General features: G+C 54.1%; 56 protein-coding genes (2 of these 56 only partly in view). 19 read left to right on the forward strand and 37 right to left on the reverse strand.

Annotated elements, in window-relative coordinates; translation table 11 throughout:
• From K355_RS0112480 to K355_RS0112510, 7 genes are all read right to left on the reverse strand, one after another.
• Nucleotides 1–295, reverse strand: the 5' portion of a protein-coding gene (locus K355_RS0112480; protein WP_022732481.1) for a type 1 glutamine amidotransferase. It extends 533 nt beyond the left edge of the window; 295 of the gene's 828 nt are visible here — the first part of the coding sequence; the start codon lies at nt 293–295; its stop codon lies beyond the left edge, outside the window.
• Nucleotides 296–349: 54 nt separating this feature from the next.
• Entirely contained in the window at nt 350–1,519 is a 1,170-nt protein-coding gene (locus K355_RS0112485; protein WP_022732482.1) for an iron-containing alcohol dehydrogenase, read from the reverse strand.
• Between the two features lie 29 nt (nt 1,520–1,548).
• A complete protein-coding gene (locus K355_RS0112490) occupies nt 1,549–2,940 on the reverse strand; it encodes an aldehyde dehydrogenase family protein (RefSeq protein ID WP_022732483.1) in 1,392 nt (463 codons plus the stop codon).
• A gap of 76 nt (nt 2,941–3,016) precedes the next feature.
• Nucleotides 3,017–4,384 carry a glutamine synthetase family protein gene (locus tag K355_RS0112495; protein WP_022732484.1) on the reverse strand — a complete coding sequence of 456 codons (1,368 nt, stop codon included), beginning with the start codon at nt 4,382–4,384 and terminating at the stop codon, nt 3,017–3,019.
• A gap of 237 nt (nt 4,385–4,621) precedes the next feature.
• Nucleotides 4,622–5,674 carry a TRAP transporter substrate-binding protein gene (locus K355_RS0112500; RefSeq protein WP_028791570.1) on the reverse strand — a complete coding sequence of 351 codons (1,053 nt, stop codon included), beginning with the start codon at nt 5,672–5,674 and terminating at the stop codon, nt 4,622–4,624.
• A gap of 174 nt (nt 5,675–5,848) precedes the next feature.
• Entirely contained in the window at nt 5,849–7,174 is a 1,326-nt protein-coding gene (locus K355_RS0112505; RefSeq protein WP_022732486.1) for a TRAP transporter large permease, read from the reverse strand.
• Nucleotides 7,171–7,680, reverse strand: a complete 510-nt coding sequence (locus K355_RS0112510; protein WP_022732487.1) for a TRAP transporter small permease subunit — start codon at nt 7,678–7,680, stop codon at nt 7,171–7,173. Before K355_RS0112510 ends, K355_RS0112505 begins: the two co-directional genes overlap by 4 nt.
• 460 nt (nt 7,681–8,140) lie before the next feature.
• On the opposite strand from K355_RS0112510, the gene K355_RS0112515 reads away from it, so the two are divergent.
• Nucleotides 8,141–9,016: a MurR/RpiR family transcriptional regulator gene (locus K355_RS0112515; RefSeq protein WP_033368856.1), complete on the forward strand. Its 876-nt coding sequence runs from the start codon at nt 8,141–8,143 to the stop codon at nt 9,014–9,016.
• Nucleotides 9,017–9,074: 58 nt separating this feature from the next.
• Here the strand turns inward: K355_RS0112515 and K355_RS0112520 are convergent, their stop codons facing one another.
• The 8 genes from K355_RS0112520 to pcaD all read right to left on the reverse strand — a co-directional run bounded on the left by K355_RS0112520 (nt 9,075) and on the right by pcaD (nt 16,059).
• Nucleotides 9,075–10,412, reverse strand: coding sequence for a 3-carboxy-cis,cis-muconate cycloisomerase (locus tag K355_RS0112520; protein ID WP_022732489.1), 1,338 nt, complete (start codon nt 10,410–10,412; stop codon nt 9,075–9,077).
• Nucleotides 10,413–10,562: 150 nt separating this feature from the next.
• A complete protein-coding gene (pcaF, locus tag K355_RS0112525; RefSeq protein WP_022732490.1) occupies nt 10,563–11,768 on the reverse strand; it encodes a 3-oxoadipyl-CoA thiolase in 1,206 nt (401 codons plus the stop codon).
• A 23-nt stretch (nt 11,769–11,791) separates the two neighbouring features.
• Nucleotides 11,792–12,565 carry a CoA-transferase subunit beta gene (locus K355_RS0112530; RefSeq protein WP_022732491.1) on the reverse strand — a complete coding sequence of 258 codons (774 nt, stop codon included), beginning with the start codon at nt 12,563–12,565 and terminating at the stop codon, nt 11,792–11,794.
• Between the two features lie 14 nt (nt 12,566–12,579).
• Nucleotides 12,580–13,434 carry a CoA transferase subunit A gene (locus tag K355_RS0112535; protein ID WP_022732492.1) on the reverse strand — a complete coding sequence of 285 codons (855 nt, stop codon included), beginning with the start codon at nt 13,432–13,434 and terminating at the stop codon, nt 12,580–12,582.
• A 142-nt stretch (nt 13,435–13,576) separates the two neighbouring features.
• Nucleotides 13,577–14,164, reverse strand: coding sequence for a protocatechuate 3,4-dioxygenase subunit alpha (gene pcaG, locus K355_RS0112540; RefSeq protein WP_022732493.1), 588 nt, complete (start codon nt 14,162–14,164; stop codon nt 13,577–13,579).
• Between the two features lie 3 nt (nt 14,165–14,167).
• Nucleotides 14,168–14,869 carry a protocatechuate 3,4-dioxygenase subunit beta gene (gene pcaH / locus K355_RS0112545; protein WP_022732494.1) on the reverse strand — a complete coding sequence of 234 codons (702 nt, stop codon included), beginning with the start codon at nt 14,867–14,869 and terminating at the stop codon, nt 14,168–14,170.
• Between the two features lie 4 nt (nt 14,870–14,873).
• On the reverse strand, nt 14,874–15,266 hold the full coding sequence (gene pcaC, locus K355_RS0112550; protein ID WP_022732495.1) for a 4-carboxymuconolactone decarboxylase: 393 nt from the start codon (nt 15,264–15,266) through the stop codon (nt 14,874–14,876).
• Complete coding sequence (pcaD, locus tag K355_RS0112555; protein WP_022732496.1) at nt 15,259–16,059, reverse strand: 3-oxoadipate enol-lactonase; 801 nt, start codon at nt 16,057–16,059, stop codon at nt 15,259–15,261. The genes pcaC and pcaD overlap by 8 nt, the downstream gene beginning before the upstream one ends.
• 151 nt (nt 16,060–16,210) lie before the next feature.
• On the opposite strand from pcaD, the gene pcaQ reads away from it, so the two are divergent.
• The 5 genes from pcaQ (at nt 16,211) to K355_RS0112580 (ending at nt 21,442) form a co-directional block, all read left to right on the forward strand.
• The gene (gene pcaQ, locus K355_RS0112560) at nt 16,211–17,152 is read left to right on the forward strand and encodes a pca operon transcription factor PcaQ (RefSeq protein WP_022732497.1); all 942 of its coding nucleotides are present in this window, start codon (nt 16,211–16,213) and stop codon (nt 17,150–17,152) included.
• Between the two features lie 230 nt (nt 17,153–17,382).
• Nucleotides 17,383–18,414 (forward strand): TRAP transporter substrate-binding protein, encoded by a 1,032-nt coding sequence (locus K355_RS0112565; protein WP_022732498.1) that lies wholly within the window; start codon nt 17,383–17,385, stop codon nt 18,412–18,414.
• An 83-nt stretch (nt 18,415–18,497) separates the two neighbouring features.
• Complete coding sequence (locus tag K355_RS0112570; RefSeq protein WP_022732499.1) at nt 18,498–18,995, forward strand: TRAP transporter small permease; 498 nt, start codon at nt 18,498–18,500, stop codon at nt 18,993–18,995.
• Nucleotides 18,988–20,379 (forward strand): TRAP transporter large permease, encoded by a 1,392-nt coding sequence (locus K355_RS0112575; RefSeq protein ID WP_022732500.1) that lies wholly within the window; start codon nt 18,988–18,990, stop codon nt 20,377–20,379. Before K355_RS0112570 ends, K355_RS0112575 begins: the two co-directional genes overlap by 8 nt.
• 118 nt (nt 20,380–20,497) lie before the next feature.
• A complete protein-coding gene (locus K355_RS0112580; RefSeq protein WP_022732501.1) occupies nt 20,498–21,442 on the forward strand; it encodes a helix-turn-helix domain-containing protein in 945 nt (314 codons plus the stop codon).
• 63 nt (nt 21,443–21,505) lie between these two features.
• Here K355_RS0112580 and K355_RS25125 read toward each other — a convergent pair whose 3' ends face one another.
• The 4 genes from K355_RS25125 to K355_RS0112600 form a co-directional block, all read right to left on the reverse strand.
• Nucleotides 21,506–21,964 (reverse strand): host attachment protein, encoded by a 459-nt coding sequence (locus K355_RS25125; RefSeq protein ID WP_162142298.1) that lies wholly within the window; start codon nt 21,962–21,964, stop codon nt 21,506–21,508.
• A gap of 136 nt (nt 21,965–22,100) precedes the next feature.
• The gene (locus K355_RS0112590) at nt 22,101–22,910 is read right to left on the reverse strand and encodes an ABC transporter permease (protein ID WP_022732503.1); all 810 of its coding nucleotides are present in this window, start codon (nt 22,908–22,910) and stop codon (nt 22,101–22,103) included.
• Nucleotides 22,900–23,673 (reverse strand): ABC transporter ATP-binding protein, encoded by a 774-nt coding sequence (locus tag K355_RS0112595; protein WP_022732504.1) that lies wholly within the window; start codon nt 23,671–23,673, stop codon nt 22,900–22,902. Before K355_RS0112595 ends, K355_RS0112590 begins: the two co-directional genes overlap by 11 nt.
• Before the next feature lie 81 nt (nt 23,674–23,754).
• Nucleotides 23,755–24,816: an ABC transporter substrate-binding protein gene (locus tag K355_RS0112600; protein WP_022732505.1), complete on the reverse strand. Its 1,062-nt coding sequence runs from the start codon at nt 24,814–24,816 to the stop codon at nt 23,755–23,757.
• 667 nt (nt 24,817–25,483) lie between these two features.
• Here K355_RS0112600 and K355_RS0112615 point away from each other — a divergent pair.
• The 6 genes from K355_RS0112615 to K355_RS0112640 all read left to right on the forward strand — a co-directional run bounded on the left by K355_RS0112615 (nt 25,484) and on the right by K355_RS0112640 (nt 32,140).
• On the forward strand, nt 25,484–26,710 hold the full coding sequence (locus K355_RS0112615) for a TIGR03862 family flavoprotein (RefSeq protein ID WP_022732508.1): 1,227 nt from the start codon (nt 25,484–25,486) through the stop codon (nt 26,708–26,710).
• A 98-nt stretch (nt 26,711–26,808) separates the two neighbouring features.
• Entirely contained in the window at nt 26,809–28,461 is a 1,653-nt protein-coding gene (locus K355_RS0112620; RefSeq protein WP_022732509.1) for an SIR2 family protein, read from the forward strand.
• A complete protein-coding gene (locus tag K355_RS0112625) occupies nt 28,439–29,155 on the forward strand; it encodes a class I SAM-dependent DNA methyltransferase (protein ID WP_022732510.1) in 717 nt (238 codons plus the stop codon). Before K355_RS0112620 ends, K355_RS0112625 begins: the two co-directional genes overlap by 23 nt.
• A 259-nt stretch (nt 29,156–29,414) precedes the next feature.
• Entirely contained in the window at nt 29,415–30,824 is a 1,410-nt protein-coding gene (locus tag K355_RS23905) for an MFS transporter (protein ID WP_022732511.1), read from the forward strand.
• Nucleotides 30,825–30,839: 15 nt separating this feature from the next.
• Complete coding sequence (locus tag K355_RS0112635; RefSeq protein WP_022732512.1) at nt 30,840–31,331, forward strand: MarR family winged helix-turn-helix transcriptional regulator; 492 nt, start codon at nt 30,840–30,842, stop codon at nt 31,329–31,331.
• A gap of 26 nt (nt 31,332–31,357) precedes the next feature.
• On the forward strand, nt 31,358–32,140 hold the full coding sequence (locus K355_RS0112640) for a siderophore-interacting protein (RefSeq protein WP_022732513.1): 783 nt from the start codon (nt 31,358–31,360) through the stop codon (nt 32,138–32,140).
• A gap of 107 nt (nt 32,141–32,247) precedes the next feature.
• Here K355_RS0112640 and K355_RS0112645 read toward each other — a convergent pair whose 3' ends face one another.
• From K355_RS0112645 to K355_RS0112655, 3 genes are all read right to left on the reverse strand, one after another.
• A complete protein-coding gene (locus K355_RS0112645; protein ID WP_022732514.1) occupies nt 32,248–32,907 on the reverse strand; it encodes a hypothetical protein in 660 nt (219 codons plus the stop codon).
• 197 nt (nt 32,908–33,104) lie between these two features.
• Nucleotides 33,105–34,301, reverse strand: a complete 1,197-nt coding sequence (fdhA, locus tag K355_RS0112650) for a formaldehyde dehydrogenase, glutathione-independent (RefSeq protein ID WP_022732515.1) — start codon at nt 34,299–34,301, stop codon at nt 33,105–33,107.
• Between the two features lie 306 nt (nt 34,302–34,607).
• The gene (locus K355_RS0112655) at nt 34,608–34,826 is read right to left on the reverse strand and encodes a DUF3126 family protein (protein ID WP_022732516.1); all 219 of its coding nucleotides are present in this window, start codon (nt 34,824–34,826) and stop codon (nt 34,608–34,610) included.
• 346 nt (nt 34,827–35,172) lie between these two features.
• Here K355_RS0112655 and K355_RS0112665 point away from each other — a divergent pair, with 346 nt between their 5' ends.
• Nucleotides 35,173–35,907, forward strand: coding sequence for a glutathione S-transferase (locus tag K355_RS0112665; protein ID WP_022732518.1), 735 nt, complete (start codon nt 35,173–35,175; stop codon nt 35,905–35,907).
• A 39-nt stretch (nt 35,908–35,946) separates the two neighbouring features.
• Here K355_RS0112665 and K355_RS0112670 read toward each other — a convergent pair whose 3' ends face one another.
• The 4 genes from K355_RS0112670 to K355_RS0112685 are packed head-to-tail and all read right to left on the reverse strand — an operon-like array spanning nt 35,947 to nt 40,467.
• Nucleotides 35,947–36,264 (reverse strand): AtuA-related protein, encoded by a 318-nt coding sequence (locus tag K355_RS0112670; protein WP_022732519.1) that lies wholly within the window; start codon nt 36,262–36,264, stop codon nt 35,947–35,949.
• Nucleotides 36,264–37,601: an acyclic terpene utilization AtuA family protein gene (locus K355_RS0112675; protein WP_022732520.1), complete on the reverse strand. Its 1,338-nt coding sequence runs from the start codon at nt 37,599–37,601 to the stop codon at nt 36,264–36,266. The genes K355_RS0112670 and K355_RS0112675 overlap by 1 nt, the downstream gene beginning before the upstream one ends.
• Nucleotides 37,598–39,466, reverse strand: coding sequence for a TRAP transporter permease (locus tag K355_RS0112680; RefSeq protein WP_022732521.1), 1,869 nt, complete (start codon nt 39,464–39,466; stop codon nt 37,598–37,600). The genes K355_RS0112675 and K355_RS0112680 overlap by 4 nt, the downstream gene beginning before the upstream one ends.
• Before the next feature lie 32 nt (nt 39,467–39,498).
• Nucleotides 39,499–40,467 carry a TAXI family TRAP transporter solute-binding subunit gene (locus tag K355_RS0112685; protein ID WP_022732522.1) on the reverse strand — a complete coding sequence of 323 codons (969 nt, stop codon included), beginning with the start codon at nt 40,465–40,467 and terminating at the stop codon, nt 39,499–39,501.
• A gap of 137 nt (nt 40,468–40,604) precedes the next feature.
• Here K355_RS0112685 and K355_RS23910 point away from each other — a divergent pair, with 137 nt between their 5' ends.
• On the forward strand, nt 40,605–41,558 hold the full coding sequence (locus K355_RS23910; RefSeq protein WP_022732523.1) for a LysR family transcriptional regulator: 954 nt from the start codon (nt 40,605–40,607) through the stop codon (nt 41,556–41,558).
• Nucleotides 41,559–41,762: 204 nt separating this feature from the next.
• Nucleotides 41,763–42,299 (forward strand): hypoxanthine phosphoribosyltransferase, encoded by a 537-nt coding sequence (gene hpt, locus K355_RS0112695; protein WP_022732524.1) that lies wholly within the window; start codon nt 41,763–41,765, stop codon nt 42,297–42,299.
• Between the two features lie 46 nt (nt 42,300–42,345).
• Here hpt and K355_RS0112700 read toward each other — a convergent pair whose 3' ends face one another.
• From K355_RS0112700 to K355_RS25130, 4 genes are all read right to left on the reverse strand, one after another.
• Nucleotides 42,346–42,855 carry a hypothetical protein gene (locus tag K355_RS0112700; protein WP_022732525.1) on the reverse strand — a complete coding sequence of 170 codons (510 nt, stop codon included), beginning with the start codon at nt 42,853–42,855 and terminating at the stop codon, nt 42,346–42,348.
• Complete coding sequence (locus tag K355_RS0112705) at nt 42,852–43,145, reverse strand: ElaB/YgaM/YqjD family protein (RefSeq protein WP_022732526.1); 294 nt, start codon at nt 43,143–43,145, stop codon at nt 42,852–42,854. The genes K355_RS0112700 and K355_RS0112705 overlap by 4 nt, the downstream gene beginning before the upstream one ends.
• A gap of 257 nt (nt 43,146–43,402) precedes the next feature.
• A complete protein-coding gene (gene pobA / locus K355_RS0112710; protein WP_022732527.1) occupies nt 43,403–44,569 on the reverse strand; it encodes a 4-hydroxybenzoate 3-monooxygenase in 1,167 nt (388 codons plus the stop codon).
• 223 nt (nt 44,570–44,792) lie between these two features.
• Nucleotides 44,793–45,614, reverse strand: coding sequence for a substrate-binding periplasmic protein (locus K355_RS25130; RefSeq protein ID WP_114091540.1), 822 nt, complete (start codon nt 45,612–45,614; stop codon nt 44,793–44,795).
• A 313-nt stretch (nt 45,615–45,927) separates the two neighbouring features.
• Between K355_RS25130 and K355_RS0112720 the strand changes: the two genes are divergently transcribed.
• The gene (locus K355_RS0112720) at nt 45,928–46,779 is read left to right on the forward strand and encodes an HAD-IIB family hydrolase (RefSeq protein ID WP_022732529.1); all 852 of its coding nucleotides are present in this window, start codon (nt 45,928–45,930) and stop codon (nt 46,777–46,779) included.
• Nucleotides 46,772–48,004 carry a glycosyltransferase family protein gene (locus K355_RS0112725; RefSeq protein ID WP_022732530.1) on the forward strand — a complete coding sequence of 411 codons (1,233 nt, stop codon included), beginning with the start codon at nt 46,772–46,774 and terminating at the stop codon, nt 48,002–48,004. The genes K355_RS0112720 and K355_RS0112725 overlap by 8 nt, the downstream gene beginning before the upstream one ends.
• Before the next feature lie 126 nt (nt 48,005–48,130).
• On the opposite strand, the gene K355_RS0112730 is transcribed toward K355_RS0112725, so the two are convergent.
• The 7 genes from K355_RS0112730 to K355_RS0112760 form a co-directional block, all read right to left on the reverse strand.
• Nucleotides 48,131–48,628: a hypothetical protein gene (locus K355_RS0112730; protein WP_022732531.1), complete on the reverse strand. Its 498-nt coding sequence runs from the start codon at nt 48,626–48,628 to the stop codon at nt 48,131–48,133.
• 105 nt (nt 48,629–48,733) lie between these two features.
• On the reverse strand, nt 48,734–49,207 hold the full coding sequence (locus tag K355_RS0112735; protein ID WP_022732532.1) for a hypothetical protein: 474 nt from the start codon (nt 49,205–49,207) through the stop codon (nt 48,734–48,736).
• A gap of 161 nt (nt 49,208–49,368) precedes the next feature.
• Complete coding sequence (locus K355_RS0112740) at nt 49,369–50,451, reverse strand: hypothetical protein (protein WP_022732533.1); 1,083 nt, start codon at nt 50,449–50,451, stop codon at nt 49,369–49,371.
• 179 nt (nt 50,452–50,630) lie between these two features.
• Nucleotides 50,631–51,854 (reverse strand): hypothetical protein, encoded by a 1,224-nt coding sequence (locus K355_RS0112745; RefSeq protein WP_147250389.1) that lies wholly within the window; start codon nt 51,852–51,854, stop codon nt 50,631–50,633.
• Nucleotides 51,855–51,961: 107 nt separating this feature from the next.
• A complete protein-coding gene (locus K355_RS0112750; RefSeq protein WP_022732535.1) occupies nt 51,962–53,776 on the reverse strand; it encodes an alpha-amylase family glycosyl hydrolase in 1,815 nt (604 codons plus the stop codon).
• A gap of 144 nt (nt 53,777–53,920) precedes the next feature.
• The gene (locus K355_RS23920) at nt 53,921–54,358 is read right to left on the reverse strand and encodes a cupin domain-containing protein (RefSeq protein WP_162142299.1); all 438 of its coding nucleotides are present in this window, start codon (nt 54,356–54,358) and stop codon (nt 53,921–53,923) included.
• A gap of 135 nt (nt 54,359–54,493) precedes the next feature.
• Complete coding sequence (locus tag K355_RS0112760; RefSeq protein ID WP_022732537.1) at nt 54,494–56,218, reverse strand: thiamine pyrophosphate-requiring protein; 1,725 nt, start codon at nt 56,216–56,218, stop codon at nt 54,494–54,496.
• A 118-nt stretch (nt 56,219–56,336) separates the two neighbouring features.
• On the opposite strand from K355_RS0112760, the gene K355_RS0112765 reads away from it, so the two are divergent.
• A complete protein-coding gene (locus K355_RS0112765) occupies nt 56,337–57,098 on the forward strand; it encodes an IclR family transcriptional regulator (protein WP_022732538.1) in 762 nt (253 codons plus the stop codon).
• 135 nt (nt 57,099–57,233) lie between these two features.
• Nucleotides 57,234–57,671, forward strand: partial view of a LysE family translocator gene (locus tag K355_RS0112770; protein WP_022732539.1) — the 5' portion only. 186 nt of this gene lie beyond the right edge of the window; 438 of the gene's 624 nt are visible here — the first part of the coding sequence; its start codon is at nt 57,234–57,236; the stop codon falls past the right edge of the window.

Consider the following 57,671-nt stretch of genomic DNA (forward strand, 5'->3'; position numbering starts at 1 on the left):
GAACGCCACTAGTGACTGTCGATTTTGCAAGCGGCAACTGGTTAAGCACCGCTTCTTCGTCGATATAGGCGTTCAGCGCCGATCCGGTCCAGGCAATGCCATCAAAATCCGAAAACGTCGCCCCGCTTGGCAAACAGTCCGGACCGTCATCAGCGGGACGAATGATCGTGATATCAAGATCGGGATCAAGGTGCTTCAGGGCCGCTTCATATCCCTCGCCAGATGGTGTTCCGCCCAGAGAACGGTTAAGTTCGTTCACCGCACGCACATTGCCATCGACAATTAAAATTTTCATGCTTCCCTCATTCCAACACCTTGATCCCGCAAAAGACGCGTTTACGCGATGCCCCTAGCCAAGGTCACCGACACAGGCCCGGCGGAATATCGCCGTATAGTCGGCAACCGAAAGTTCAATCGGGTTGCCACCATCAGACGGATCTCCCTTGGCCTTGACGGCAACTTCGTCGGCGCGATCAACATCAACACCGATTTCAGCCAGGGTATTAACCACCCCCAACCGTGAACGAAACGCCATCACCCATTCAAACAAGGTGTCAAAACCGGGTGACGCGAGGTCGAGAAGACGACACACGACTTCACATTTTTCTTCAATCGCGCGGCGGTTGGCCTGCATGACATAGGGCAGCAAAATCGCATTGGTCAGGCCGTGATGGGTATCGAAAATCGCCCCGACCGGATGGGCCAGTGCATGAACGCCACCAAGCCCCTTTTGGAACGCGGTTGCCCCCATGGAGGCCGCAGCCAGCATATCGGCACGGGCCTCGATGTCGCTGCCGTTATCATAGGCACGCGGCAAGGCCTCGGCAATCAGGCGCATGCCCTCAAGTGCAACACCTTCGGCCATCGGGTGATAGCCCGGCGCGCAATAGGCTTCAAAGCAATGCACAAAGGCATCAATCCCCGTCGCCGCCGTCACATGCGCAGGCAGACCAACCGTCAGTTCGGGATCAGAAATAACGATGGCAGGCAGCATCTTGGGATGGAAGATGATTTTCTTTTCGTGGGTATCTTCCTTGGTGATCACACTGGCACGGCCAACTTCGGACCCCGTCCCCGATGTTGTCGGCACGGCGATAATCGGCGCAATACCGTCGGGGTCCGCACGCGTCCACCAGTCACCGATATCCTCGAAATCCCACATCGGACGGGTTTGTCCGGCCATCAGGGCAACGGCCTTGGCCGCATCCAGACCCGACCCACCACCAAATGCGATGACGCCGTCATGATCCCCGGCCCGGTAAACAGCCAAGCCATCATCAACGTTCTTGCCCGTAGGATTACCCTTGACCCCGGCAAACAGGCCGGTCGGAATTCCAGCAGCCTCATTCGCGGCAATCGCGTCACGCACCATCGGCAGGTCTTTAAGACCCTCATCCGTGATCAGAAGCGGCTTTTTCATGCCTGTCGCCTTGCAGGCATCGGGCAGTTCGGAAATACGGCCCGGACCAAAGCGAACAGAGGTCGGGAAGCTCCAGTTTCCAACAATCTTTTTCGTCATGTCTGTATCCTTTGCGCCAATCGGCGTCGTTAAATCTTTGTCCGCAGATGGAAGCTTTTAGGACGGGTAAGAGACTCATAGCCGACTTTCGACAACGTACACCCCCGTCCTGAATTCTTAACCCCGGTCCACGCAAGAGCAGGATCAAGATAATCCGCCCGGTTCATAAACACCGTCCCGGTCTGAAGCTGATCGCCAATGCTCAGGGCCGCATCCTCATCCGTTGTCCAGATTGACGCCGTCAGACCAAATTCGCTGTCATTCATCAATGAAATGGCTTCTGCATCCGATTTGACTTTCATGATGCCGACAACCGGACCGAAACTTTCTTCGCTCATCACCCGCATCGAATGGTCAACATTGATCAGAACCTGCGGCGCAAGATACGGCGTCCCTTCTGCGTTGGCGGCAAATTTTGACGGATCAATCAGGGCCTTTGCCCCGTCACGGACGGCATCGGCAATCTGACCGCGCACAAATGCCGCCGAGGACGCACGCACCATCGGACCAAGGTTGGTCTCCGCATCAATCGGGCTGCCAAGCCGGTACTGCCCAACAAGATCAGCAGCCTTTTCGACAAACGCGTCAAAGACGCTTTCGTGGGCGTAAATACGTTCGATCCCGCAACAAGACTGACCGGTGTTAAAGAATGCACCGTCAATAACGTTTTCCACAGCATGGTCGAGATTGACATCAGAACGGATATACGCAGGATCCTTACCGCCCAGCTCCATGCCGGTTGCGATGAATTTACCGCCAACAGCTTTTTGCACGGCATGTCCACCGGGTACCGACCCCGTGAAATTGACAAAATCAACACGGGCATCGCCCATCAGTTTTTCAGCATTGGCATGACTAAGATGCAGATACTGGAACAATCCCTTGGGCAGGCCTGCGGCCTCAAACGCCTGCGCAAAACGTTCTGCACACAGCGGGGTTTGATGCGAATGTTTCAAAACCACGGCATTGCCAGCCATCAAGGCCGGTACAACACCATTCACCGCCGTCAGGTATGGGAAGTTCCAGGGCGCGATGATTGCAACAACACCAAGTGCCTCACGCCGGATAAACCGGTTGAACCCGTCCTTCTCGCCCGGATGATAATCGGCAAGGGCTTCGGGTGCGATGTCGATCATGTAATCGGCACGTTCTTTAAAACCGGCAACCTCGCCTGCCCCCTGGGAAATCGGGCGGCCCATTTGCCAACTGATTTCTGCGGCAATTTCGTCCTTCTTTGCGACAAAGGCGGCAACGGCCTTGCGCAGGATTTCCTGACGGGTTGCAACAGGTACGCTGCGCCATTCGGCTTGCGCCACACGGGCAAGATCAAGTGCGGTATTGATCTCGGTCGCACCAGCAAGCGGGCGCTCGACATAAACCGAACCGTCAACGGGCGAGATAGTGCGTAAACTCTCAGACATAGTGCCTCACAGTTAAAGATGTGATGAGTGATTTGAACGAGGTATCAACAGGGTTGGTTCCACTCGACATCCCCGATCAAATAATTTCGAAATAACGCTGCAATTCCCAATCGGTAATCGCCTTGCGAAACTCGCGTTCTTCCCATTCGCGTGACTGGGCGTAATGGGTGACGAATTCTTCGCCAAACAACGATTTTGCCGCGTTGGAATTGCGCAGGCGTCCGGCGGCCTCAAAAAGCGTTGCTGGCAATGTCACGTCTTCTGGGAATTCTTGTTCATAGGCGTTGCCGACAACCATTTCGCCCGGCTCCACCTTGTTCTCGATCCCCCAAAGCCCTGAACCGATCGCGGCAGAAAGCGCGATATAGGGGTTTATGTCCGCCGCAGCAATCCGATATTCCACCCGCTGCGATTTTTCACTCCCCGAAATGACCCGAAGAGCCGTTGTACGGTTTTCAACGCCCCAGGTCGCCGTCGTTGGCGCCCAGAAACCGGGAACCAGACGGGAATAACTGTTTACCGTGCACGCCACCATCGACAGAAGCTCTGGCATCAGTTTCTGCTGCCCGCCAAGGAACCAGCGCATTTCATCTGACATGTTATCGGGCTTATCGGCATCATAGAATGCGGCACGGCCATCCTTGCCCTTAATCGAAACATGCATATGCCCGGACTGTCCCGGCCAGTCGGGCGACCATTTTGCCATAAAGGTTGCCATCCAGCCGGCCCGTTGCGCCAAAACCTTGGTAAAGGTCTTGAAAAGTGCCGCCTTGTCAGCAGCCATAAGGGCCTCGTCATGCATGATCGCAGCTTCGAGAACCCCCGGACCGGTTTCGGTATGCAATCCCTCAATCGGAAAATCCATGCTTTCGCCAAGTTCAAGCAGGTCACGATAAAATTCCGAGTGCACTGAATTGCGCAACATCGAATACCCATAGAAACCCGGCGTAATGTTGGTCAGATTGCGATAGTTTTTCTCCCGCACGGAATGCGGCGTTTCCTCAAACAAAAAGAATTCGAACTCGCACGCGGCTGAAACCTCGTAACCCATGTTCGATGCCTTATCGAGCACACGGCGCAGCGTTCCACGCGGACAAACGGTTTCCGCCCGTCCTTCGAACTCACCCAGAAACAGGATTGTGTCGTCTTCCATCGGCAATTCACGGCAGCTTTCCGGGATCACCCGTACCGGTGCATCCGGATAGGCCGTATGCCAGCCGGTGAATTCGGATTTATCATAAAGCTGATCATTTGAATCCCAGCCCAGAACCACGTCACAAAAAGCAAAACCGGAATCAAGAGCCGACAAAAATTTATCGCGATGCATATATTTGCCGCGCATAATTCCATCGACGTCGAACACCCCGATTTTGACGAATTTGATATCACGTTCCTGAATAAGTTTTCGTGCGTCATCGGCGGTTTTGACATCTTGCGCCTGCATCGGTGGCCTCCTGTTATTTGGGCTTTGTTATTACGTCAAATTGGTCGTTTTTCCCGGCTTTCTCGACGCATTTTTTTGATTTTCTAAACGAAAAATATATTACATTTTCGAACAAATATACATAAATTTTGATTTTTTGTATTATTTATTACACCTTAAAAATACTTCAAATTCAAGTAGATGCAGGGCACCAAATATCCGAAAGTATCTGGTGCCCTGCCCGCTCAATTGATCGGCTTAGCTGTACCGATACGGCTTACCAGCCTTCTCCATCACAGCAGCATACTGCTTGAAGATATCAACAACCTTCGCGCAACGCGGACTGGTCTGCGCGATCTCGTCCCAGAACTTGTGTGCTTCGGCTTCAACCGTTGCCCATTCGCTGTCCGGGATTGAGGTCAGCTTCATCTTTGTGCCCTGTGTACGGAGTTTGGCTTCGCCACCCCAGTACCAGTGCTGACGATAATAGTGGGAACTGTCCATGCACAATTTAAACAGCACTTTCAGATGGTCAGGAAGCTCGTTCCAGCGTTCTTCATTGGCAAAGAACGACCCACACCACGCACCGGAGATATTATTGGTCAGGAAGTAATTGGTCACATCTGCCCAACCGACCGTGTAATCCTCGGTAATGCCTGACCATGCGATGCCATCCAGCTCGCCGGTCTGCACTGCAACCTCAATGTCTTCCCATGGCAACGTCACCGGAACGACCCCGAAACGTGACAGGAACTTGCCCGCCGTCGGGAAGGTAAAGACGCGCTTGCCTTTAAGGTCGGCAAGGCTGTTGATCGGCTCAACAGTTGCAAAGTGGCAAGGATCCCACGAACCAGCCGAAAGCCACTTAACGCCTTCAACTTCGCCGTATGCTTCTTCCCAGATTTCGTTCAGGCCGTATTCTTCAAACAGGACCGGAACATCAAGGCTGTAGCGGGTGGCAAATGGGAAATAACCGCCAAAGACCGAAACATCAACCGGGGCTGCGATCGAGTCATCGTCTGACTGAACCGCATCAATGGTACCACGCTGCATGGCACGGAAAAGTTCACCGGTCGGGACCAGCTGATCGGCATAGTAAAGCTCGATTTCCATTTCACCATTGGCGACCTTGTTAAAGGCATCAATCGCCGGTTTGATCACATGCTCGCCCAGTGCCGGGCCTGCATATGTCTGCAAACGCCAAGTGATCTTTGCGTTCTGCGCCTTGACGTAAGGCGAAGCGAACGCTGTGGTACCGGCTGCAGCAGTTACAATACCGGCTTTTTTCATAAAGTCGCGTCTCGTCGTCATTGTATCATCTCCCTGATCGATGAAGTTTGTTAACGCACTTGTTGTACTGCCCTGCCCGTCCATCGGGCTCGACAGCGCCTCCTCTTCTTGAAAATCAACACCTCCCCTGAATTTCTTTTTTTTCGTGGCTGGCGGGGCCAATCCGACCCCGCCAGTAGTGGGTCTTCAGGCTGTTCACCGGGCGTAGTGCCATTCCGGCAGCCACAGCGCGATTTGCGGGAACACCATCACAACGCCAAGCGCAATCGCCATAATGATCACAAACGGCGTAATCGACTTATAGATGTCCTTTAACGTCACCTCTGGTGGTGCCATGGCACGCATCAGGAACAAATTGTACCCAAACGGAGGTGTCATATAGGCGATCTGACAGGTGATCGTATAAAGCACGCCGTACCAGACCAGATCGAAACCAAGTGCGCCGACCAGCGGCACATAAAGCGGCGCGACAATCACCAGCATTGCGGTGTCATCAAGGAACATCCCCATCAGGATGAAGGAAATCTGCATCATGATCAGGATCTGCCACGGACCAAGTCCCAGCTTATCAACAAAGAAACCCTCAATCGCCTTGACTGCGCCCAAGCCATCAAACACCGCCCCGAATGCGAGGGCCGCCAAAATGATCCACATGAACATGCAACTGATCGACAACGTCTTGCGAAGGGTTTCTTCCATGACCGAACGATTAAGGCGACGCTTGGCCAAGGCCGCAAGGGTTGCGGCAAGTGCGCCAACAGCCGAACTTTCAACAAGCGATGTAATCCCCATCAGGAACAAACCGGTCATCGAGAAGAAGATGAAAAGCGGAACAACCCCGGCCTTGAGCAAGCCGATCTTTTCCGACAACGTGATTTCCGCACGTTCTTCCTTGCTAAGTGCTGGCCCCATATCAGGCTGTATCCAGCACCGAACGGCAATATAAAGGATAAACATCCCCGCCATCATCAAACCGGGGAATACGCCCGCAAGCCAGAGTTGCCCGACAGGCTGACGCGCAATCATGCCATAGAGCACCAGAACAACGCTTGGCGGTACCAGAATACCCAGCGAACTGCCCGCCTGGATCACCCCGGTCACCATGACTTTGTCATAGCCGCGCCGCAAAAGTTCCGGCAATGCGATACTGGCCCCGATGGCCATGCCCGCAACGCTAAGGCCATTCATGGCAGAAACCGCAACCATCAAGACAATTGTCCCGATGGCAAGCCCCCCGCGCACCGGCCCCATCCAGACATGGAACATCCGGTACAAATCATCCGCCAGCCCGGATTCCGACAGCATATAGCCCATGTAGACAAACAGCGGCAACGTCAGAAGCGGATACCATTTCATCAGCTTCATGGCGGCACTGAACGCCATTTCTGATCCGCCGTCGCCCCACATGCCAAGGGCAAAAACAACCGCGACAAAACCAATGGCACCGAAAACCCGTTTCCCGGTCAGAAGCATCAGCATCATCGTGGAAAACATCAGAAGAGCAATCATTTCATAACTCATGAAAGGCTCTCCCCACGGGCTGCGGCCAGATCCTTAAAGAAGGTCGCAATCGCCTGAAGCAGCATCATAAACACGCCAAATGTCATGATCGACTTTATCGGCGTCATGGGTGGCGACCACGCCGAATAGCTGGTCTCGTTATATTGAAAAGCATAAGAGGTCGACGAAATGCCGCCATACAGCAAAAATGCCAGATAGAAGATCAGAAACAGGATTGTAATCGCATCAAGTCCGGCCTGTTTGCGCGGCGACAATGCGCCATACAGCAAATCCATCCGGACATGTGAGTCCAGTTGCATGGAATAGCCGCCCCCCAGCAGAAAATACGACACCATGATAAATTGTGCGGCTTCCAGCGTCCAAAGAGCCGGGAACTCCATCAGCTTGGTGACCGAGGAATAAATAAGCACGGCAAGCATTGCGAAAATCAAATACATGGCAAACCGGCCAATAATCCGATTAACGCGATCCACCCATCTGACATAGGTTTTGATAAACTCAGGCATTTAACGCCACTCCAACATCTCCCAGTTTATAGGTCGTAACGGCCCGTAACGCCCCGGTCAGACGCAAACACACCTGTTGCCGTCCACAACATGTGCGAACAGATCCAGTATCGACGTCTGCTTTGAACGGAAAGACTTCAGGCCCTGACAACCCATATTACGCCCCCTTGAATGCACGCCCCCATGACGGGACATGCCGCGTGATAACCCGCCTCCCTGAAAGACCGAACAATCACCAAGTCATTGAATTATTTTGCTGCTTTTCGCGGCATGGGTTTAACCCTTTGTAATGAACGTTACATGAATTCAATTTTCATGACAAGAACATCAGTTGTTGTAAAATTCATTACAATCATTGTATTTGTATGACAGGCAGGTTAAACCGCGCCTGACCCTACCTATACAGGGGTATTTGACCATTCCGGGTGGATGGTATGAACGGGGAAAGTTGCACTTGGACGTGACGCAGCAGGACACAAAACCAACCGTCGCCGAACAAATCACGCAAAAGGCTGATACGCTGACGGCATCGGAACGCAAGCTGGCCCATGCCCTGCTTGGCAATTATCCAATGGCCGGGCTTGAGACGGTTGCGACTTTTGCTGATCGTTGCGGCGTTTCTGCCCCGACGGTCCTGCGTTTCGCCAGTAAAATCGGCTTTGACAGCTACCCTGATATGCAGGCCAGACTACGTGGCGAACTCGAAGCCCGCCTTCAGTCACCCTTAACCCGAAGCAGCCTGCCCCGGTCACGCAACCGGTCCAGCCATCCGATGGGTGAATTGCTTCATGAAATCGCCGAAGCAGCAACCAACAACATTCGAACCAGCCTTGCCAATATCAATCCGGCGGAATTGCAAAGTGCAATCGAACTGATTGGTGACTGCAAAGGATCTGTTTATTTGCTGGGAGGCCGTTTTACATCAGCACTTGCGGTCTATGCCTATGAACATCTTCGCACCATGCGAAGCCATGTCCGCCGCGTGTCGGGCCAAAGTGCAAAATGGGCAGAAGACCTTCTTGATATCGGCAAACGTGACGTTCTGGTTATCTTTGATGTTCGTCGCTATCAGTCTGATGTGATTGCCTTTGCCGAAGCCGCCTCAAAACAGGACGCAAAGATCATCCTGTTTACCGACCAGTGGCTAAGCCCCATCGCCCAGTTTGCCCGCCACGTTTTCCCGGTGCGCATCGAAACCGGCACGACATGGGACAGCTCGGCCGCCAGCATGGTCATGCTTGAAGCCCTGCTCGAAGGTGTCGGTCAACATAACCCTGACCAAGTTCGCGCGCGCATCAAACATCTTGAAGCTTTGCGCCGCCCCTCCCAACCATAATTTCGGGGACGCGCACCTCAAGAAAGCCGCTCCCACACATCACGTGTGTCAGCAGTATCTAGTCGCGCAATCCACGCTTGGCCGTGGCCAGAACCCGGTCGATATAGGCATTCGATTGCCCGACATAATTGGCCGGATCACGCACCGATGCCCAATCAACCGGTGCATCGGTCAGTTTGGGCAATTCATCAAACAGGTTGGATTGATTGACCGCCGATTGCGCCAAGCCATCCTTGACCAGCTTATCAGCCGCATCGCGGCCCACATGATCGGCAAGGGCAAATGTCGCCGCCTCGGCCAGCATCGCCCCGCGTGACAGCTCAAGGTTGGCCGCCATGCGGTCCTGATTAATCTTAAGGGTCGGCACCATATCGACCGCCTGCGCAAGTGCAGTTCCCGCCGCCATGATCATTTGCGGCAAGGTCAACCATTCCAGAAGCCAGCTTGACCCGGATCGTTCGTGATCATGAAGCTGCGACTGGGCAAAGGTCCCCAACTGACCGGCATTAAACCGCGCCAACGTCACCAGCATTTCCGCCTGCACCGGATTGGATTTGTGCGACATGGTCGATGATCCGCCCCCCTTGCCCGGCTGGACTTCGGCGATTTCCGACTGTGCGAGTAAAACAAGGTCCTGCCCCATTTTACCAAGCGCGCCGGTTAACGCTGTTAACTGAGCTGCAAAATCAACCAAAACATCACGCTGCGCATGCCATGGCATGTCGCTGGTTTCAAGATCAAGTTCCTCGGCCAGATTGTTTTCAACCGAAGCGGCCTTACCCCCAAGGGATGCCAGCGTTCCCGCAGCCCCACCAAACGACAGGCGCAGCAAATCATGCGAAAGCCCCTCAATCCGCCGATCAATCCGCACCAACGGTGCTAACCATCCCGCCGCCTTAAGCCCGAATGTCGTTGGCACCGCCTGTTGCGACCGGGTCCGCCCAATCATCACAGTGTTGCGGTGTGTTTCGGCAAGGGTTGAAAGCGATTTGGCCAGCTTGCGAATGCGCCGCCGGATGATCGAAATGACATCGCGTAGCCGCAACACAAGCCCGGTATCAAACACATCCTGACTGGTCGCCCCGAAATGCACATAGCGCTCATCATCGCCACCAATTTCCGCCTTAAGCGCCTTGACCAGTGCCGGAACCGGCACGCCCGAACTTGCCGTACCCGCCGCCAAACTCGCCGGGTCGGGCTGAAAATCGCGGCACACCTCGGCAATTCTGGTCGCACTTGCTTCGGGGATCACGCCCGCGCGCGCTTGGGCGGCGGCCAATGCTGCCTCAAACAACAGCATCGATGCAATCTGCGCGCTGTCCTCAAACAGCTCGGCGATTTCGCGGTCAGCGAAAAGATCGCCAAGCAGGGCAGAATCAAAGGGCGAAATGGTCATCAGGCTTAATCCACCTTCATCAACAGGTGTGAAATCAGGGTGCGAGTGTCGCGCCACCAACACCGTTGGTCAACACCGCAAAAAACAAAGCCCCTGCCCGTCAACCGGCACAGGGGCTTCGATTTAAAAATCATCTAAACGCTGTTTGGCTTAAACAGCTTCAAGCGCAATCGCGATGCCCTGACCAACGCCAATGCACATGGTCGCCAGCGCATATTTACCCCCGGTGCGTTTCAGCTGAAGGGCTGCTGTCCCGGCAATACGCGCGCCTGACATACCCAACGGATGACCCAGCGCAATCGCCCCGCCATTGGGGTTCACCCGCGCATCGTCATCGGCAATGCCAAGATCACGAAGGGTCGCCAAACCTTGCGACGCAAAGGCTTCGTTCAACTCGATCACGTCAAGCTGATCGGTGGTCCAGCCCAAACGCGCCAAAAGTTTTTGGCTGGCCGGTGCCGGACCAAAGCCCATGATGCGCGGCGCAACACCCGCCGTCGCACCGCCAACAACCTTGGCAATCGGCGTCAGGCCGTATTTTTTAACCGCTGCTTCGGACGCGATGATCAATGCCGCCGCGCCATCATTGACACCCGATGCATTGCCCGCCGTCACCGACCCGCCTTCACGGAACGGGGTCGGCAATTTAGACAGCTTTTCCGCCGTCGTGCCCGGACGCGGATGTTCATCCTTATCGACAATAATCGGATCGGCCTTGCGTTGTGGAATGGTCACCGGGGTAATTTCCTCGCCCAGAATACCATTTTCCTGTGCGGCAACGGCTTTATCCTGTGATCGGGCGGAAAATGCGTCCTGATCTTCGCGCGAAACTTTGAAATCCTCGGCGACGTTTTCACCAGTTTCAGGCATGGACTCCACGCCGTATTGTTTCTTCATCACCGGATTAACAAACCGCCAGCCAATCGTCGTGTCATAGATTTCCGCATTGCGCGAAAAGGCCGAGGTCGCCTTGGGCATCACAAACGGTGCACGTGACATGCTTTCAACACCACCGGCAATCATCAAATCGGCTTCACCGGCCTTGATCGCACGCGCGGCAATAATGATCGCATCCATGCCCGACCCACACAGGCGGTTAACCGTGGTACCGGTCACTGTTTCTGGCAAACCGGCCAAAAGTGCGGACATGCGTGCAACGTTACGGTTGTCTTCACCGGCCTGATTGGCACAGCCAAAAATGATGTCTTCCACCGCGCCAAAATCGACACCGGGATTGCGGTCCATCAGCGCCTTAAGCGGGATAGCGCCCAAATCATCGGCGCGCACCTGCGACAGGCTGCCACCAAAGCGGCCAATCGGGGTGCGGATGTAATCGCAAATATATGCGTCAGCCATGTTCTTGATCCTTGCTGGCAGTCTTACTGCTGGCCTTCATGGGCCTTGGCGGTACGGGCATGCAGTTCACGCAGAACTTTAAGCTCGTTTTCATTCGGGATCGGAGTTTGCGCAACTTCGTCTGCAAATTCAACGTCCCAGCCGGTATTTTCGATGATATCTTCGCGCGTCACACCGGGATGGATCGACGTCACGATGAACTGTTTGCCCACCGGATGCGGTTCCATGATGCAAAGATCGGTAATCAAACGCGACGGTCCCTTGGTATCGACACCATAGGACGCGCGATCATCCCCGCCCGTGCCGTGACCAAGCGAAGTGACAAAATCGATCTTTTGCACAAAACCGCGTTTGCTTTGCTTCATCACCAAAAACACTTCGCCGCAGCTCGTCGCAATCTCCGGCGCACCACCACCGCCCGGAAGGCGGACTTTGGGATCGTCGTAATCGCCAATCACAGTGGTGTTGATGTTGCCAAATTTATCAAGCTGTGCCGCGCCAAGGAAGCCCACCGAAATCTTGCCACCCTGAAGCCAATAGCGGAACATTTCCGGCACGGCCACGGTGTTCATCGCCGTTTCACACAGCTCACCATCACCGATGGACAACGGCAAGACATCTGGCTTGGTGCCAATCGTGCCACTTTCATAAATCAATGTCAGTTCCGGCGCATGGGTCAACCGCGCCAGATTGCAGGCCGCAGACGGCATACCAATACCAACAAAGCACACATCGTCGTTTTTAAGCGCGCGTGCGGCGGATACCGTCATCATTTCAGTCGGGGTATAGTCAACCATGATCTTTTCTCCGCTTACGCTTTGTTGGCTTCACGCTTGGCCGCGAAATCTTCGGGCCCGCCATTCATCACATGTTCTTCGATCCAGGCAGTAAACGCCTCACGATCGCGCGCAATCGGGTCCCACGCCTTGTAAAACGCATTGTCGCGTTTGTAATATCCTTGGGCATAGGACGGATGTGCGCCACCCGGCACCTCGACAATTGCGGTCACGGCCCAATTCGGCAACATCACGGCATTTGGCGAAATATCACCAAAATCATCGACGATTTCCTCAACCGTAATGATCGATTTCTTCGCGGCCAGAACGGCTTCTTTTTGCACGCCGACAATGCCTTCAAACAGGACATCGCCCTTTTTGTTGGCTTTCTGGGCATGCACAACCGTCGCATCCGGGCGGATCGACGGCACCGCGGCCAAACTTTCGCCAGTGAACGGGCATTCGATGAACTTGATGTTCTTGTTCACACGCGGCAATTCCGCACCACGGTATCCTTTAAATACCGCACACGGCAGCCCCGCCGCCCCGGCGTCATAGGCATTTGCCATCGCCGCGTGGCTGTGTTCTTCGATTTCAAGTTTGTGTGGCCAGTGCTCCTGAACCGCTTCGCGCAGGCGATGCAGCGATCCAACACCGGGATTACCGCCCCATGAAAACACCAGTTTCTTGGCACAACCCGCCCCGATCAACTGATCGTAAATCACATCTGGCGTCATCCGGATCAGGGTTAGATCCTTGATCCCCTGACGGATCACTTCATGCCCGGCGGCATGCGGGATCAGATGGGTGAACCCTTCCATCGCGATGGTATCGCCATCCTTAATGCAGGACGCGACGGCGTCTTTAAGCGTCATGAAACGTGCAACCACGGCAAAAACTCCTGTGGTATCAAACCAACAAAACAGAACAAACGTGGGGCCAGGGCCCCTGATAACGTTAGGAATAAGGATCGATGGCTGTGACAGCTGGCTTTCCCCAAAGCAGCACCCACAGCCATCGCGCCAGATCGACTTACACGTCGAAGAACACGGTTTCCGCATTCCCCTGCATGTGGATATCGATCCGGTATTCAATCCCGGTCGGGGTTTGGATGCGCTTGGCAATCAAGGTGTCGCGACGATCGGCGGGTACTGATTGCAGGACATCGTCCTTGGCATTCAACGCGGCCTCATCATCGAAATAAAACCGGGTAAAGGCGTGGACAAGCATGCCGCGCATAAAGACAATCACATTGACAAACGGTGTCTTGGCATCTTCGACGACACCGGGTTTGATCGTCTCAAACCAGAACCGGTTGTCGGCATCCGTGCCCGTCCCGCAACGGCCAAGGCCGCGGAAACCGCTATCGGCAACATCAACCGGATTTTCGCTGTAAACACCATTGGCATCGGCCTGCCAGATTTCGATCATCGCATCATTTACGCGATTACCTTCGCCGTCAAAAACGGTGCCGGTAATGCGGATGTGCTCGCCATCGGCATCCGGGCCAGCAACGGTCGGATTGACGATATCGCTAAAGTCGTATCCATACTGTCCAGCGGTCAGGCCATAGGCGAAATACGGGCCAACCGTCTGTGAGGGGGTTTCACCATATGCCATGACTTAATTCTCCATCGGGGTGCCGTTGCGTCCGCGAAGGACAATGTCAAACTGATAACCAAGGGCAAAGCCCTCCTCGGTCTTCTTAATCGAGAATTTGGCAATCAGGCGTTCGCGCGCCGCCGCATCCTTGGTCTCAAGGAAGATCGGATCAAGATCAAGCAACGGATCACCGGGAAAATACATCTGGGTGACAAGACGGGTGGCAAACCCCGGACCAAACACCGACAGATGGATATGGTTCGGACGCCATGCGTTGAAATGGTTGCCCCACGGATAGGCGCCGGGCTTGATCGTATAGAACATGTAATTGCCGTTGGCATCGGTCATGCACCGGCCCGATCCCCGAAAATTCGGATCAAGCGGTGCGTCATGCTGGTCAACTTTATGCACATACCGCCCGGCCGCATTGGCCTGCCAAACTTCGACAACAATATCAGGCTGCGGGCGGCCATCGGTATCAAGCACACGCCCATGCACAACAATGCGCTCGCCAAGCGGCTCACCATTGGTGATGCCGTTTTTGGTCAGATCGAAATCAAGTTCACGCACCGATGCCGGGGCAAAGCGCGGGCCTGTCCCCTCGGTCAATCCTGATTTGATCGCAAGTGGCGCACGCGACGGGCCACGCAGCAAGGTGGACTTATAACCCGGCGCAATAAGCGGGGCGTGGGATCCCCAATCACGCGGTTTGAAAACGGACATGTGACTACTCTCCCTTGGGCGCCGCGTCGATCTCGGCATAGGTTTGTTTGGCAATGCGGAATGCCGTATTGGCGGCAGGAACGCCGGCATAGACCGCAACATGCATCAGGGTTTCACGGATATCATCGCGCGTCGCCCCGGTATTGAGTGTCGCGCGGATATGCATGGCAAGTTCTTCTTCATGACCAAGCCCCGCCAGAAGCGCGATGGTCACAATCGAACGTTCACGCTTGGTGAATTTGTCACTCGTCCAGACACCGTTCCAGACATTTTCAGTGATATAGCGCTGAAAACCTTCGTCAATTTCGGTGATGTTTTTCGATGCACGATCTACATGCGCATCACCCAAAACAGAACGGCGGGTTTTCATGCCAACGTCATACCGGCTCTCAGACAAGGTTATTCTCCTTGGTAAATCGGTCGATCAACCGGGTAAGCTGTTCCGGGGTTTCGATGCATGGCAAATGCCCGACCCCGTCGATCAGTTCAAATGTCGCATTCGGGATCATGCCCGCCATCGCACGCACCACATCGGGCGGCGTTGCAAGGTCAACTGATCCACAGATGCATAAGGTCGGCACAGAAATTTTGCCCGCCGCATCGCGCAAGTCCCCGTCGCGAAGTGCGACACAGGTACCGATATAGCCATCTGCGGTCGTGCGGACCAGCATGTCGCGATACATCGCGGTTTCAAGCGGGCGGTTGGCACGGAAATCCGGCGATAACCAGCGTTCCATGATCGCATCGCCCAGAACCTCGATCCCGTCGGCCTTGATCGCCTCAATCCGGCTGTTCCAGCCATCATAATCGCCAAGTTTCGATGCGGTATCACACAGGATCAGGCCTCGAATACGTTTGGGCTGCTCAGCAATAACTTTCTGGGCAATCAAACCACCCACCGACAGACCGCAAATGATCACCTGATCAAGACCAAGATGGTCCAGCAAGCCGATCAGGTCACTGGCATGCAGCGAAACGTCATATGGCGCATCACCAATCCCTGAAAGCCCGTGACCGCGTTTGTCATAGGTCACAATGTTAAACCGGTCCGAAAGCCCGGCAACAACATCGTCCCAGATCCGCAGATCCGTGCCGAGAGAATTCGAAAAAACCAGCACCGGGCCGTCTTTTGGGCCGGTCTGGGCATAATGGATATGTGTCCCGTTGATCGGGGCGACGTGTAAACTCATGTCGTTTCACCCTGACTATTTCGCCCTACATTCTCAGACGGTTTTGGTTATGTAAAATGAGGATTTGCGTATTTTGCATAACTATATAAGTATACAACCACCATAAATAAGACGATCCCAATAACGATCCACCTCACGGTAGCAGGGTAGCATGCTGGACCAACGTATTAAGTTTCGCCACCTGACGTGTTTTCTCGAAGTTGCCCGCCAACGCAGCGTTGGCAAAGCCGCCGACACACTGTCAATCACCCAGCCCGCCGTCTCAAAAACCATCCGCGAACTCGAAGAACATCTTGATGCGCGGCTGTTTGACCGATCCAAACGCGGTGTCACCCTGACCGATTTTGGCAAGGTGTTCCTGCGCTATGCCGGGGCCAGTGTCACGGCCTTGCGCCAAGGTGTCGACAGCATCAGTCAGGTCCGCATGCAAGGTGGATTGTCGATTAATCTTGGCGTTTTGCCAACGGTTGCGGCAAGTGTGATGCCCGCCGCCATTCGCCGGTTCAAGGCGCTTAGCCCCGATACCACCGTGAAGGTTGTCGCCGGGCCGAACGTCATGTTGATGGGGCAATTACGCGTTGGTGAACTTGATCTGGTGGTCGGACGGCTGGCCGAACCCGATCAGATGTCGGGATTGTCGTTCATCCATTTGTATTCCGAACATATTTCGCTGGTCGCCCGCCCCGGCCATCCATTATTGGCCGATAAAAATCCCGACATCACCCGCATTCGTGAATTCACGGTTCTGGTCCCGCCCAAACACGCGATCATTCATTCGACGGTTGATAAAATGCTGATTGCCCATGGGATCGGTGCCCTGCCGGACCGGATTGAAACCGTTTCGACATCTTTCGGACGCGCCTTTACCCGTGAAACCGATGCAATCTGGATCATATCAAACGGGGCTGTGGCATCCGATATCGCCGAGGGTAACTTGGTTGAACTGCCGATTGATACCAGCGACACCTTTGGTCCGGTGGGCTTGACCACCCGAATTGATAGCCCGGTATCGCCCCCCGTCGAAATGTTGATCAATGCAGTCCGTGAAGAAGCATCCGCCCATCACACAACACTTTCGAGCAGGAAGTCATAATCGTTTGGTTATGCATATGTGCTTACATATCATTATACATAACCATCTCGTGCCCTTTAGATTGGTTCAAAATCGGCATGGCAGAATTGCGTCAACCGCAGGCCACGCCTAAAAACAGTCCTAAAAACAAGAATAAAATATCTTGGAAAACTTCGTACTTTAAGGGTGCGCATCGTGGCTGAAACGTTTGCCAGCGTCATGAACGCGGCAAAACGTTCAAAGGAGGAAGAATGAAACACATCACCAAATTGCTGGCTGGTGCTGCTGTCGCGACCATGGTGTCGTTCGGCGTACACGCACAGGAAGTTACCCTGACCGTTCACCATTTCCTGGGTCCGAAAGCACCGGCCCAGTCGAAAATGATCGAGCCATGGGCAAAGAAAATCGAAGAAGAATCAAACGGCCGTATCAAGTTTGAAATCTTCCCGTCCATGTCTTTGGGCGGCAACCCGCCGGAACTGTATCGTCAGGTCCGTGACGGTGTTGCCGATATCGTCTGGACCCTGCCGGGTTATACCCCGGGTGTATTCCCGCGTTTGGAAGTATTTGAACTTCCGGGCGTTCACCTTGGTGATGCACGCGCAACCAACCTTGCGATGTGGGATCTGAAAGACGAATACGCCGAAGACCTTAAAGACGTTCATACCCTTGCGGTTCACGTTCATGCCGGTCAGGCCATCCACCTGACCCAAAAAGACGTCCGCACCGTTGACGATGTCAAAGGCCTGAAACTGCGCACCCCGACCCGTACCGGGTCATGGATGATCGAAGCATGGGGCGCTGAACCCGTTGGCATGCCGGTCCCGGCTCTGCCGCAGGCAATGTCACTTGGCGTTGTTGATGGTGGTCTGGTGCCGTTCGAAGTCGTGCCGCCACTTAAATTGGCTGAACTGGTTGCCTATTCCGTCGAAGGCGAAGGTGTAAATTCACGCTTTGGCACCTCGACCTTCCTGTTCGCGATGAACAAGGACCGTTACGACAGCCTGCCTGACGATCTCAAGGAAATCCTTGATCGCAATTCCGGTCGTGAGTTTGCCGGTCATATCGGCGATGTCTTTAACGACGTCGAAGAAGTCGGCAAGAAAATGATCAACGATGGCAAAGGCCAGGTCGTTCAGCTGACCGCAGAACAAAAAGCAACCTTTGATGCGCCGGCCGCAACCGTTGTGGATCGCTGGATCGAAGAAGCAAGCTCGAATGGTATCGACGGTGCAAAACTGGTCGAAGACGCCAAAGCAGCCGTTCTGTCCCATACCAAGTAACCTTTCCAAGGTACTGGAAAATCTTGTGGGGTCACGTATCATGCGATGCGTGACCCTGTTTTTCCCGCGAGATTGTTTGAATCATGAAAAACGTGCTGAATAAGGCCGCCGCCTGGTTTGCCGTTGCTGGCGGGTTTCTTGCCCTGCTGATTGCTGTGGTGACGATGGTCAATGTGACCGCCTTTGGCCTCGACAAACTGGCCCGACTGTTTGACGCCAATGTCCCCGCCATCATCGGCTACGAAGATTTCGTCAGCATGATCGTCAGTTCGGCAGCATTGATGTTCTTCCCCTACTGCCAATCGCGCCACGGCCATGTCGCTGTTGACGTGTTCATTAAAATGTTTCCGACGTGGTTTGCCCGTGTTGTCGACACGGCATCGGGCATCTGCATGACGCTGCTGGCACTGTTCCTTGCCTATATGATGGTGCATGGACTGATCGAAGTGCGCAGCGACAATACGCTTTCGGCAATTCTGGGGTGGCAGATCTGGCCGTTTTATGTGCCGGGCATCGCATCGATGTTCCTGTGGGCGCTGATTGCCGGAAATCAGGTTTTCGAAAGAGAGTCCAATGTCTGAACGCGAATTAATCGGCCTTGGCGGCCTTGGGCTGCTGTTCTTCATTCTCGCACTGCGCGTTCCGGTTGGCCTTGCAATGGTGGGTGTCGGGATTGGCGGCAACTATGTGCTCAGCCTGTTCTTCCCGTTCCTGCGGTTTGATCCCTATTTGCAGCAATTCAAATCCCTGTTTTACGGGATTGTGTCGAACTATGAACTGTCCGTCGTGCCGCTGTTTGTTTTGATGGGCTATCTCGCCAGTCAGGCCAACCTGTCACGCGATCTGTTTCAGGGGGTCAATGCCATCCTTGGCCGGTTCCGGGGGGGCGTTGCCATGGCCGCCATTGGTGCATGTGCCGGGTTTGGTGCGGTCTGCGGATCATCACTTGCCACCGCATCGACCATGGGCAAAGTCGCCCTGCCCGAACTCGACCGGCTGAAATATTCGCCGCGTCTGGCAACCGGTACGCTGGCGGCGGGCGGCACACTTGGCATTCTGATCCCGCCATCGGTCGCCCTTGTGATCTATGCGGTCACCGTCGAGGCATCAATCATTCAGATGTTTCAGGCAGCCATCATTCCGGGCCTCATCGCGGTTCTGTTCTTTATGGGGGTGATTGCCATTCAGGTGCGCATCAACCCGTCACTGGCCCCCAAACCCGCCCCGATGGAGCCTGCTGAACGTAAAGAAGCCCTGCTGCGCCTGATCCCGGTCATGGTGATCTTTGGCGCGATCATTCTGGGTCTGGGTGCCGGTCTGTTCACCCCGACCCCGGCTGCCGGTGTTGGCGTGTTCGCCATTCTGGTATATGGCACCTACATGCGGTTCCGTGGCAAGGGTGGCTTGACATGGCAAGGTCTGCGTCAGTCGCTCAAAGACACCGCGGTTACCTCCTCGATGATTTTCTTCATCCTTCTGGGTGCGGAAATCCTCAAAGGCTTCTTTAGCCGTGCCAACCTTCCGGCCTATATGGCCGAAGCCGCCGCCACCAGCGGCCTTGATCCGTGGCTGATCATGGTTCTGATGCTCCTCGCCCTGATCGTTCTGGGCTGCTTCATGGAAAGCCTGTCGATGATCGTCGTGGTGATCCCGTTCTTCTGGCCGGCCCTTGTCGACATCAATGGTGGCGACTGGGCAACGGCGGCGACGGCGGCCTATGGCATGGGGGCCGAGGACCTTAAAATCTGGTTTGGTATTCTGGCCCTGATTGTCGTCGAACTGGGGCTGATAACCCCGCCCGTCGGGCTGAATGTGTTTATCATCAACGCACTGGCCAAGGGTGTCCCGATGAGCCAGACCTTCCGGGGTGTGATGCCGTTCTTTGGCGCAGAGATTATCCGTATTTTTCTGATCATCTTCGTCCCGGCACTCACCTTGTTTGTGCCCTCGTTCCTCGGTGGATAGCCAGTTACCAATAAGAACACCAAAGCCCGCCATTTCCGATGGCGGGCTTTTCTTTTGATCACACCCAAAACAGGGTAAACTTGACCATCCGGTTCCGTGCCCCATCATAAGAAAGCCCATGCGCAACAGCATCCCGATCTATAAACTCTATGGCGAACGTGATGCCAATGCCCGAACGGCTGGCGGGTTGGATGCCACGCGCGATCCAGGCAACAGCACCGCCGAACCACAACCGATCACTGAACCGGAATTCTTTCACCTTGAAAGCATCCCCGAACGATCCCGCCTGCATGACTGGCACATCAAACCCCACCGCCACACCAACCTGTTTCAGTTGCTTTACATCACCCGTGGGCAGGCAAATATCAGTTTTGACGACCAGCAATTTCCCATGCATGTCGGGCAATTGATCACTGTCCCGCCGGGCACTGTCCATGGCTTTAAATTCAGTGATGATATTGATGGCTGGGTTATTTCGCTGACCGATTACCATCTCGGTCAAATCCTCGCTCCCGCGCCAAAACTGCTGGCCCGGCTTGATCAGGCGGTCTGTGTCGATACCAGAACCCCGTCCGATCAACAGGCCCCGATGGATTTTCTGATCAAACAGCTGGTCTTGGAATATTACAGCCACAAAACTGGACGGCTGTTTGCGCTGCGTCATATTCTGGGTCTGTTGCTGCTTGATATCGGGCGCAACATCCCAAGCAGCGATGCCGCCCGCCTATCGCGTCAGGAACAGAAAACCGGCAAATTCCGCAAATTCCAGTCGCTGGTCGAAAGTTTTTACAAACAGCACAAACCGCTTGAATTCTATGCACGCGAAATCGGCATCACCACCACCCAGCTTAACCGCATTGCCAAGGACATATATGGCATGACCGCAAGCGAGGTTGTGCAAAACCGCCTGATGCTGGAAGCCAAGCGCACCCTTATTTATACCGACATCGCTGTGCAGCAGATCGCCGGTGAACTGGGCTTTCGCGATGCCGGATATTTTTCACGCTTTTTCGCCAAACACGCCGACATGCCCCCGGCAGAGTTCCGGCGTGATCACCGCTAAGGTCTGCGCTGTGCTGCGCCCGGAATGACGCATTCCCGCATTCCGGGCTATCGCAAGATGGCGCTATAACCAGCCACCCGTGCCGCTCAGATGTTCTGGAAGATCGCTTAACGGCAGTTTGGTCAAATCCTTGGTGATTTCACCATCAAGCGCCTGCTCAACCGGTTTTGACATTTTCTGACGGACTGTGCCCATGATTTTGGGTGGTGCCACCACGATCAGATTGTCAAACTTTCCGTCATTACGCTTTGCCGTCAAATAGGACATGACGTCATCAACAAATTCGACCTGGGCATGTTCATGGGGATCGGTACTTGGCGGCATGGCGTGGCGTTGCTGATTGCCGCCGGGGTTGGCAAAGCCGCGACCGGGCTTGTCACTGGCAATGTCCGAACTTGAACGATTATCCGCAATCATTTCATGAACGGTTTCCAGATGACGGCCTTCGGCATCGTGACGAACGGAAATCACATGTGCGCGGCCACCATCGGCGACAAGGATCCACTGGTTCTTATGGGGCATTTCAAACCTGCCATTTGTTGTTGCAGATACCTCGCCAACGCCCGCAAACGCCATGATGTTCCAGCCAATCCCCCGAAAAACAAAAAGGGCCGATCATCTGACCGGCCCCTTTGATGTTTTCATGCGAGAAAATGCGTTACCGCCAGCCCAGCAACCAGCGATCCAACCGCCCCAGCAACCACGAAACGCACAAGCCCATCAAGGATAACACCACCACACCGGCAATCAGTTGATCGGTCTGATAGAGGTTCCCTGCCGCCAGAATAAGCGCCCCGATCCCGTATTGCGCGCCAATCATCTCGGCCGCAATCAGCAAGATAATCGCAATCGACGATGAAATGCGAAAGCCCGACAGAATGGTCGGCAACGCGCCGGGCAGGATAATTTTGCGGATCACCGACCACATCGGCAAATCAAAACTTTGCCCCATGCGGATCAGGTTGCGCTGCACATTATCCACCCCGCCAAACGTATTGATCACGGTCGGGAAAAACACGCCAAAGGCAATGGTGGCAAATTTCGATGGCTCGCCAATGCCAAACCAGATGATAAACAGCGGCAACAACGCGATTTTCGGGATCGGGAACAAGGCCGATACCAATGCCACACCGGGCGACCGCGCCCATGTAAACATGCCGACCAGAAAACCAACGACCAAACCGGCCACCGTCCCCATGATCCAGCCACCAACAAGGCGCTGCAACGATGCACCAAGGTGCAACCAAAGGTCCCCCGACACAATCAACTGCCAAAGTGCCTTGGCCACCGCCACCGGGCTTGGCATCGCAAGTTCGGAAATAAACCCGGTGCTTGATCCCAATTGCCACAGGGCAATCACCACCACAAAGCTGGCCCATGCTGCCACCGGATTGGATTTCGGGTTAAACCCCGTCGCCCGGAACCGCACCAGTGATGCCGGTGCGCCCTGCTCAACATCACGCGACATGGTCAAGCTCCTTATCGGCCGCAATTGCCTCATCGCGGATCAACGCCCAAAGCGCCTGCTCATGCGCAATCAGTTCGGGCATGCCTTCATGGCGATCCTTGATCGGCACATCAATCGTATGGATTTCCTTGATCGTGCCCGGACGTCGGCGCAATGCCACCACCTTATGGGCCAACCGCACCGCTTCATTCAGGTTATGGGTGACATACACCGCCGTCATGCCGGTGCGCGCAAACAGATCGGAAAACTCATCAAGCAATAAAATCCGCGTCTGCGCATCCAGTGCCGAGAGGGGCTCATCCATCAACAGGACAGCCGGCCGCACCGCCAACGCGCGCGCAATCCCCACCCGCTGCTTCATCCCGCCCGAAAGCTGCTTGGGATACGCATTGGCAAAATCGGAAAGATTGGTTTGCGCCAGCACTTCATCAATGCGCGCCGCGCGCTCCGCTTTCGATAATGGATGGTCTTCCAGCACCAGACTGATATTGCCAGCAACCGTGCGCCACGGCAAAAGTGCGAAGTCCTGAAAAACATACGTCAGCGGGTTTAAGCACCCCTCGGGCTTTGCCTGATCACACATCAGGACTTCGCCGCTGGTCGGTTTAAGCAACCCGCCAATGATCGACAAAAGTGTGGATTTTCCACAGCCCGACGGCCCGATCAGGGCCACGACCTCACCCGGCTCAATGCCAAAATCAATGTCGCGCAAAGCTTCGACCTGATCATAGCTATGACTGACATTTTTGATATGAAGGCGCATGGCGCTCTCTTTTAAGGGAAGAAACAAATGCAAACCGGGCCGAAGGCATGGTGCTTCGGCCCGGCATCATGTCACGTCGCCTTACTGACCAAGCGGGGCAATAAAGCTCGTATCGATGAAGTCATCCGGGTTGGCATCGGCCGAAACGTAACCACGCTCCTGATACCATTTGACCTGCGCTTTGACGTCCTCGACATCAAGTTTGCCTTCCTCGGTAATGAACATCGCGCCATTGCGGATTTTCGGATAGGCCTTTTCAGCCGGATCGTCGCTATAGACATACTTGTGCACGATCTCAAGAATCTCGTCGGTGGTGTCACTTTTCACAAGCTTACCATCGCCGTCCGTTGCCAAAAGCCCCGCCCGGTAATCGGCCACCCCTTTTTGATAGGCGCGCACGAATTTCTCGACCACATCGCGGCGGTCTTCAACATTGCGTGCGGATGTGAATAACCCACCGACCTGATAGGGCACATAATCCTTGACCCAACCAATGATGTGCGCCGCCCCGGCATTGGCCAGCGGCTTTGCAATATGGGGCACAATGATCATGCTATCGACCTGCCCGCTGTTCAGCGCACCAATCATGTTGGGCACGGACTGAAGCGGTTTAAGCTCCATGCTTTCAAGGTCCACACCGGCCTTCTCGGCCACATTGCCGATCATGTAATGGAACGATGACCCAACTTGCGACAGCGCAAAGCTATGCCCGCCCAGCTTATCAACCGACGTCAGACCAGCCTCAAACGCCTTGTTCGATGCCAAAATCGCCGATCCGTCATAGCCGGCATCTTCATGAAGCTGCGCGCCAATCACCTTAAGCGCGCCCTTGCCCGCAAGGTTAAAGAACCCGCCCGTGAATGCGGTCACGCCAAAATCAGCATCCCCCGATGCAATCGCCACCGCAACCGGCTGGGCCGACCGGAAAAACGTAATTTCCGCATCAAGCCCTTCGTCGGCGAAATAGCCCTTTTCCTTGGCAATAAACAACGGCGAACTTGAAACGAATGTCAGCGCGGCAATGTTGATTTTCTCTGCCGCGTTTGCCGCCCCGGCCCCCAACACAGTCGCACCAAGAGCAACCGCCAGCACCGACCGACGGGTCGCCTGCACGGCCCCGCGCATCAAATCATGTGAACGCATGTTTCCTCCTCAAAACCATTTTTTGTTCATTTATGTGTTCGCAATTTTGGTAGCCGATTCACCGGCAAATTGCCAATGTTTAGCGTCTATTGCATGAAAATTGGCGGGTTTTGCCCCAAACAGGCAATCAGCATGAAACGATATTTCACCCGCTGGTGGAGCATCCAGCCCGAGATCCCCGCCTTCGCGGGGATGACGGTGCCTGATACTAAGATTGATACGAACGTCATTCCCGCGCAGGCGGGAACCTCGACCCACAAACTCCACACTTAGACACCCCCCAAATTGCCATCACCGCATTCCCCCCCCGTCATCCCCGCGAAGGCGGGGATCTCGCCCCACAAGCTCCACCCCAATAAAACATCCCCACACAAATTGCCCCCCATCTCAAACAAGAACCACATAACCCCATGGATTCTCGCCTTCGCGGGCATGACGGCACCTCGTACCAAGACTGATACGAACGTCATTCCCGCAAAACCCTCCCCAGTCACCCCCGCTAACCTCCGTCATCCCCGCTCCCACCGTCATTCCCGCGAAGGCGGGAATCTCGCCCCACAAGCTCCACACCCCGCACCCCACACCCAAAACACCCACACAAAATTGCCACCCCACCCGAAACGCGATAGAACCAGCACACCACCTTCACCCGCTCACAAGGCCAATCATGCCAGAACAATCCCCGACATCCGCCCCCACCCCCAACGGTAAAACCGCCATGATCATCGGTGCCGGTCCCGCCGGGCTGATGGCCGCCGAACGGCTGGCGGGCGAAGGATATGCGGTAACATTGTATGAAGGCATGCCCAGTGCCGGGCGCAAATTCCTGATGGCGGGGAAATCGGGCCTGAACATCACGCATAGCGAAGACCTCGAAACCTTCCTGACCCGCTATGGCACCGCACGCGAACGCCTCGAACCACATTTGCGCAAATTCGGCCCCGCTCAAATCCGCGACTGGTGTGCGGGGCTTGGGATTGAAACCTTTGTCGGGTCTTCGGGTCGGGTGTTCCCGACCGCGATGAAGGCAAGCCCGCTTTTGCGCGCATGGCTCAAACGCCTTGATGGCTTGGGCTGTAAAATCCACTACCGCCACTATTGGACCGGCTGGAACGATGCCGGTCAGGCGGTTTTCAAAACCCCCGATAGCCCGACAAATGGCGAAACAACGGCCACCGCCGACATCACCATTCTGGCCTTGGGCGGCGGCAGTTGGAAACGGCTGGGATCAGATGGCAAATGGATGGACATCCTGCAAAATGAGGGGATCAAATGCACCCCGTTCAAACCCGCCAATTGCGGCTTTGAGGTCAACTGGACCGACCATTTGATTGATAAATGCGCAGGCCAACCGGTAAAACCCGTCACCCTGACCTGTCGCACGCAAACCGTACGCGGCGAATTCGTCATTTCCAAAACCGGGATCGAAGGCAGCGCGGTCTACGCCATCTCGGCAACGCTCCGCGATCAATGGCTTGAAACCGGCACAGCGACACTCACACTCGACCTCGCCCCGGACCGCACACTGGAAGACGTCACCGCCCGCCTCGCCAAACCGCGCGGCAAAAACTCAATGGGCAACCATTTGCGGAAATCGCTTGGCTTAGATGCCACCAAAACCGCGCTGATTTTCGAGGTCACCCCACGTGAAACCCTGAACGACCCCGCCAAACTCGCCACGGCAATTAAGAGCCTCCCCATCAAGATCACCAAACCCCGCCCGATTGATGAGGCGATTAGCACCGCTGGCGGTGTGGCATGGGAAGAACTGGATGAAACTTTCCAACTTATCAAACGTCCGGGCACCTACTGCCTCGGCGAGATGGTCGATTGGGAAGCACCTACGGGGGGGTATTTATTGAGTGGGTGTTTTGTCAGTTCAACTTTAGCGTAGAAGCGCGCCTCTCAACAAGCTAAAGTAGCGCTTTCTAATTGTACAGCACCTATCGCTGCACCTTTTACCAGCCTCTGCTTCAAGGTTTTGCATTTAACATGACAGATTCTTTATTGTCTATATTCCCTAAGCCTCTTCTGGATGACCTTATCCGAGGTCGCTGGCTTCCAATTATTGGCGCAGGTATGTCCCTTAATGCGGACCTTCCAAGTGGAGAAAAGATGCCATTGTGGGATAGTTTAACCGATTTATTTGCAGATGACCTTACAGACTTCTCTCCACTTGGTCCTATAGACGCCCTCTCTGCATATGAACATGAGTTCGGTCGAGCAAAATTAATTGAGAGACTTACTGATGTTTTACATATAAACAAATCTTCACCTGGAGACACTCATCGAGCTTTTTGCCAAATCCCATTTGACATAGTCTGCACAACAAATTTTGACTATTTATTGGAACAGCAGTACACAGAAATTACATCATGCCATATTATTATTGATGAAGATCAATTATCAATAAACCAGAATTCATCAGACCCATTACTAGTAAAATTACATGGAGATCTACGACATCCTTCTAGGTTAATCGCCACTGAGAATGACTATGACTCATTTATCAACAAGTACCCTTTGATTGCTACCTATCTATCTAATCTATTGATATCAAAAACAGCCATTCTGATTGGCTACAGTTTAGATGATCCAGATTTCAGACAACTTTGGAATGTCGTCTCTAGTCGATTGGGCAAGAATACTCGCCCAGCATATGCTCTAGTAGTCGATGCTTCCCCGACTGAAACGGCGCGCTTTGAAAGACGTGGCGTTAAAGTCATAAACTTACCAGGATCGAAAAACAATTACGGAAAAATTCTGGAAAACACATTCAAAGATATACACAACTATTGGCTTCAAAATGCGTTATCCGAGCAAACAATCCGTTCTGAAGACCCTTTGCTAGAATTACTTCTACCCAGACACACCCCAACTAGACTTTGCTTTTTTTCTGTACCTAAGCAGTATCTATCCATCTACAGAAAAATGGTATTCCCAGTTGTAGAGGACACAGGTTTTGTTCCCGTGACCATTGACGACGTTCTTGCAAAAGGAAACAATATTAGATCAATCACGGACACGTTGATTGATAGAGCATCTGTAGTAGTAGTGGACACTCAAAAGAATGCCTCTCGCGAAAGAGATGACCTAAAACTTGCACAGCAAAAGAAACATGAGCGGGCTAAGAACAATCGCCCCCCTTTGGAAATCATTGAAATCATTCCGAAAGGTAGCCAACCGGCCACTGAAATTCCTGTAGAATCAGTGATTCATCGCGGAAACGTTCTCGACCAAGGAATAGATAAGCTTCTCGATGAAATCAAAATAGCTTTGGAGAAAATTTCAACTTCACTGAACTCAGACTTTGAAACTGAGACCAGTAACCTAATGGCTGCAGGTGAGCACAAGTCTGCGTTGATTTCCGCCATATCTCATTTAGAGAACGCTCTTAGAGAGTACTTCGAAAAGCACTCAGATAATTCGTCCTCAAAATATGTCAATCGTGCTCCGCAATTGAGAAAAATGATCGAAGAGTCATTAATGAGGGAAATTCTCACTAAGGATGAACACAGCCGGATCATTAAACTCATTTACCGCCGAAACGAGGCAGTACACAGAACTAAGAACGTTACTGCACAAAACGCACGTGAAGCGATTGAGCTTGTGCGGAAAGTACTTGAAAGACTTCGAAACCTGTAAGAAAAAACAGCGAGGCAAAACCATGGTGAACGCCAGTGATGGCGATGCCAATCGTCATGATATTTCCGATAGCGCATCCGAACTGACCCGCATGACGGATGCCGATCCGCAAAGTCTGGCGGCCTATTACGATCAATGGGCCGAAAGCTATGACGCTGATTTGCCCAAGATGGGGTATGACGCACCAATGCGCGCGGCCGCCATCATGGTCGCACAGGATATCGCGTTTGATGCGCCGATTTTGGATGCCGGATGTGGCACCGGCCTGACCGGGCAGGAACTCGCACGTGCGGGATATACCGACCTCACCGGGATTGATTTATCACTGGAATCACTGCAAGCCGCCGAGGCCAAGGGTGTGTATCGCCACCTTAAAAAGCGCGATATGAACAAGCCACTGGCGTTTGGCGACAATGGTTTTGCCGCCGTGCAATGCATCGGAACCCTGACCTATGTGCGCGAAAAACGCAAACTGATGGCCGAGTTTTGCCGCGTGGTCAAACGCGGCGGCATCGTCAGTTTCACCCACCGCGCCGATCTGTATGACGATGCCTTTATTAAGGTCCTGACCGCCACCACGCGCGCGGGACTCTGGGAACTGGTATCGCACTCCGACCCGATGCCCTATCTGCCGAACCACAAGGATTTCGGCGATAAGACGCATGTTTTCTATGATGTCTATCGCGTGAAATAATCCCGCGATTTCAGCCCCCTACGTCATATTCCCCACCCACAACCTGAAACACCCCACACCATAAATGCGACCCATTCGCACTTTTATAGTTGACAAGATCAACCATTTTTAGGTAGTTGATCATGTCAACCAATTAAGCCTGCGCCAGTTAAGTCTGCGCCAGTCGAGCCTACGCAAGTGCAAGCCCCAAAGCGCCCCTCGTGCCACCACACGGTCTGCGCATTTTTGCCGCGCCACCAATGAAAGCGACCTTGCCCCCATGCCAACCTTGCTCCGCGTTTCCCCCACGGTCTACCCGGATGGCCTACCTGCCCCGCGCAACGTCCTTGCTGCCGCCGCCGTGTTGTTGACCATCACGATGGCCGTGCTGGATGGCACGATCATGAATGTTGCGCTTCCAACCATCGCACAGGATCAGGGGGTATCCCCGGCCCATGCGATTTGGGTCGTTACCGCCTATCAATTGGCGATTGTTGTCTCCCTGCTCCCCCTTGCCGCCCTTGGCGAAGCGATTGGCTTTCGCAAGGTTTACCTAAGCGGCATTGCGGTTTTTGGCATTGCATCGGGCCTCTGTGCCATGGCCCCGAACATTGAATTTCTGACCGCGGCCCGCGTGTTACAGGGCCTTGGCGGTGCGGCACTGATGAGCATCAATGGGGCGCTCATGCGCCACATCTTCCCGCAGGCCAAACTCGGCCGCGCCATTGGCTGGATCGCGATGACGGTATCGGTATCGGCCGCTGCCGGGCCGACGATTTCCTCGGCTATTCTCGCGGTTGCAAGCTGGCACTGGCTGTTTTTGATCAATCTGCCGATTTCCATTCTGGCGATTGTCATTGGCTATTTCACGCTGCCCTTTACCGATCCGACCCGCACCCGGTTTGATTTCATCAGTGCGCTTTTAAACGTCTTTGCCTTTGGCGGTTTGATCGCGGCCCTTGGCAATGTCGGGACCGAAAGCCACTCTGCCCTGATCACCGCGCAGTTTGTCATTGCCATTCTGGCGGGCGTGGTGCTGGTGCGCCGCCAATTGTCCAAAGACCGCCCGATGTTGCCGATTGATTTGCTGCGACTGCCGGTCTTTGCCTGCTCCATCGGGTCGTCGATTTGTGGTTTTTGCGCCCAGATGATTGCGTTCGTCGCACTCCCGTTCTATTTCCATGATGTGTTGGGATATAGCATTACCGTAACCGGCCTTCTGATGACGCCGTGGCCACTAACCACCGCCGTTGTCGCCCCGCTTGCCGGGCGGCTGGCCGATAAATATTCGCCCATTCACCTGACCGGGATGGGCATGGCCCTGTTTGCCATCGGGTTGTTTTCAACAACATTCGTCCCCGCAGATGGCAGCTATATCGGCATGATTGCCGCCCTTGCACTCTGTGGTGCCGGGTTCGGCCTGTTTCAGGCGCCCAATAACCGCCTGATGCTAACCAGTGCGCCGCGGGATCGTTCTGGCGGGGCCAGCGGAATGCTCTCCACTGCCCGCCTGACCGGGCAATCCATCGGGGCGGCCACGGCCGCGATCCTGATTGGCACCAGTGGCCAGTTTGACCTGACCACCATCATGATTGCCGCATCAATTGCCGCCGCCCTGTCTGCCCTGATCTGCGAAGGCCGCCGCCATGCGCTTCGTACCGGGCTGATCGCCAGTCCGGCTGGCGTGTAAGGAAAAACCAAAATCATGTCGACCTGTGAAACCAGTTCCCAAACGACCGAAAACAGCCTTCACGTGCCCGGTGAAACCCTGCACCGGTTGATCCATGCCTATAAACGCACCACCATGAACGCGATGCAGGCCGCCGATATGCCAATGCCGATGTCGCACAAACGCGTGCTGAAATGGATCATCAAACTGCCGGGTATTACGGCCCAGCAAATGGCCGAAAAATCCGGTCAGGACAAAGGCCGCATCACCCGGCTTATCAAAGAAATCGAAAACGAGGGCCTGATTGAAAGACGGCCCCACCCCGAAGATCGACGCAGCCAGACCCTGCATTTGACGCCCGCCGGTGACACACTGATGACCGAATTTCGCAGTGTCGAACAAGACGTCAGAACCCGAATGACACGCGGGCTTACGCCACAGCAGATCCAGACCTTTGTCGAAATTGCCAATCTGATGGCCGACAATCTGGAAAACCACAATTGCAAGAAAACGGTCCAGCCGGACTAATCCCAATGGACCAAGGAGCACCAAAAATGAGCAAACCTGCCCCCCGCGACCTGACCGTGATCGGCAAAAAATATGTCACCCCCAACATGCTGCGCGTCACCCTTGGCGGCGACGGCATGGAAGGCTTCCCCGACGATCAGGCAAGTGCGTATGTCAAACTGATCTTCCCCATCGAAGGCGATGACAAGGACCGCGTTTTGCGCCGGACCTATACCATCCGTCATGACCGCATGACCGATCAGGGCCGCGAAGTTGACATTGATTTTGTCATGCATGGCGACCGTGACGATGGCACCGACCATGGCGGCCCAGCCTCGAACTGGGCGGTGAATTGTGCGCCCGGCGACATGATCACCATCGGCGGCCCCGGCCCGAAAAAGCTGGTCGATCCAACCGCCGACTGGTTCCTGATTGCCGGTGATATGACTGCCCTTCCCGCCGTTTCGGTCAATCTGGAAGTGCTGCCCGCTGACGCACGCGGCTACGCGGTGATTGAAATCCAGTCCGAAGCCGACATGCAGGAATTGGTGAAACCTGACAACATCACCATCGAATGGGTGATCAACCCGCATCCGGGCACCAACAGCACCGCTCTTGTCGATGTGGTCAAAAAACTGCCGTGGCATGATGGGCAGATTTCGGCATGGGCGGCCTGTGAATTTACCGCCATGAAGGAACTGCGCAGCTATTTCCGCGATGATCGTGGTCTGGGCAAGGATGATCTTTATATTTCAAGCTACTGGAAACAGGGCCTGAACGAAGACAACCACAAAACCATCAAGGCCGAAGACGCCAAAACAGCGGCCTAAACCCCGCCACCACAGACACGCACATTCCAAAAACCAATCGGGCCCCTTGTTGGGGTCCGATTATTTTGGGTCTGCCATAATGCTGTCGGGGTAAACATCCGTTCCTGTCAAACATACTGCGCATGCAGCCGCGCCATGCGGCGGCGGGCGAAAAAGCCGGTATGCTGGTCGGTTTTGACGTTTTCGGGGCTCAACGCGCCGTCCTCTTTGCGCCAAAAGGCCCGGCTGGCGCCGACCACGCCCTTTTCGGAACTATAGACGGCGATCACGATGATCTCGACACGGCACGCATCGTCTGTTTCAATCGCATTGCTGCGCGAAACCCCGTCCTCACTGTTATTTATCTCTGCCCGACGCCAGATACGGTTGAGCAAATGCGCAAACGCGCCCAGTTCAATGCATTTCCCCGACCCAAGCGGCCCTTGCACGGTCACTTCGTCCAGTCGGGCCGACAGCATGGATTTCTGCTCGTTCCCGTTTGAATCCCGCTCCGGGTCGGCATCGGTCACCTGCTCACAAACCCGATCTTCGCCGCTTCCCACACACACCAGCACCTTATCGATATGGATGGCCTCCTGGCTCATGTTGCTGATCAGAAAACGGGCTTTGTCGGAATTGCCCAGCATCTGATTAATCACGATCTTCGGGCGGCGCGCCCGGTGGTAGCTTAGAAACAGCAATTGCGCATAAAAAACCCAGACCAACAGCGTGGCCACACTGACCCCGACCTGAAGCAATGTCGCGTGTTGTTCAATCCACGAACCCATGTGCGTCCTTTACCGGCTTCATCCAACGGCATGCTCTGCCAACCTATATCTCAACGCCCCCACACGGGTGTTGGTTCCACACCCCCGGTTTAACGCCCGCTGGCTGTGGCGTTGGCTTTGGTCCGGCCCGCAACGCAAAACACCCCGGCCAAAGACCGGGGTGTTAAGATCATAGATCGCAAGACCTTGATAACAGATCAGGCCGCAACGCTACCATGCGGATCGATGACGAATTTCTTCGCCGCCCCGCCGTCAAAATCGGCATAGCCCTTTGGTGCCTGATCAAGGTTGATCATCTGCACATTGACCGCCTTGGCGATGTCGATCTTTTCAAACAAAATCGCCTGCATCAGGTTGCGGTGATATTTCATCACCGGGCACTGACCGGTATGCAACGAATGTGATTTCGCCCAGGCAAGGCCAAACCGCATGCTAAGTGCGCCGTGCTTGGCCGCATCATCAACCGCACCGGGATCTTCGGTGACATACAGACCCGGAATACCGATCTGACCACCCGCACGGGTGATTTGCATGGCAGAGTTAAGCACCGTTGCCGGGGCTTCATGACCATGGTTACAGCCACAGCCATGCGCCTCAAACCCAACGCAATCGACAAAGCAATCCACTTCCCGGTCGCCCAGAATGGCTTCAAGCTTGTCTTCCATCGGCCCTTCCTGTTTCAGATCGATGGTCTCACACCCGAAACTGCGCGCCTGTGCGAGACGATCATCAATCATGTCGCCAACCACAACACAGGCAGCCCCCAAAAGGTGGGCTGATGCCGCGGCCGCCAGACCAACCGGACCGGCACCGGCGATATAAACCGTTGTCCCCGGACCAACCCCGGCGGTGACACAGCCATGGAACCCGGTCGGGAAAATATCGGACAGCAACGTCAGGTCGCGGATTTTCTCCATCGCCTGATCGGCATCGGGGAATTTCAAAAGGTTGAAGTCGGCATAGGGCACCATGACATATTCGGCCTGTCCACCGACCCAGCCGCCCATATCGACATAGCCATATGCCGCACCGGGGCGCGACGGGTTCACATTCAGGCAAATGCCCGTCAGACCCGATTTACAATTGCGGCACCGTCCGCACGCAATGTTAAACGGCACCGAACACACATCCCCGACTTTCAGGAATTCAACATCCCGGCCGGTCTCAACGATCACACCGGTGATCTCATGCCCCAGGACAAGGCCTTCTTCTGCTGTCGTCCGGCCGCGCACCATATGCTGGTCACTGCCACAGATATTGGTCGTGATCACTTTAAGAATGACGCCGTGTTCGCATTTACGGTTGCCCAGTGCGAGTTCAGGAAAGGCAATCGTCTCGACTGCCACTTGCCCCGCACCTTTATAGATCACGCCACGATTTGATGGATTACTCATATTTCGTTTCCTCTCGCCTGACATTTGTTTTTCAGGATTGTGCGTATCGCCTGGGCTGTCTGGGGCTGCTTGGGACTTTTTGTTTTTGTATCTGCCACCAACCAAACTCATAGCGTTTTTACTTTGTCGCCATACACACTCAAAACGGTATGGCTCACCCCATACCTTGTCAAACGAACTGAACGCCGTTCGCTAAACATCCTCTTGTGTTCAGAACATTTGCGACGTTTGGAAAAAACGAACAAAAAAACGCCCCGGCCAGTCTCTGGCACGGGGCGTTTTTATTCAGCCTGATAACAGTTCTGATCAGGGTGCCGGCGGCAGGTCTTCTTCAAGAATGACCAAATTCAGCGAATAGCTGACTTCGCCTTCGTCCTCGTCACGATGCACGACACCGACGAATTCATCGCCAACACGCATTTCGATCGGGTAGCCTTTTTTCTTCGGCGGGTCGATGGCGATAAGTTTATTGTCAAAGGTGCGGCGCAGATAATCGGTAACGCGCGCAATTTCAGTCGGTGTCATAGAACTTGCCCCTTGTTCTTTCCAGTCGGCTTACATCTGTTAGTCCGCAGAATATCGCATGCGCCACTCGGCGTCAGCAGCGATCCTGCGATGTATAAATCTTGTGCCCATTGTCTTCCACAAACCACCCCTGCAAATCAAGCCCGAGACGGCAAAAAAGACCGATTTGATCAAATTTTACCGCCTGCTGTTTCAGGATATGTCCGATCTTCGACGCTGGACCCGTTTCTCAAACATAGGGAACTTTGCGCATTATTTCCAATCTGCGTTTCCCATCCGGTGTGCTTTGGGGCAAAATCCGCCCAAAGCAGTTGCAATCCCCCCGCACAGCCGTTAAGCCGAAGGTATGACCGAGATTGACCAAACCACCCCGGCCCAAAGCGACGCCAAAGCCAGCGACGAAGCCAGCAACGAAGCCCGCAACGCGGCAACAAACCCGCCCGTTCTCTATAGCTTCCGGCGCTGCCCCTATGCCATGCGCGCCCGTATGGCCTTGCTCTCGGCTGGCATTGACGTCGAACTGCGCGAAGTTGTGTTGCGCGACAAACCCCAATCCATGATCGATGCATCGCCAAAGGCAACCGTGCCGGTCCTGATCCAGTCCGACGGCACCGTGATTGACGAAAGCCTCGAAATCATGGTCTGGGCCTTGGTCGAAAACGATCCCAATGAATGGATGACCCCCGAAAGCGGCACGCTCGATGATATGCTGGCCCTGATCGCGCAAAATGACGGCCCGTTCAAGCATCACCTTGATCGCTATAAATACCATACCCGCTATGAGCACGCCGATCCGGCCGAACACCGCCGCGATGCCGAAAAAATCCTCAACCGTCTGGATGGTCGCTTGGCCGTTGGCCGCTATTTGTTTGGATCGCGCCCGGCTCTGGCCGATTTTGCCATTGCCCCGTTTGTCCGCCAGTTCGCCAATGCTGACCGTGATGCGTTTGACGCCATGCCGTTTGTCCATGTGCAGCGCTGGCTGGCTGATTTTCTGGCCTCAAGCTTCTTTGAACGCGCCATGACCAAATACGACCAGTGGCACGAAGGCGACGCACCGATTGTGTTTAAGGCCGCCTAAAGCGTATTGCTTTTCCGGGCCCAAATGTCGGTTAATCACCTATGTGTGGGTTGGCTCAATCGTCAGGGTCAAAAGAAGGGAACTCAGGCACTTGCCATGCGGATCAAGTGCCAGTGACCGTGTAACCCCGCCCCCCAACGCATCATGCATCACAAAGTTAAGCGCACCGATCTGCGGCAACTCATAGCGCAGGACTTCGCCGCGAACCATTGTTCCGAAATGGTCTCGCACCCGTTCTGCTGTGACCTGACGCACCAGAATTGGCCAGTCTTCCGCGCGATAGGCAATCACCGAAACATTGGAAATGTTGCCTTTGTCCCCGGTACGGGAATGGGCAATATCGCGTAGCTGCAACATCAGGCCTCCATCATCTCGAAATGTGTTTTCAAATGCCCCTCGGGCAACAGTCCCGATACGATGGCAACGACTTCGCGTGTTGATTTGGTGACACCCCCGCCACCAGCCGGGCCATTCAGATACAGGCTTTCGACTTCTTCACCGATGCGTGCCGCCGTCGCAAGGTCATCGGTCCTCACGACAAAGCGCAGACGCACTTCGCCGGGCGCATCGTCTGCGGGTTCGGCTTGCGGGAACACGGAATTCACACCAATCAGCTCACCACGGACTTCCTGACAACAAATCCCGGCCAGTTCCATCCGCTGATGCAAGATATCAAGGGCAAGACGTCCACGCGCCACGGCCCCCGGTCCGGCATAGGAAATTTGCCCTTCACCAACACAGGAATCCACATAGCCGACGGAAACTTTCAGACTTCCGGTTTTCTGGAAACCATTTCCACCGGCGATCGCAACCCGGTCTGGCCCGATTTCTGTAATCTCCACCCCGGAAAAATCCGCAATGACATCGGGCTGGATATATCTTTTGGGGTCGTGGACCTCATAAAGCAGCTGCTCCTTACAGGTCGCAGCAGTAACACACCCGCCCGTACCACCAAGCTTGGTAATAACTGCATTTCCGTTTTCGGTGATCTCGGCAATCGGAAAACCCAACCGCGCAAGATCGGGGACATCCTTGATGCCCGGATCGGCAAAATACCCGCCGGTGATTTGCCCGCCACATTCTAAAAGATGACCAACAAGTGTACCGCGACCAAGCCGCGTCCAGTCATCCATTTCCCAGCCGAATTCAAAAATCTGCGGCGCAAGAAACATCGACGGATCTGCCGCGCGCCCGGTCAGGATGACATCTGCCCCGGCAACCAGGGCGTCAACAATCCCGCCGGCCCCAAGATAGGCATTTGCCGAAACAACCTGTTTGTTGAAATCGCGCAGGGCACAGTTTTCTTCGTCGATATGAAACGTATCAGGCGACAGGATATCAAGGACGTCATCCCCCTGAACTGCGGCAACACGCAATCCCGTCAAGCCCAGCTCACGCGCAATCTCGACCGTCCGTTTGGCTGCACCAACCGGGTTCGCCGCCCCCATATTGGAAATGATCCGAATACCCTTGTCACGACAAACGGACAGAACTGCGCGCATCCGGCGTTCAAGCAACGGATCAAAACCGGCATGCGGATCGCGCATTTTTGCCTGCTGGGCAAGGGCAATGGTCCGCTCGGCAAGGCATTCGAAAATCAGATAATCAATCTCACCATGCTTTGCCAATTCAACAGCTGGCTCGATCCGGTCGCCGGAAAACCCGGCACCAGTTCCAATGCGGATTGCCTTCATTGTCCGCCCTCCAGCATCGCACGGCGCGCATCACGCCCGAAAAACAGAAACCCGCCCAGCAGACCTGCCGCGATGAGCGGTGTCAGGAATGCTGGCCAAAGCGCGATGGCAATCACAACAACCAACAAGGCCCGATCAACCCACAGACGCCCAAAAAGCGGCTGACCACCAAGCAACGCCGGAATAGCAACCACCAGAACCAGCCCGGACAAAATCGCATTGCCCACGGCCATCGTGCCCCCACCCCCGGTCATGCCGGGATACAAAAGCAACATGAACGGCACCACATAGGTCATCGCCCCAAGGCGCACAGCCTCAACCGCGGCGGGCAACCAGTTGGTTTGCGCAATGCCCGACGCCACAAACACCGCGACACAAACAGGCGGTGTAATCACCGAGATGGTTGCAAAGTAAAAGACAAAAAGATGTGCCGTCAGTGGCTCGATCCCGACCGCAATCATGGCCGGTGCCAGAACGGCCGCCACCAGCACATAGGCCGCAGTTGTCGGCAACCCCATGCCCATGATCATGCACACCAGACCGACAATGATCGCCACCAGAACGGTTGAATCCCCGGCAATGGCAACAATCATCGAACTCAGCGTCACGCCAATCCCGGTCATATTGATCATCGAAACCAGTATTTGCGCCCCGGCAAGCAGGACACCAATGATCACCATGCCCTTGCCTGCATCCGTGACACCGTCAAGAATTCGGCCAAACATGTCGCGCACCGATAATTGCCCGATGGATGTTGCGACAAACGCCACCAAAAGCCCGCCCATTCCGTAAAAGGCCGATGTCACGACCGAACGGCCCATGAAAATACCAACCCCAAGACAGCCAAGGGCGGCAACAATCGGCAATACCCTGCGCAGTGCCAGAATGTCCGACCATGCCGGAAGTTCGTCTTCCGGAACAAGGGCCAGGTTCCGCCGGGTGGCAACGATATGGACGGTAACAAACACCGACAGATAGAACAAAACCGCCGGAATAACTGCGGCAATCATGACATCGACATAGGCAATGCCAAGAATCTCGGCCATGACAAAGGCCGCCGCCCCCATGATCGGCGGGGCAATCTGCCCACCGGTCGAAGCCACCGCTTCTACTGCGGCGGCAAGTGGGGCGGGATAACCAAGCCTGCGCATCATCGGGATGGTGAAATTGCCCGTGGTTGCAACATTGGCAACGGCTGAACCGGAAATCATGCCAAACAGGCCGCTGGAAATAATCGCGATCTTGGCAGCCCCACCGCGCTGACGGCCACCAAGCCGCATGGCAAGGTCCATAAAGCTTTGTCCGCCACCGGTATGCAGCAACAAGGCACCAAAAAGAACAAACGCGGCAATCACCGTGGCCGCAACCCCGGTCAGCATGCCCCAGATGCCAAGGTCGCCAAGAAAGATCGTCTCGGTAACAAACTCGACGTCAAAGCCACGGTGGCCAAGGCTTCCGGGAAGATAGTTGCCAAGCAAGGCATACAACAAACCGGCAATAACAAGTGCAGGGAAAATTGCCCCGACCGCCCGGCGACCGACTTCCATGACCGTCACGACAAGCCCAACCGTCAACGCCATGTCAAGCTTGGTCGCCCATGGTAGGGTCGTCATGATTTCATCGTAGTTCACCACGATATAGCTACACGCGCTGACCGTTATCGCCGCCAGCATGAGGTCAACGACCAGACCAACCTTGCGCCAGGTGGTTCCCTGCCCCAATGGATAAAGACTAAGCCCCAGACACGTGACAAGCGCGAGAAAAACCGCCCTCTGAATCAAACTTTCAAACGGGCCTGTTGCAGCGGTATAAAAAACGAATATCCCCACAAGCAACGCAAACCCGTCGCGGATGCGCACAGACATGGCGGTTTTCCTCTAGATGCTTTGGTTTCTTATTATTTGCTCGGGTCGAGATTGGCCGGGATGTCATAGCCGTTTTCCCGGAACCATTTTGCGGCCCCCGGATGCAGCGGAATGGTCGCATACTGCAAGGTAAGCTCGGCCAGATTGACACCCTTCACACTTGCCATGGCAGCCCCCTGAACCTCGGTATCGGCCATGACAGCTTCAACGATCTTATAGGCCGCATCTTCCGAAAGGCTGGCACCCGCGCCAACGCCAACGCCAAAGCTCCAGGTCGAATACGCCGGAATGCCGTCTGAGGCACCTTCGGGAATATCCACCACCGAAACATCGGGCATCTTCTCGATCAGGGTCTGTTTCTGTGCATCGGTCAGGCTCAGAACCTTGATCGGGGTAAAGGTCGCGATATCAAGGGTTGAGCTGTCAAGTTTAAGACCCGCACCCGATTTAACGTATCCGGTCACGCGGTTATCCTTGATCATGTCAACGACGTCGGTGGTTGACCCACGGACATAGTCAGACGTCAGATCAAGTGCTTCAAAAACAGCTTCGGTCGTACTTTCCGTGGCTGATCCCTTGATCCCCGGATTGAACCGCTGACCGGAAAGATCGGCAAGACTGTTAATACCGGCATCGTCGCGCACAATGACGTTCTGCGGTGCGCCGGTATATACCCAAAGCAGGCCCAGACCTGCCATCGGCTTACCATCGAAACCCTTTGCACCTGCATGGGCATGCTGCGCAACGTTGGTGGTAACCAGTCCAAGATCAATCTGATTGCGCTCGATCCGGCGCAGGTTATCCATCGTCGCACCCGTTTCAACAACCGATGCTTCAATGCCGTTGTCTGCATCGTTGACCAGTTTGGCAACAGAAACAAAATACCCGTAATGCGACGAAGACGCCGAGGTTGAACCAATCAGCAACTTTTCCTGCGCAAAGGCCGGCAGCGAAAGACCAAAGGCGAGCGCACTCGCCAAAGCAAACTTGGCAATTTTCATAGTGTATTCCTCCCTATGCCTGTTCAGGCATGTTTTACGTCCCGCCAGCGACTTTATACATTCGTTATTCTTGGCGGACAGAAAGTGTGGATCAGATTTTTTATTGCAGGAAGGTCAAATAGTGAGATAATTGATGCATGAAACGCATCAATCTTGATACAGACGAACTCCGCTCTTTCTGCATTTTGGCAGAAACCGGCAGTTTTCGTCAGGCAGCTCAACGTCTTGGTGTTTCTGGCTCAACGCTCAGCCGACAGATCAGCCGCCTTGAAGACCGCACGCAGGCACGTCTGTTTGACCGCGACACCCGCAATGTCGCCCTTACCGATCAGGGCCGAACCTTCCTCAGACTCGCCGAACGTGTTCTCAACACAACAGAATCTGCCTTGGCAGAGTTCGACACCTATCTCAATACCCGACGCGGCAAGTTGACAATAGCTGGCCTGCCATCGGTAACAGCCGGGCTCCTTCCGCCATTGATTTCCGACTTTATGGATGCCCACCCCAATGTCGATGTCCAACTCAATGACATGTTGTCCGAAGGCGTCCTGCGTGAAGTTGAAATGGGCCGGGCCGACCTTGGCTTTACCGCCGGCGTGGTTGAAAACAGTGACAATCTTTCATTTCAGCGCCTTCTCAGCGACAAGTTCATTGCCGTCGGCGCGCCCGACAGCTTTCTAAAAGAAGACCGCACCTACCACTGGGAAGAAATCCTGTCACAGCCGATGGTCGCGATGTCACGCGAAACAAGTGTCCGCGCATTGATTGATGCGGCCTGTGCCCAGAATAACCTGCTGTTTCGCCCCCGGTTTGAAGTCGCCCATCTCGCTACCGCCGGTGCGCTTGTGTCACAGGGTCTGTGCATCACCGCCCTGCCCTCCTTGACCTTGCCGGTCCTTGGTCGGTCGCCACTTATATTCCGGCCGCTTGAAAGCCCGGTTCTGCTGCGTCAAATTGGCTTGATCTGGCGATCAGGCCGGACGCTGCCACCAGCCGCACAGGCTTTCCTCAATCTGGTCCGAAGCCGTAATCTAAGCGCCCAGGCCCCCAGCTCAACCATTGAAAACACTGTTTTATCTCCAACATCATAACTGTGCAAAAAGCCACGGCACACTTCAGCGGGCTGTTTTGACACTCAGACGAACGCGCATTTTCACCTCAAACCACAACCCAAAGGCGGCCTGACCCACGCTTTTTGATGATTATACTTCTGTTACCATTCAGAGGCTGGTCAAGCACCGTTCCCTATGCTAGCAAGCAGCACACCATATCATAACGCTTCAGGACCGGAATTTATGGCCGATTACGATGTCAAGCCGCTGATAACGGCGGACGAAATTGCCACCAAGATTGATGCACTTGCCGCCCGGATCAATGAAAGTTTCAAAGACACCGAAAAGCTGATTGTCGTCGGATTGCTGCGCGGGTCTTTTGTTTTCATTGCCGATCTGGCCCGCAAACTGACCGTCCCGGTCGAAGTCGATTTCATGGTCGCGTCAAGCTATGGCGACAGCACGGAAAGCTCGCGCAATGTGCGCATCATAAAGGATCTTGATGGTCAAATCCGGGGCAAGGATGTGCTTCTGGTCGAAGACATCATTGATACCGGCTATACGCTTTCCGAAGTTGTCCGCCTGCTCAACACCCGCGATCCCAACCGTCTGGAAATCTGCACGCTTTTGAATAAGCCGTCGCGCCGCGAAGTCGACATTCCGATTGGATTCTGTGGCTTTGATATTCCCGATGAATTCGTGGTTGGCTATGGCATTGACTATGCCCAGAACAACCGCAACCTGCCCTATATCGGCACGGTGCATTTCCACGGCGAATAAGCCGGAAGAACTTCCAAAGACTTAAAAAAATGGCGGGAAGCTTATGCTATCCCGCCGTTTTTGTATCTTCATCTGGGTCGGTATCTTGCTCTGGCTTGGGCGCCGACTTGGACATTGGCCTGTCAAACACGCCCAGCGCCTCCAGATCCGTCATCATCTGATCAAACCCGGTTTGCATGTGGGGCTTGTTGCCCTGCCCGGTCGCAAAGCCGGTCGTCGCCGCATGGAGCAAAAGATCAAACAACACGTCGTCTTCGCTACGCCCCGCTTTTTGCGGTGCGTCGGATGCCTGTTTGGCAATGCCTTCACCCGGATCGCGTTGCGCCATAATCGCAAGCCCGACCAGTGCGATGACGATCAAACCGCTACCAAAGGCAACGGCTGCGGCAATCGCACCAAATTTTGCCGCCACGGCCATAAAGGCCGCTGCCAGCAAAAAGCCGATCCCGATCAGAAAGGTAAGCCCGATCACGGCAAAAACCGCAAGCCTTGCGGCTGCGGCCTTTGCCAGGTCGATTATCAGATCGGTCAGTTTCTCAATTAACTGATCGATCATTTCTGAAGCAGACGACCAATCAGCATGCCCACACCAAATGTCAGGGCGACAGAGGCAAGCGGACGGTCGCGGACATGATCCACGGCTGCGTCGCGCGCATGATCAAACTGGTCACGCGCCTGACCGGACACCTCGCGGATGCGTTCTGCTGCGGCCTGCGTTCGGCTATGTGCCGCATCGCTACCCATCGTTTTCAGGGTCTTGGTCACTTCAGCCAGATCTTTGCGAAGTGCATCGACATCGGCCTGAAGTTTGGCATTCTCAGCAGTCGTCTCGGTCTTGGTCACCATGGTTTTCTCCTGTTGTCTTGAAAACTGCAACACACACCTAACGTACGAACATGCCAAACAGTTCCACATTCAATTGTGATCTTTTGCGGGCAAGGATCAAAAATGGCCTGCACATTTCACCAATCACGCAGAAATCCGCGCCATACAAAGACAAAACGGCCCGCGTGGGAGGCGGGCCGTTTGTTCCCTATCGGAAATTCTGGGCGGAATGGAGCATACGAATGCTCCTCGGGGGTGGGTATCCCCGTTACGTTGGGTCAGTAAGGCAAACCAACGTAATTTTCCGACAGGGTTGTCAATCCTGCTTTTGACGACAGGATATACTGTAATTCGGCCTCACGAATGCGGCCTTCAAACTGGTTATGATCATCAAAGGTATGCAGCATCGAGGTCATCCACCACGAAAACCGCTCTGCCTTCCAGACACGTGCTAAAGCCGTATCGGAATAGGTATCAAGCAGATCAGATCGATTGTTCTTGTATTTCGCAATCAGCGCCTCGGACAGGTAATGCACGTCACTCGCCGCAAGGTTAAGCCCCTTGGCCCCGGTTGGTGGCACAATATGGGCGGCATCACCGGCCAAGAACAAACGACCATGCTGCATCGGTTCGGCAACAAAGCTACGCAGTGGCGCGATGCTTTTTTCAAACACTTCGCCCTCATTGACCAGTTCGGCGTCTTCTTCGCCAAGCCGGGTGCGCAACTCGTCCCAGAACCGGTCATCGGACCAGTCTTCGATTTTATCAGAACTTGGCACCTGCACATAATGGCGCACCACCGTTTCTGATCGCATCGAACACAGTGCAAACCCACGGCCATGCTTGGCATAGATCAGCTCATCGGCCACCGGTTTGGCATGCGCCAGAATACCCAGCCAGCCAAACGGATAGACTTTCTCAAGCTCTTTCACGCCCGGCATCGTTTTGCGCCCAACCCCATGGAAACCGTCACAGGCCGCAATATAATCACATGTAAGCTCAACCGGGTTGCCATCCTTGACATAGCAAACACGCGGCCTATCGCTTTCGATGTCGTGCAGACTGACATCTTCGGCGTCAAAAATAATCTCGCCGCCATGGGCAAGACGTGCGGCAATCAGGTCCTTGGTCACTTCGGTCTGGCCATAGACCATCACCGTGGAACCACCGGTAAGCTCTTCGATGTTCACATGGGTGCGCTTGCCGTTCAGGCTGATGTAAATGCCGCCATGGATGATGCCTTCTTTTTTCATCCGCGCATCAACGCCAACCCGTTCCATCAGGCCAACCGTCCCCATTTCCAGAACACCCGCACGAATGCGGCCTTCGACATAGTCGCGGCTTTTGCGTTCAAGGATCACCGATGAAATGCCCTGCACATGCAACAGATGCGACAACAGCAACCCGGCCGGGCCAGACCCGATAATGATGACAGGAACATGCATGGCGATTTCCTCACAAGATCATTGTTTTTCTGTTCCTGCTTGAATGGAACAAGAACAATTCTATTGCGGAAATACTACGCCTGTTGGCCAACGGGCAGAATGGACAAACCGGGATAATAATTGGACAAATCGAACATCTATGACGTGACAGTTATCGGTCAGGAACAAAATGGTTTTCGCATCGGCCCAACGTCTCGATTTGCAACACAACATCACCAACCGATCATCTGTCGCCTGTTGATGGGGCCGGCACTGACGCAAGACATGCATGCCATTTCTGGCACAATTCCAGCCCCTGATCGGACGCCATATAACGGTCGAATTCTTCCCAAAGCCGTTTGCCGTCAGGATGTTGACGTGAAAACAGGATAAACATGTCGTCTGTTTTTATTGGCTCTGATGCACCGTAAAGCGTGGCGGCCTCGTCCCCAAGGAAATGCACCATATCCGAACGGCCGACTTCTTCTTCTTCAACAAAGACATCAGCCCGCCCGGCATTGAGGAACCGCCACGCGGATTCCGGATTGGTGACGATATCGGCATCAAGTCCAAGCCGTTTATAGGCATCCTCATACCAATAAGACCCCACGCCGACAGGACGCAGGCCAAGTGTCGCGATATCGCGAAGGGACGAAATATCCAACCCGTCTGGAAACCGTGATTTTTTGTAAAACGCCTTCTGATAGGCGCGCGCAATCGGGTGATGGGGAACATAAAACACATCGGGCCGATCCGCCGTCGACAGCCACGAAAATGTCCCGACATAAATCCCCCGCCGGGTCTGCTCATACGCGCGCTGCCACGGCAGGAATTCAAGCCGAACTCGATATCCCATGGCCTTAAAAACATCCATGACACGCTTGGAATGAATGCCGAAATTTTCGATATTTTCGCCAATCATCGGGGCCCATTCCCCCACAGCGAAAACAACCTCAGACACCACGGGTTGCGCAGGCTTGCCTCCTTCGGCCCGAACATCCTGTATCGCACTGCAAAGGCTCCCGGCACACAGCAAGACAGCCAGAAGCCAGCGTCTCAATATCATCAACGGCCCCCAACTGTTATGGCATCTATAACCGGCCCGACGGAGTGTTCCATGCGCTGTCGCGACACCCCGTCATATGGATGGAAACTATAAAATATATGGGTCATCGTGTCGGCATTTTAAAGCCAGCAGAACCAACCATGCCGACACAATCAACTCTACCGCAATACGCATTATTTTTCATCAAAACAACATCTTGCATAAAATTTAACCTTCCGACTGTCGCACTGCCACAATCGCTGTGCTAAGCTGTTGTTCTGACCGCGCGTTGACGGTCACCCGACAGTTTGAAAAACCGCAACAGAACGGGACGATGCAACAAACACGCACCATCGCCATCTTTACCGATCTTGACGGCACCCTGCTTGATCATGACGACTATCGCTGGGATGCGGCCCGCCCGGCCATAGAACGCATAAGATCGCTCTCGATCCCCTTGATCGCCGTGTCGTCAAAAACCCTTGCCGAGCTTGACCATATTCAGCTGAATTACGGCCTGTTTGACGGCTTGATTGGCGAAAATGGCGGGGTCATCTCACTGGGTGGCGAGGTTGAACAACCCGGTCCATCATCGCAAACCATTGATTCCGCCCGCGACGCGATCATCGCCGCCGTCAACGTCCCATTGGGCAGCTTTCGCACCGTCCCGCCGGAAATGATTGCCACCGAAACCGGGCTGACGCTTGATGATGCCATCCGGGCCGGGCAACGCCATTGCTCCGATCCGTTGATCTGGCAACCAAGCGAACAGGACATTGAAATCGCGACAGACATCGCCAGCCAGTTTTCGCTAAAGCTGGTCAAGGGCGGTCGGTTCCATACCCTGTGTGGCCCATCAAACAAGGGGGCCGCAATGAAGCGAATGCTTGAACGCCTTGTGGTCTCCGGAAGACTGGGTGATGGCGCTGACGACACCCACGCCACCAAAACCGCCATCACCACGATTGCGCTGGGCGATTCCGCCAATGATATCCCGATGCTGGCTGCGGCCGATATTGCGGTTCAAATCCCGCCCAAGCGCGGCATCCGCTCCGAACCGCTTTTGACACATTCCGACCTTCGGATTGCGCCCTATCCCGGCCCGGAAGGCTGGAACGCGGCATTGCAGTCCATTCTCGATCAAATCATTAATACCAATAATAAAAGCGAGGTACTTCATGGCTGATTTCCATCAGGGCGGCCCGATCACGACCCTGCACCGCATTCTTGACCGCAACCCCGAAGAACTCGCCTATGAAATGAGCGCCTTTGCCCGGCAACGGCGTCAAACCCTGATCCTGCCGTGCCTCTATTCCGAACTTGAAACCCCGGCGATGACCACCATTGTCGAGGGACTTAAACAGGCCACCTATATTGATCAGATTGTCGTCGGTCTTGATCGCGCCAATGCTCAGCAATACCTCCATGCCCGCGAATTTTTCAAAGACCTGCCGCAACATGTGCGCATTCTGTGGAATGATGGCCCGCGCCTGCGCGGCGTGCATGACCGGCTGGCCGAATTTGATCTGGCGCGTTATGAGCCGGGCAAGGGTCGCAATGTCTGGTACTGCATGGGCTATACACTGGCATCGGGCCGTAGTTCCGTCATCGGCATTCATGATTGCGACATCGCGACCTATACCCCGGACCTTCCGGCCAAACTGATGTACCCAATTGCCAATCCGGCGTTTAACTTCGCCTTTGCCAAGGGCTATTACGCCCGCGTTGCCAATGGCACGCTCAAGGGCCGGGTCTGCCGCCTGTTTGTTACCCCGCTAATTCGCGCGCTTAAACAGGTGGTCGGCAAAACCGATTTCCTTAATTACATGGACTCTTTCCGCTATTCGCTGTCGGGCGAAATCGCCATTCGCACCGATGTTGCCTATGGCTTGCGCGTCGCGTCCGACTGGGGGCTCGAAGTTTCGATGCTTTCGGAAATGTATCGCAACCATACGGTCCACCGTCTGGCCCAGGTCGATATCGCCGATATCTATGATCATAAGCACCGCGATTTTGACCCCGCCGAAAAAGATGACGGCCTGTCACGCATGGCAAGCGACATTGCCAAATCGCTGTTTCGTAAACTGGCCACACAGGGCACGATTTTCTCGCACGAAACCTTCAGAACGCTCAAGGCAACCTATTACCGCATGGCGCTTGATCTGATCGAGCAATACCGGGCCGACGCCATGTTTAACGGCCTTAAGATCAACCGCGACGAAGAAGAAAAATGTGTCGAGGTATTGTCAGAAGTCATCATCAGTGCGGGTCAGCACTATCTTGAAAACCCGCTCGAAAGCCCGTTCATTCCAAGCTGGCAACGGGTTGAAAGTGCCATGGGCGACATTTTCGAACATCTTTCAGCAGCGGTCGAAGATGACCTCAATGACATGGATATTGGCAAATCCTGAAATCGATACCGCGTTTAAAGCATGTTGCATTTAATCTGCTTTAGAATGGCAAGGAAGGTTTGAAACACGTCTTCCTTGCCATCATTCCAGTCAAATCAATTGGCCCCGCCCCAAAGCCATGCAGCATTAAATGCAATGCATTGGTTCATACGCAAACCGCACACCAAGGATTTGATCAATCGGATCGCCGAACCGGTCAAATGTTTGCACCGGCAACAAAACCCGAAGCCACTGCCGCGGTTCACCAGAAGCACTGACGATGCGGACGTAATGGAATGTCGGTTTTTTTTGACGCATCGTCTTAAGCAAGGCCGCCATCAAGCAGGTCCCGTATTTAAGATCAATTTCGCGCGGCGTGCTGTTTTGAAAACTTTCGCCGTTGTTCTCAATGATTGTCGGCGCATCAATCCGCACCAGAAAATCTTCTCTGATTGGCTGATACTCATAAATGCAAATATCATCGCGCCACTGACGCAACCGTTCCGCGCTTAAAACCGTGCGCGTCGGAAGTGCGCCATTATCCATCTGCGCACAGGCATCGCGCCACGCATCGACAAAGCAAATAATTGACTTGTCGATATCGTCCGGAAGACCCGACAGTTCAACGTCCGTTGATTCCAGCATACCGTGCCGCCAAGCTAAAACTTCTCCCACAAAATTAAGTGGGCAAGCCGCTATTTAAGAACAAGTGCATGCATGCAAAATAGGTTTCTTTTCAAGAAAGAAAACTTAACGCCCACGATAGAAAAAATGGGCAACAAGTATCTGAAGGATCCCCTGCCCCGCACGGTCACGTGTTTGCACCGGCAACAACAGCCGAACCCATTCTTCCCAAACTTTTCGCTCCACACCGATGATATGGAATGCCGGCTGTCTGCTGTCGATGACATCGAGAAGCGTGGCATGCACCCGCGTGCCAAAATCAAGATCAATCTGGTGCGGTGAACACCCCTGATAATTCTCGCCACTGACCGCAATCATGTTTGGCGCATCAATCCGCACAACAAAGTCGCGCCGCTCGGGGAGATACTCATAGATACCAATGTCATTGATCCACAGCGAAAGGGTGTCGCTGCTAAGATCTTTTCGGTCGGGAAGTGCATTCCCGCATGTCGCGGCCCGCCACACGTCGAACAATTTGCGCACGCGATCAGGCACATCTTCGGGCAAACGGGTCAGACGGGTTTCCTGCGCATACGCCATCGCGCATTCTGTCCTTTAGTATCTCAAACCAAGTAAAAGGGGGTACACGCCCCCTCCTAACCGCGCAATCGGGATTAGTACCTATACCGAGAAATCATGATGTAATGATGTCAATCTGCACAGCACAACCAAAAGCAAACGATGACGCAACACATCTATCGTCACAGATCCCAAGGCAACTGAGGCAGATTGGGAAACTTCAACTCCGCATAGGCTTTACGTTTCATCAGCGCAGTCACGTAGACGGTTTGTTCTTCGCTCTCGGTCGCAACCTGAAAAACAGCAAGGTTTTCCTCTGCACTAAAACCAAGTTCAACAAAGCCTGCTTCCACCATGCCGGACTCTATCCGCACAAGATCATAATGCTTGAAGACGTCTTGACTTTTACCCGCCAGATTAACAGCCCAGTAACCGCACAAAGATGCATCATCAGATATACCAATAAAAGTTACTTCACCGTCAGGTTTCAAAGACAGAAAATAAAGCAGTAATTCATCGGCAAATGGCTTGGTCCTTGGGTCGTTGACCTTAATACCCGATACACCTGAGAGGCGCTCGGCTGCCTTCGTGATTTTTGCCAAATCACCAATGTTGGGCAGACACACGTCATCAAGTACCTGTAAGAAAATATCCTCTTCCTCGACATCAGGATTGGCATTTTGCTTCTTAAGCATACCAATAACGTTGGCAGATAACTCACTTTCTGCTCGAAATGCTGTCGGTGTCATAAACTCAACCGCATCAAGCGATTTCCCATCATCCGTAATTTGCACGAACTGCTTAACAGGAAGGTTCAGATCGTTGCTAAACCCGTAATAAAGATCCTTCATTTTCACGAAATCGGATGAAAGCTGCATGTCTTCCATCTCAAGATCATATGTAGTTGCCAAGGTGTCAGGGAAATTGATCGAACGCACGGTTATAACGCCGCAAGTCTCGCCCGCTCTTTGTGCGATAACCCCCGCAAACCGGCCATTCAAACCTATTGGATAAATGGTCGCAGTTACCTGTTTGATGCCGATGTAAGCATCTTCGGCACTGGGGTCCTTAATGCTGATTTTACGCGCGGCGGCATCAATTGCCGTTTCATCACCCAGATTGGCAACGCATACGTCACTCATCGCGTTGAGCAAAAAGTCTTTTTGCGCATTCTGGGCACGCATTCTTGCAGAATCGCTACCACCTGTCGTCTGGCACCCGGCCAAAACCATTAACGAAGCGACAATTCCCCACGAAATGCGCATCTACAGCCCCCGGACAGAATGATTGATTTACTTAAAAAGACACATCAAGAAAACCATATCGACTTCAGATTGCAAAGACCAAATGCCCTCACGGGAAATGCCAAACGTCGGCTAAACCGCCATCGCATCCGGTAGCGCGGCTCCACCAGATTAAGCACACAGAAGTTTTCTCAACTTTATTAGTTTGTTTTCCATGGTATTACAGGTTTGTTCTGTAACGCGATACGCTCGTAAGCATCGTGACTTAAGTACAAGATACGATGCATTGCCCCGACATCATCTTCAGAGAAACTCTCGATGACAGCTAAGTTTGTAATGGGAAAATACCCTAATCGCGCCCAAGATTTATCCGCCTCATAGTCTTCGATTTCAACGATATCAAAATTACCAAACAAATCCCTTAGTCCGGCGGGTGAACCTATCTCCCAATAGCCACATGCATCTCCATCTTCGGTTAAAGACAGAAAAGAACTCGTAGCGGCCTTCATAGTTTCCAAAGGATACGTCGTGAGCGCAATACCATACACGGTGAACTCACTGTCAGCTCCGGTATACACCTTCTTGCCAGTTAGTTGGGCCGCCTTCTCAAGAATTTGTTTTGGGTTTCCAACATCATTCGCACACACACTTTGTATGACTTCGAACATCATGCCATCTTGAACGATTGATAGCTGATCTCCTTTGATGCTCACACGGTCAAATATCTTGTAGGTTAATTTGCGATCTGCAAGAGACACGTCGGGCGCAAGAAAATCGATAAAATCAATTCGGTCATTTTGCCCGGCAACCATACTGTACTGACGAATTGGCAGCCGAATCTTTTCTGATGAGCCATACGTCAACTCAACATCATCATAGTTAAACAGCTCCGAAACCTTTTCTTCCATCGTGACATCCAGTTCACGACGGATATGTTGTGGCATTCTTAGAGATCGATTGGTAGCCAGACCACAAGCTCGTCCTCCTGCATTGGTTACCCAAGCCGTATCCTCATTATCAAGTTTGATTGGATAGAACTTGGTTTTAACGATATCACCTGCAATCACAGTCTCGCTGAAAAACGGTTCGCCATTCGAATACTCAACGGCCGCCGCATCTATAACCTCTCCAGACCCGATGTTTGGAAAGCAAACGTTCTGCAGCACTTCCATTAGATGGTCGCGAAGTTTCTCTCTCCCACCGAAGTAACCGCTATATGTTTTTGATGAATCGTTTTGCGCTAAAAGAACGCTCGGTTCCGAAATACCCTGCCCGACTATATCACCCCCACCGCCAAAAGATTGCTCAACAGGCACAATGGTAGAGGAAGCAACACCTAGAAGCACTTTATTTGGCGCAGCCTGACCGACCGAAAAAGAAGCTACGGAGCTCAAAAAAAACGAAAAAAACCATATCGCTCGCATCAACCTACCTCGAAGTATTTTTATGTTCGGCGGCCCAAGACCAACAAACCTAATCCGCATCAGACGAACAAAAACTTACCTTGATAGCCTAAAGTGCGAATGATGAATCAAACCGGCATCGCATCCCGATATCGCTGCAACAAACGGCTTTCGGTGCGGTTGCGCCCATCCAGATTGGAAATCCAGACAATCTGATAGGGTGCGAGCGTCATGATCCCATCGTAATCCTCGATCACTTGCTGGGTGATCAAATCCTGCCAGCCTTCGGTCATGATCAGATTGATCTTTGACAGATCAAGGTTCTGTGGCCGCTCGGTCAGGTTAAATACGCAGAAAATGCTCTGCTCATTCAAATGCGACTGGCGCCAAACGCCGAGTAATTCCGGGCCAAGGTTGAGCGTATATTGCGTCGCATTGGGGTGGAATGCCGGTTGCCCTTGGCGGATCGACATCAAGGCACGCAATTGATCAAACGCCGATTTTGCGGGTCCCTCGTCTGTCAGCGTTTTTTCCGCATCTTCAAGCTGCCAGATTTTACGATTAAGACGGCGCGGAATGCCGGTTTCTTCAAACGCCCCTTGATCATTTTCGGTCGCCAGAATGGTCTGAACGTAAATCGCGGGAATGCCCTCAAGCGACATGGCAATCGCCTGACTCATCACAAACCGTTCCAGCCCCATGGTCGCCTCACCGGCGAAGTTTTCCGCCAGCATGCTATAAAGCGTGACATTAAGCTCATAAGGCTTCTGCCCACCGCCCTTAAGCGCACGGTAACTGACCTGCCCGCCCATCCTGACCGCATGGTCTTTAAGCCCGTCGATATCCGCATCCGGGATCAGGTTTTCGGCCGGGCGCAACCCGATGCCATCATGGCTGGCGGTAAAGTTAAAGAACGTACAACCCGCCGGTGCTGGCGGCATTGCCATGATGCATTTGCGGATATAATCGCTCCGCCCGCTGAGCAACGCATGAATGATCACCGGCGGCAGCGAAAAGTTATAAATCAGATGCGCTTCATCCTGATTGCCGAAATACGAAAGGTTTTCGAGCAACGGCAAATTGGTTTCGGTGATGAAAATCGCATCGGGATGGATCGCCGTTGTCGCCAATCGCAACGCCTTGATAATCTTGTGGGTTTGCTCCAGATTGATCGACGTCGTACCTGCTTCTTTCCAGATAAACCCGATGGCATCAAGCCGCACGACCCGCACCCCGTGCTTAAGGTACTCCAGAACGATTTTCAGGATTTCAAAGAAAACATCCGGGTTGCCGTAATCCAGATCGACCTGATCATAGCTAAACGTGCACCAGACATGTTTTTCACCGTCCTTGGTGACAACGTCATTGAGCAACGCATGGCTGCGCGGGCGAACAACATCGGATAAATCATCGTCCGGGCTGGCGGTCTTGATGTAATCGACCCCCGGCTTTTCCCCGACCAGAAATTGCTGATACCACGGATGGGATGCGGAAATATGGTTGGCGACAAGATCGGCCATCACGGTCGCGTTTTTCGACAACGCATAAACATCATCCCACGTACCAAGCTCCGGGCGGAGCTTGGTAAAATCGCTGACCGAAAAACCGTCGTCGGACGTAAACGGATGGAACGGCAGAATATGCACCCCGGTCAGCCAGTCTTTCAGCCATTTTTGATGAAATTCACCAAGGCTTTCGATGCCGTTTTTGCCCGCCTGTGAAATACTGTCACCATAGGTAATCAGAAACGCATCGCGCTGATCCCATTTGCGCAAATATTCTTCACTCGGTTCCGGCCCGTCGCCCTCAATCGGAAGACCCAACACCTCAAACACACGGCGCACCAATTCGGCTTGATCATGGCCGGGATAGACATCCGCAAGCAGGTTGCGCATCGCACTGGCAAACGCAATCCGTCCTGATGTTCCGACAACACGATCCATGGTGGCTCCTTTAGGGCAGGCAGTCAAAATTCTTGAATTCAATGAAATAATGATTTTGCCTGCGATGCAAGCAGGCATTTAAAGGTGCTAGCAAACTAGGCACAAATATTCCACAAGTCATTTAACATATTGGGAAATATCATTTTAATCAGACACTAAATCTGGCTTGTAAATCACGTTTTCCGCCCCTTCGACCCCCATGAAAACCACAACAACCCGTGCCGGTATATCGCCGTCATTGATCCCTTCATGCCAGTAATCCATGGCTTCCAGCACCCCTTCACCGGCATGATAGGTCGTCTTACCGGCATCGCCGTAATCAACCGTGATTTGCCCCTCAAGGATGTATCCATAAGTCGGAACACCATGTTTGTGCCAGCCTGTCTTCTGCCCCGGCGCCATGGTCGCCAGCATCGATTTGATCCTGGCCTTACCCTTGGGATAGCTCACCTGCTCGCCAACAAAGTTTACCCCGCTATCAAGCAACGGCACCCCGTCATGGACATCAATCGCGGGCTTGGATATCGGGGTATCATGACCAGATTTTGCTCGTCCTGATCCGCTGTCTTGTGCTTTTGTCATAACGTCCGAACCCTGTGTTTTTTGACGACCTGTCATACCTTCTGCGATCATAAAGCCAAGACAATCCAAATACATAAAAAAAGCGGGCACCGACGATCCGCTGCCCGCTTTCATCAACATTCCAGACATCCGCCCTTACGGCGCAATCGTCACTTCCACCAGCGCATGGCTGCGGTGGGTATCGATGTGCTTGATCGCATCGCGCAAAATTCCCGGCAGGTCTTCGGCGCGCACGGCCTTGGCGACCCATGCGCGGCTGGCTTGGGCAACCTTGGTGAAATCCGGGCTGGGTTTAAGCGCTGTCAACGGCATTTCGTTGGTTTTGGACGCATAGCCATCGGGATAAATCCCGGTGACTGAATGGCGCACAGCCCCCCATTCATTGTTATTAAGCACCAAAATCAGGATCGGCAGCTCAAGCGCCTCGGCAATCTGATGGCACGCCGTCGGGTTGGCAAACATGTATGATCCATCCCCCATGGTCGCGACCACAAGTTTGTCCTTATCGGCCAGTTGATAGCCCATCGATGCCGGGAACGACCAGCCAAGCCCGCCCGAATGCGGCTCTTGGAACCAGCTGCTGTGTGCGGACAACGACAAGGGCTCCAACGGGCAGCCAAGCTCGGAAAACACCGTTGCCGGACGCTTGGCGATTGCTTCGGACAAGCAACGCGACACATAGCCCTTGCTCATCGGGTCCACCGCCCCGGCATCGGCCATAGTCAAGGCCTTCTTCCGGGTGTCGGCATTGATCGCGGCAACCTTGGATCGACGCGCTTCACAGGCATCACTGCACTCACCCTGCCGACGATCCATGGCCTCGGCCAGCATCATGATCACATCGCCGGTTTCCCCGGCCAATGAAATATCGGCGGCAAAATTCCGCCCCGGGAACCGGGAATACAGCGGGTTCTGGCCGATCTGCACCACCTTGCAATCACCCCGCAATGCATGAATGTCGGGCGACCACGGGGCAAGGCAATCAATCACCACCACCGCATCAGCATCTTTCAACCACGGGGCCGGGTCCATCCCTGCGAACATCGGATGTTCGGTGCCAAGCGCCAGTTGGATCGCCCAATATTGCACGACGGGAATGCCCCACTGATCGACAAGATCGGCAAACCGGCCAAACGCCTCGGCGGTGCCCGTCCCGCGTTGGGCAATGATCACCGGATTTTTGGCCTTGGCCAAAATGTCTGCGGCGGCCTCGATACTGGCCTGTGGCGGAGCAATCTGAACCGGTTGCTGGCGCAGCGGCCCGTCAATCGCATCACCGGGGCACGGTTCACACAGAACTTCACGCGGCAGGCTGACATAGACCGGCCCCTTGGGCACAGAGGATGCAATCGCATAGGCCCGATCCACCACATCGGGCACCTGTTCAGGGAATTTAAGCTCATATTCCCATTTGGTGGATTCCCGGACCATCGCCCCCTGATCGCGCATTTCCTGCCCCCAGCCAATCGGCACGGTGCGCGCGCCAAGGCGGCCTTTTTCCATCACCGGGGTTCGGCCCGACATCAGGACAATCGGCACATGTTCGGTCGCGGCATTGATCGCGCCAATCGCACAGTTGGCAAGGCCCACATTGGTATGCGCCATCACCGCCTGCGCCTTGCCCGTCGCCAGGTAATAGCCATGCGCCATGCCCATCGCGGCATTTTCGTGCGGCATCACCAAAGCATGGGGAAGGTCAATGTCCTTGGCTGCCGCCTCGGCCAGCCCTTCGATGATCGGCGGGAAATCCGTGCCCGAATTGGCAAAGATATAATCAATCCCAATCGCCTTCATCCGCGCCAAAACCGCCCCACCGGCGGTCAGGGTAATGCCCGCAGCTTTGTCCATGTCGTTTTTCATCAGACGCCTTCTTACGATATTGCTATATTTGAAATATGATTTATAATATAGTTTATTCTTGAAATCCGGTCACCGTCAAGCGCGACGACCGGTCCTTTTTGCGTGAAGGAAAAATCCCATGTCCAGCCAGCTCAACGGCTCAGTGCTTAAGGCGTTTAAAATCCTCGATCTGTTTGCGGCAGGGAAAATAGAGCTAACCGCACAGGAAACCGCCGACGCGCTTGGCATCAACATGATCACAGCCCACCGGTTTTTGCACACGCTGGTCCATGCCGGAGCCTTGCGTGTCACGTCACGCGGGGTGTTTCGGTTGGGATATATGTTTGCTGATTTGGGCCAGCGCGTCATGCGCGACGGCAATCTGGCAGGGCTGCTGCAACCGATCCTTGATCAACTGGCGCGTGATACGGGGGAGGCCTGCATGGCGACCGAGTTTGATCGCGATATGGCGGTCTGCATTGCCAAGGCCCTGCCCGACCGCCCGCTCTATGTCGATATCCGCATTGGATCGAAACTCGATGCCTTTTGCACGGCGCATGGCAAACTGTGGCTGGCCCATATGAGCCTCGCTGATCAGGACAGATACTTTGCCAAGGCCGATCTCACCGGCATGACCGATCACACCATCACCAATGTCAACGCACTCAAATCCGAACTTGCCCAAATCCGCAAGGCGGGCTTTGCCACCAACAATGGCGAACGCGAACACGATATTTACGCCATCGCCGTCCCCATCACCACGCTTCATGGCACAATGGTTTCGGCCTTTTCGGTGTTTGGCGCGTCGCCCGCCTTGCTCGATCAAAAACGCGACACGTTGTTAAACGCATTGACGCAGGCCACCGAAAACGCCCAGCGCGCGCTGCACGGAAAAGATTAAGCCGCATAAAAATTGCCAATATCGTTCAAGACGCGCCCGCTCACTCCATGGCACTCTTGGTCCCAAAAGTTGATCCAAACTGCTGACCAAAACCGCTTATTCAAAACGGGGCGTAACAGATCGGGCGCATCGACGATGACGGAAAATCTTCTTCTTCTCTGGCTGGCGGCCTTGCCCCTGATGGGCAGCCCCGGCCCCGCCACCATCAGCCTGGCCGCAACCGGCTCTGCCTTTGGGATACGGCCGGGTCTTGGCTATTTGTCGGGCATCATCATTGGCACGACGTGCGTTTTGCTGCTTGTCGCGACCGGGGTCGCCACCGCCCTGATCGCTCATCCCATTGCCGGTCATATCCTGACCGCACTGGCAACGATCTATATTCTGTATCTGGCATGGAAAATTGCCACTGCCCCGGTAAACCCTGCACGATCTGCGGACAAAACCCCGCACCCCCGCGAAACCGCCGCGCCCGACTTTCGGGGCGGACTGCTGTTGGCCATCGCCAATCCCAAGGCCTTTGCCGCCATCGGCGCGGTCTATGCCAGCCATCACATCGTGCAAAACTCTGTCTGG

The organism is Thalassospira lucentensis MCCC 1A00383 = DSM 14000 (genome assembly GCF_000421265.1).
GTDB classification, from domain to species: Bacteria; Pseudomonadota; Alphaproteobacteria; order Rhodospirillales; family Thalassospiraceae; genus Thalassospira; species Thalassospira lucentensis.

Coding starts and splice junctions, on each gene's coding strand:
- pobA (WP_022732527.1), bottom strand. CDS start 44,569: ATGCATGTTCCTGTCATCATTATCGGGTCTGGCCCGGCCGGGTTGCTG.
- K355_RS0112675 (WP_022732520.1), bottom strand. CDS start 37,601: ATGAAGGCAATCCGCATTGGAACTGGTGCCGGGTTTTCCGGCGACCGG.
- K355_RS0112760 (WP_022732537.1), bottom strand. CDS start 56,218: ATGAAAAACGACATGGACAAAGCTGCGGGCATTACCCTGACCGCCGGT.
- K355_RS0112575 (WP_022732500.1), top strand. CDS start 18,988: ATGTCTGAACGCGAATTAATCGGCCTTGGCGGCCTTGGGCTGCTGTTC.
- K355_RS0112680 (WP_022732521.1), bottom strand. CDS start 39,466: ATGTCTGTGCGCATCCGCGACGGGTTTGCGTTGCTTGTGGGGATATTC.
- K355_RS0112635 (WP_022732512.1), top strand. CDS start 30,840: ATGTCGACCTGTGAAACCAGTTCCCAAACGACCGAAAACAGCCTTCAC.
- K355_RS0112765 (WP_022732538.1), top strand. CDS start 56,337: ATGTCCAGCCAGCTCAACGGCTCAGTGCTTAAGGCGTTTAAAATCCTC.
- K355_RS0112670 (WP_022732519.1), bottom strand. CDS start 36,264: ATGTTGCAGCTACGCGATATTGCCCATTCCCGTACCGGGGACAAAGGC.
- K355_RS0112750 (WP_022732535.1), bottom strand. CDS start 53,776: ATGGATCGTGTTGTCGGAACATCAGGACGGATTGCGTTTGCCAGTGCG.
- K355_RS0112565 (WP_022732498.1), top strand. CDS start 17,383: ATGAAACACATCACCAAATTGCTGGCTGGTGCTGCTGTCGCGACCATG.
- K355_RS0112580 (WP_022732501.1), top strand. CDS start 20,498: ATGCGCAACAGCATCCCGATCTATAAACTCTATGGCGAACGTGATGCC.
- K355_RS0112520 (WP_022732489.1), bottom strand. CDS start 10,412: ATGACCATTTCGCCCTTTGATTCTGCCCTGCTTGGCGATCTTTTCGCT.
- K355_RS0112740 (WP_022732533.1), bottom strand. CDS start 50,451: ATGCGCATTTCGTGGGGAATTGTCGCTTCGTTAATGGTTTTGGCCGGG.
- K355_RS0112645 (WP_022732514.1), bottom strand. CDS start 32,907: ATGGGTTCGTGGATTGAACAACACGCGACATTGCTTCAGGTCGGGGTC.
- K355_RS0112495 (WP_022732484.1), bottom strand. CDS start 4,384: ATGCAGGCGCAAGATGTCAAAACCGCCGATGACGCACGAAAACTTATT.
- K355_RS0112655 (WP_022732516.1), bottom strand. CDS start 34,826: ATGACACCGACTGAAATTGCGCGCGTTACCGATTATCTGCGCCGCACC.
- K355_RS0112600 (WP_022732505.1), bottom strand. CDS start 24,816: ATGCGTTCACATGATTTGATGCGCGGGGCCGTGCAGGCGACCCGTCGG.
- pcaQ (WP_022732497.1), top strand. CDS start 16,211: ATGCTGGACCAACGTATTAAGTTTCGCCACCTGACGTGTTTTCTCGAA.
- K355_RS0112505 (WP_022732486.1), bottom strand. CDS start 7,174: ATGAGTTATGAAATGATTGCTCTTCTGATGTTTTCCACGATGATGCTG.
- K355_RS0112685 (WP_022732522.1), bottom strand. CDS start 40,467: ATGAAAATTGCCAAGTTTGCTTTGGCGAGTGCGCTCGCCTTTGGTCTT.
- K355_RS0112485 (WP_022732482.1), bottom strand. CDS start 1,519: ATGACGAAAAAGATTGTTGGAAACTGGAGCTTCCCGACCTCTGTTCGC.
- pcaH (WP_022732494.1), bottom strand. CDS start 14,869: ATGTCCGTTTTCAAACCGCGTGATTGGGGATCCCACGCCCCGCTTATT.
- K355_RS0112620 (WP_022732509.1), top strand. CDS start 26,809: ATGACAGATTCTTTATTGTCTATATTCCCTAAGCCTCTTCTGGATGAC.
- K355_RS23910 (WP_022732523.1), top strand. CDS start 40,605: ATGAAACGCATCAATCTTGATACAGACGAACTCCGCTCTTTCTGCATT.
- K355_RS0112510 (WP_022732487.1), bottom strand. CDS start 7,680: ATGCCTGAGTTTATCAAAACCTATGTCAGATGGGTGGATCGCGTTAAT.
- K355_RS0112730 (WP_022732531.1), bottom strand. CDS start 48,628: ATGCTGGAATCAACGGACGTTGAACTGTCGGGTCTTCCGGACGATATC.
- K355_RS23905 (WP_022732511.1), top strand. CDS start 29,415: ATGCCAACCTTGCTCCGCGTTTCCCCCACGGTCTACCCGGATGGCCTA.
- K355_RS0112700 (WP_022732525.1), bottom strand. CDS start 42,855: ATGATCGATCAGTTAATTGAGAAACTGACCGATCTGATAATCGACCTG.
- pcaD (WP_022732496.1), bottom strand. CDS start 16,059: ATGAGTTTACACGTCGCCCCGATCAACGGGACACATATCCATTATGCC.
- K355_RS0112725 (WP_022732530.1), top strand. CDS start 46,772: ATGGCTGATTTCCATCAGGGCGGCCCGATCACGACCCTGCACCGCATT.
- K355_RS0112640 (WP_022732513.1), top strand. CDS start 31,358: ATGAGCAAACCTGCCCCCCGCGACCTGACCGTGATCGGCAAAAAATAT.
- K355_RS0112745 (WP_147250389.1), bottom strand. CDS start 51,854: ATGCGAGCGATATGGTTTTTTTCGTTTTTTTTGAGCTCCGTAGCTTCT.
- K355_RS0112490 (WP_022732483.1), bottom strand. CDS start 2,940: ATGTCTGAGAGTTTACGCACTATCTCGCCCGTTGACGGTTCGGTTTAT.
- K355_RS0112615 (WP_022732508.1), top strand. CDS start 25,484: ATGCCAGAACAATCCCCGACATCCGCCCCCACCCCCAACGGTAAAACC.
- hpt (WP_022732524.1), top strand. CDS start 41,763: ATGGCCGATTACGATGTCAAGCCGCTGATAACGGCGGACGAAATTGCC.
- K355_RS0112705 (WP_022732526.1), bottom strand. CDS start 43,145: ATGGTGACCAAGACCGAGACGACTGCTGAGAATGCCAAACTTCAGGCC.
- K355_RS0112530 (WP_022732491.1), bottom strand. CDS start 12,565: ATGGTTGACTATACCCCGACTGAAATGATGACGGTATCCGCCGCACGC.
- K355_RS0112720 (WP_022732529.1), top strand. CDS start 45,928: ATGCAACAAACACGCACCATCGCCATCTTTACCGATCTTGACGGCACC.
- K355_RS25125 (WP_162142298.1), bottom strand. CDS start 21,964: ATGCCCCATAAGAACCAGTGGATCCTTGTCGCCGATGGTGGCCGCGCA.
- K355_RS0112570 (WP_022732499.1), top strand. CDS start 18,498: ATGAAAAACGTGCTGAATAAGGCCGCCGCCTGGTTTGCCGTTGCTGGC.
- K355_RS0112500 (WP_028791570.1), bottom strand. CDS start 5,674: ATGACGACGAGACGCGACTTTATGAAAAAAGCCGGTATTGTAACTGCT.
- fdhA (WP_022732515.1), bottom strand. CDS start 34,301: ATGAGTAATCCATCAAATCGTGGCGTGATCTATAAAGGTGCGGGGCAA.
- K355_RS0112595 (WP_022732504.1), bottom strand. CDS start 23,673: ATGCGCCTTCATATCAAAAATGTCAGTCATAGCTATGATCAGGTCGAA.
- K355_RS0112735 (WP_022732532.1), bottom strand. CDS start 49,207: ATGGCGTATGCGCAGGAAACCCGTCTGACCCGTTTGCCCGAAGATGTG.
- K355_RS0112590 (WP_022732503.1), bottom strand. CDS start 22,910: ATGTCGCGTGATGTTGAGCAGGGCGCACCGGCATCACTGGTGCGGTTC.
- K355_RS23920 (WP_162142299.1), bottom strand. CDS start 54,358: ATGACAAAAGCACAAGACAGCGGATCAGGACGAGCAAAATCTGGTCAT.
- pcaG (WP_022732493.1), bottom strand. CDS start 14,164: ATGGCATATGGTGAAACCCCCTCACAGACGGTTGGCCCGTATTTCGCC.
- K355_RS0112665 (WP_022732518.1), top strand. CDS start 35,173: ATGACCGAGATTGACCAAACCACCCCGGCCCAAAGCGACGCCAAAGCC.
- K355_RS25130 (WP_114091540.1), bottom strand. CDS start 45,614: ATGATATTGAGACGCTGGCTTCTGGCTGTCTTGCTGTGTGCCGGGAGC.
- pcaF (WP_022732490.1), bottom strand. CDS start 11,768: ATGGCTGACGCATATATTTGCGATTACATCCGCACCCCGATTGGCCGC.